Below are 57,671 nucleotides of genomic sequence, written 5' to 3'. Positions count from 1 at the left end.
TTTTCCAGAAGGACCACCTTCATGCCTGCCTTGGCAAGGTAATAGGCGCTGGAAGAACCGTGAATCCCGCCGCCGATGACGACGACATCGCATTGTTCGGGAAGGTCAATTTGGGGGGCGTTCGGTGTGTGGGGCATTTGAATGGGTCGTTCTTTTGTTTTCGTTTTGGGATGTGGCGCGTTCCACGTTATGTTGCGTGGCAATAAATGACAACAAAATCAGGTGCCACCATGTCTGCCGATAACAAGAAACAGCAACCTGCAACCATCACGGCCCAGGCCTTGGGCTGGGTCGAAGAAACCACCCGTTCGGTTACCCCGCCGATCTACCCATCGACCACGTTTGAACGCAATGCCGATCTTAGCTATCACGATGGCCGATGCTATACCCGGACCGACAACCCGACCTATGATCAGGCCTGTGCGGTTCTTGATGCGCTGGAAGGCGGCGCACAAACGCGGCTTTTCGCATCGGGCATGGCCGCCGCGGTTGCGTTGCTGCATGCACTGTCGCCGGGCGATCATGTCGTCGCGCCAAGGGTGATGTACTGGGCACTGCGCAGTTTCATGCTTGATAGCGGTGTGCGCGCCGGTCTGACATTTGATTTCGTTGACAATGGCAACACAGCCGATTGGGTCAGCCATATCAAGCCGGGTAAAACAAAAATGGTCTGGCTGGAAACGCCCGCCAACCCGGATTGGCAGATCACCGATATCGCGGCCGTTGCCGACGCCGCGCACAAGGCCGGTGCGATTGTTGCGGTCGATAATACGGTTGCCACGCCACTTCTGACCCGCCCGATTGAACTGGGTGCTGATATCGTCATGCATTCGGCCACCAAGTATCTGAACGGGCATAGCGACGTTCTGGCAGGCACCCTGACCACCGCAAACAAGGACAGCGAATTCTGGCAACGGGTCTGCAAGCAGCATGCAGGCGGCGGTGGAGTTCTGGGCGTGTTTGAAGCATGGCTGCTTCTGCGTGGTATGCGCACCCTGTCAATCCGTGTCGAACGGGCCAGTGCCAATGCGATGGCGATTGCACGCCATTTCGAAAACCACCCCGAAGTCGCACAGGTCCAGTATCCCGGACTTGAAAGCCATATCGGCCACGACATTGCCAAACGCCAGATGAATGGCGGCTTTGGCGGCATGATGTCGATCCGGGTCAAGGGCGGTGGCGCGCGGGCCGTGGATTTCCATAATCAGTGCAAGCTGTTTAAACGCGCGACATCACTTGGCGGGGTCGAAAGCCTGATCGAACACAGATCGTCGGTCGAAGGCCCGACAAGCCCGGTGCCCGATGATCTGTTGCGTTTGTCTGTTGGTATCGAAGATATCAATGACTTGATCCATGATATTGAAACCGCCCTGGATTTGAGTAAATAAAGTCGGATTCTAAATCGGCCAATCAATGGACTGGAAATTCCACGCGTGATGAAAACTGCGTTTCGTGCCCGCACACGATATTGTTTCAAACCGTCATTTTCACTGTGTCTTGCCGCAACGGCAATGATCGCGGCGACGGAATTTCCGGTTCGGTCGGCACAGGCACAAGCCACCGGGCCAAGCCAACCGGCAGGCATTCGTGATATTCCCGATGCCGATGCCCTGCCACCGGCCCCTGGACTGATTTTTGATATGGCCGGACAGCGCTATGTCATGTTTGACGACATGGTTTCGCGCCTTGCCGGGACCCGTTTTGTCCTGATTGGTGAAAAACATGACAACCCGATCCATCATCATCATCAGGCCCAATTGGTCCGCGCGCTAAGCAAACGCGAAGACAGCAAGCGGGCGGTTGTCTGGGAAATGTTTAACAGGGATCAGCAGGAAAGCCTCGATCAGGTGTGGCAGACTGTATCCCCCGATGAACTCGGCAGTGAAATGAATTGGGGTGAAAGCGGCTGGCCTTCCTGGCACGACTATGCCCCGATTGCCGAGGCAGCCCGGGAAAACGGGTTATCTATGGTTGCTGGCAACCTGCCCCAAAATGTCCTGCGCCCCATGATCAGCGAAGGTATAAGCGCCCTGCCGATAGAGCTTGCAGAAAAGCTTGCATTACCGCCCCTGCCCGATGACATTGCCGCGCGCTTTGATCAGGAAATTGCCGAGGGCCACTGCAACATGTTGCCCAAATCGCAACTGCCTGCTTTCTCGCTTGTGCAGTTTGCCCGCGATGCGTCGCTCGCACGTGCAATGATCGATGCAGATGCCGACAAAAATATCGACGGCGCATTCCTGATTGCCGGTGCCATGCATGTTCGCGACGATATCGCCGTGCCCTATCACCTGCGTCGTTATTCACCAGATTTGACCGATAATGACATTGCTGTCGTCATCCTGGTCGAGGCCGACGATCCGGGCGAAAACCTTCCGGGGGTGAATGATTATGCCCTGCGGATGGGATCGGAAGATATTGCGGATTTCATGTGGTTTACCAATGATCTGCCACGCACCGACCCATGCGAAGACATGAATATTGGCCAATAATCATCTGCAATCGTGTGCAATCGTGACGATTTGATCGGTTATTTAATACGGCGGGGCAACCAGTCAGTGGTCGCGACCGGCTTACCCTTGTGCGACCGCATGACGCGCGGGCGGACGACTTCCTTTGCCTCGGGCGTGGTGGCACTTTTGCGGACAGAGGCATAAAAATCGACCATCACCTGAAACGGGATCAGCGTCCCCGGTGCCTGTTTATAGGCATCAAGATAAGGTGGATGATTGCGCACGGTTTCGCTGAGATGTTCGACCGAGTGATGGCCGAACTGCGACCAGATGCTTTCAATGAAATGCTGCGTTTTGGGATCAACCGATTTAAGCCGCACGTCCGGACGGCTTTCTTCCATTACTGCATAAACATTGGGTTCAATCGGACCGATATCGTCAGCAACAAACACGGCGGGCATCAACATCCGACCATGATAATTCGCACCGTAGTAGGCCTGTGCAAGATACAGCAGACGATGAAGCTTTTGCGGTTGCAGATATTCGTTGTCGTTCAGCGCATGATCAATCAGGCGAAAAACTGCTTCGAAAACGGAATTGAGGACCGGCTTGTTCTGCATATCAGATCCAGCAATGGAAACGCATGATCAAGCCGTGATCATAATGCCGGAAGGACGGGACAACAAGGATCGGTAAAGAATGTTTTCAATTTTGAAGAAGGCTCGGGCCTGTCGCCCGGCATATCAGATATAGGCGTCCACCCGCGTACCGCGAACACCAGCTCCATGCACGACGGCGTTCACAACCGCATAGAACGAGGTCCCGCTATTCACACTCAGATCAAACGGGATTTCCGGATCAAGGAAACTTGCGAAATCGATATCGCTGCTTTCAGACGAAATCGCCCCTTCGCGATCACTGGCACGACGGGCGGCGGAAAAACGGCTTTGCTCCGCGCGCTGGTCTTTCTGCTCACCTGCGCTACCCTGACCGGAATTTCTGCTGCCCTTGCCATCGATATAGGCATTGAACAGGATACCGTCATTATCGGGGTCATAGGTGTAATGTTCGCTGGGTGCCTGAACCTGGGCATTGCGGTCAACCGTCGCCATACCGCGCGCACCAGCGGCTGCAAGTCTGCCATACTGGCTGACTTGACTGACGGACTGGTTATTGACGGCAGGTACGACCATTTTCCTCTCTCCAGCCGAAACCGGAACATATTACAGCATCATTCAACCGTAAGATTATATCCCAATTACGACCCAAAAGAGACAAGAATCGTCATTTTTCAAGGTTCAGAACCGGTTTTGAGGCATCAATCGCCTTCAAATTCGACCTGATGGAAGACATCGACACCACGATCACGGATTTTTTGCGCCCCGCCGATATCGGGAAGATCGATGATGAAGGCACAACCGGCAACCTCACCACCCGCCTTTTCAATCAGATCAATCGCGGCAAGCGCCGTACCACCCGTCGCAATCAGGTCATCCATCACCAGAACGCGCTGACCGGGCTTGATTGCATCGGTGTGCATTTCGATCACGTCCGAGCCGTATTCAAGTTCATATTCGACTTCGATGGTCTCGGCCGGAAGTTTGCCGCGTTTGCGGATCGGAACAAAACCGACACCAAGGGCGACCGCCACGGCCGGACCAATGATAAAGCCGCGCGCCTCGATGCCGGCAATCACGTCGATCTTTTTATCCTGGAATTCGGCGGCAAAACCGTCGACCACATCGCGCAAGCCGTCTGCATCGGCAAACAGTGTTGTGATATCGCGAAACATGATTCCCTTTTTCGGGTAATCGGGAATGGTACGGATCAGCGATTTGATCGACATGGGAGAACTCCGGTCGAGGTTAACCTGAAAAACAAAACCGCCATCTTTAACACCAGATGGCGGTTTGAAATCAAGTATTCCGGAATATTGGCGGCAAATACCGCAATGGTCACTAGGCCGCGTGTGCCGCGCTTCGGTGCATTACAGCACCGTTGGCTGCAACAAAGTCGTTGGCAAGTTTCTTGCTGATTTCGGCACGCGTCCCGCGCGGCAAACCGGTCCCGGCTGCCTGCCGGTTACCCCATACTGCACGGTAAAGGCGGTAATCATGATCATTGATCTGACCAAATACTTTTTCGACTTCCATCAAGGTCTGGACATAACTTTTGTTCATGTCAGCCATCCTGTTGCTCGTGATGTTCCGAATGACAATCCCCTTCGGAATAACAACGCCCGGTTAACCCAGCGCATCGTCAAGCAGCGATATAATCCCCTAAAGGCCGCGTCTCAACGGCAGGACGGTGACAAGATCGGGAATATTTTGTGACACCCCGCCTTAATCGGCGAAAGTGTCTATAAAACAATATTTTGGCTGAGTGAAAAAATCCGCCATTTCGCAGATACCAGGATCGTCTCAATGCATCTTTTTGTTGGCGTCGGCCTGGCGGACTTCTTCGTCCATTTTCTTTTTAAGCGCATCGGCATATTCGCCGTAAATACGGCCTTCGATAGACAGTTCGAGAAACCGGACATAGTCCTGCTGATTGTCGATTTTGGCGCGTGCAACCGGAATCACATCAAACGGACTTTCAGCATCCAGCCCGTATTTGCGGATCAGCTCCAGCATCTCGGCTGTGATCTGTTCGAGCTTTTTCTGCGCGTCCGAAAATGAAATGCTCATGATGTTTTCCTGTTCTGACAAGATCGGCTGCCCGTTATGCCCTGCCCTGCGGCCTGTGACAAGGTTCCGCTCCGCACCCGAACCTATACGATCAGACAGCAACCTATCCGAATAAACCTGCCCTTGCCTGCGGTCACTTGAGACAAATCAAAGACCCGCAAGCCACATACCCCGATGCTCCGTGCGGGACAGTTTGATACGGATCGACGACAGATCAACAGGTCGTCGGTGGTCCGTCATGCATGCATTTGCATTATCCGATCGGGGATCAGTGATGAAGTTGTTATCGGCTTTCAATGCCATGGGCATTCGCAAACGCTTTATGTGGGCGTCGGCCTTCGGCGTGACGTCAACCGTGATCATCGCACTTGCCATGATGATGTTTGCCGAAGAAAAGGCAATGGATGCCAAGCTTCATCAGCTCAGCCAGAACGAACTGACATCGCTTCATGCGCTGATTGTCAATGTCATGGCCGCCCGCCCCGATGACTCCGATGACATCGGGATCGATGTTTTCAATAACTGGTTTGAAAGCCGCAATCTGGATTACCCCGGCGAGCTGTGGTCTGCCTGGGGGCCAACGACAATGGCCTACATGAAGGAATATGGTGACAAGGACCTCAAAACACCGCGCGATGCCATTGATCAGGAAGCAATTGAAACAGGTGAAACCATCGGTCGCTATACTGACGACGGGACCTATCGCCTGTCTATGCCGATTGTTCTGGGCGTGACCAAGGGGGCCGAGCGAGAGGTTTGTTTTAGCTGCCACGGTGCTATGGAAGCCGAAAAAGGTGACGTGATTGCCGTTCTGTCATCAAGCCTTTCGGTCGCCCCCGAACAGGCAAAAACCAATCAGATCCTGATCAGTATTGTGATTGGCGGTATCGCGATTGCGATTGCCACCATCTTTGGTATGCGGTTGCTACTTTCCAAAATCGTGACCGAGCCACTCAGCAAGCTGGGCTCGGTCATGACCGATCTTGCCGACGGCAAAACCGATCTCGTCATCCATGATCTGGACCGCAAAGACGAAATTGGTCGCATGGCTCAATCGGTTGATGTGTTCCGGACCAATGCGATTGCCAAAAAACGTATGGAAACCGAACAGGAAGCTGCGTCACGCAAACGCGAAGAACGCATGCAGACGCTTGAAAAACACATCGGTGGTTTCGAAAGCGTGATTGCCAATATTGTCGGCTCGGTTTCGACTTCGGCAGATCGCATGCAAAGCACGGCCCGTGCACTTGTGGGGGCCGCCGATCTGGCCAGCAAGAGTGCCACCACAGTTGCCGCCGCATCCGAAGAAGCCACCGTTAATGTCCGCACAGTGGCCGATGCAGCGGAACATCTGTCTCATTCCATCACCCAGATTGGTGACCAGGCACACCATTCAACCGAAATCACCGCCGAGGCATCCCGCGAAGCCGAAGCTTCCAGTAAAACCGTTGCCGGTCTTTCCGAAGTCGCCGGTCGTATTGGCGAGATTGTCGAACTGATCAGCGACATTGCCGGGCAGACCAATCTTTTGGCGCTGAACGCAACCATCGAGGCCGCCCGCGCGGGCGAAGCAGGCAAAGGGTTTGCCGTAGTCGCCGCGGAGGTCAAAAACCTTGCCAACCAGACGGCCCGTGCCACCAGTGAAATTTCCGAACAGATTTTGGCAATTCAGGAAGAAACCGGCAAAACAGTCCAGTCGATGGACGATATTTCCGATGTTATTTCCCGCATCACCAACATCACCAACACGATTTCCGATGCGGTACGTGAACAGGCCGACGCCACGGGTGAAATCGCACAGAATGTCGAACAGGCTGCCATCGGCACACAGGAAGTCAGCAGCAATATCGAACGCGTCAGCGATACGGTTGCGGAAACCGATAAGGCCGCCCATCAGGTTCTCAAAGTTGCCGAGGAACTCGGCCAGCTATCAACAGAACTTCGCAGCGAAGTCGATAGTTTCCTGATCAGTATCCGGTCAGCCTGAACACAAAATATACTTCAATCCAAGCCATACGCCCCGCGCCGTCCCGTACGGTTGCGGGGTTTGTGTTTTTTGCACCTTGTAATGACCGCAGGAAGGACAAAATTAAATGGTTACAGCATGTTATGAAAAAATATGGCTTCCGTGAACGGCTAGACACCAATTTTAACCTGACGGCAACGGCTTATATGTCTATTCTGTCAAAAAAAGAGGTTCAACTCTTTAAAGTTCTAAATGGGTTGGGGGTATTCGAGCGGTTCACGCTTGGAGAAAATAAAAAACGATGTCGTTTACGACAATTTTGGGGATTATGGTCGGACTGGGGCTGTTCATTGGCTCAATTTTCATTTCGACCGACAATTATTTTGTTTTCATAAGCCTGTCGAGTGCGTTGATGGTTATCGGCGGCACATTGGCAGCGACCTTTATTGCCTATGAAGCGCGCTATGTTCTGCTCGCGCTGAAACTTATCTTTAAAATCTTTCGGGCACCGCAAATGGGCCGTGGCCAACTGACCGGCGAAGTCGGCCGCGTGGTCAAATGGGGCTATCTGCTTCAGAAAAAAGGCATCAACGCGCTGGAACAGGAAGCACAGCGTGTCGGCAAGGATGAGCCGTTCCTGGGTTGGGCGATGGAAGTCGTGATCACCGGATATAACGGTGATGAAACCGCCGAAATGCTTCATAATGCGATTGAAAACGCGTTCAACCGTAATCTGGTGCCGGTTTCCATCCTGAAAAACATGGCAGGTGCCGCACCGGCATTTGGCATGATCGGGACATTGGTTGGTCTGGTGATCATGCTTGATAAAATGGCTGACGACCCAACACAGCTTGGTGCGGGTCTTGCGATTGCGCTGATCACGACGCTTTACGGGATCGTTGCCGCCCGGTTCTTTTTCATGCCGGCCGCCAGCAAAATCCAGCAGCGTGAAGAAATCATGCGGTTTCGCAATTATCTGATTGCAGAAGGCCTGATCATGCTGGCTGATCGCAAGGGACCGCGCGCGATCCAGGACAAAATGAATTCGTTCCTTGATCCGGCAATCCATTTCAATATCGACAAGTCTGCCAAATAGCAGCGGCAAGATGTTTTTGAAGACAGGAGGCCATGATGGCCCGGCGCAAGTCACCCATGGGGCAACGCAAGGACGAACCGGTCGACGAAGACTGGATGGCGACCTACGCGGACGCAATCACGCTTCTGATGGCATTCTTTGTCATGCTGGTCAGCTTTTCAAAGGTTGAAATTCCTCTGTTTGAAAAGGTCCAGTCCGGTATCGCAGAACAGATCGGCAAGCGCGATATTGTGCGCCCGACCCAGGTCCTTGAAACCGACCTGAAGGATGTCGTCTTCAATATGTCTATGGACAGTGCTGTCAATGTTTCGACAGATGATGAAGGTATCCTGATGGAACTTGGCGGCGGTTCATTCTTTCATCCCGGTTCGGCCAATCTGACACAGGATGCCGTACTTTTCCTGAAGGATGTCGGTGATCTTTTAAAGGAACCCCGATACCTTGGCTTTCAGATCGAGGTCACGGGGCATACCGATGACAGCCCGATTAGCACACCACGCTTCCCGTCAAACTGGGAACTGGCAGCCGGGCGGGCCATTGCCGTTGTCCGTTTTCTAACCGCCGTCGGGGTTGATCCTGACAGTGATCGCATGCGGGCAATTTCCTATGGCGATACCAAGCCGAAATTGCCAAACCGTGATGACGACGGCAATCCGATCGAGGAAAACCGCGAAGCAAACCGGCGCATTGATATCCGCGTATTCCCCAAGTATTCGCGCGTCTTCTGACCGTTTATCGGCCAAGCTTTCCCTATTCGATCACGACAACCATTTCATCGCGTGCGGCAAAGGTATTTGACCACTGGGAACGTGCCTTTTGCTCAATCACGGTCATTGCCCCATCATTGTGATCGGGATCATGATGAAAAAGGGCAAGGCGTTTGGCATTTGCCGCACGGCATAGCCGAATACCTTCCTGCCAGGTTGAGTGCCCCCACCCGACTTTTGCCGGAAACTCTTCGTCGGTGTAAGTACTGTCATAGATCACCAGATCGGCATTCTGAATAAAGTCCAGGATCACCTCATCAGGTTGGTCGGGCACATGTTCGGTATCGGTGACATAGCAAACCGACTTGCCAGCATATTCGACCCGATAAGCTGTCGCACCATTCGGGTGGCGCAACGGTGCTGTCCGTATCACAATCCCGTCGGCCGGGTTAAGGACAGAACCAACCGGAAAATCTTCGAATGTCAGCTTTGACTTCATTGCCGATAACGGTACCGGAAATGTCGGGTCAGCCATCTGGGCCGAAAACACGCGCTCAACCCCGCCCTGCTCCGTCAGGTGCCCTGCCAGAACATGGAACCGTGCGTCCGGATTATAAGCCGGGACAAAGAAGGGAAAGCCATTGATATGATCCCAGTGGGTGTGGGTCAGATAAATGCTGGCCTCTGTGACCTTGCGCCGGATCAAATCCTTGCCAAGGTTTCGAATACCGGTACCCGCGTCAAAGATCAGGGTCTGATCTCTGATCCGCATTTCGACACAGCTGGTATTGCCGCCATAAACAACATGATCGGGCGACGGACAGGCAATGCTTCCGCGAACTCCCCAGAACTTGACGTCAATTGCCATTCACTGCCCTTCACATCTATCTGCGGCCATCGCCAGCGGGAATGCATAAATCAGGTTGAAATATAACACTCATTTCGGACAAGCCAATTGTCCTCGTTCTATTTCTAATCTCTGATGAAAACCGCTGTACCAATCTCTGCGCCGAAAACCTGATCCGCCCGACCGCAATTCACGGCAATTTCGCAAAGCCCGATTGAATTGCGATAATGAAATCCATGTCCAAGTTCAACATCGGAAAACGTCCGTGCGGGCGAAAGCAACTGCCCGTTAATCAGAAGCGACAGGCTACGATTCTGCCAGCCCGGTGCGGCGACAAGCCCTGTCATCAGGTTACCGTATGTGTCGACATAAATGATTTCCGAAAGTTCGTCAGGCCAGCTTTGTGCGGGAACATAGCGCTGTGCTGGATCAATATCGGCTAGCGCGACCGGCTCTCCCTTCGCAATCATACAGGCGACCGGGGCAAAAATATCGCGCCCGTGAAAGCTGGCCGATGTGTTCGCAGGATACCAGTTGATAACTTTGACACGACATTTCCTGGCCCGCCGGATCAGGATTTCAAATAACCCGTTATCCGGCCCGACAAATAATACACCGTCGCATTCAACAACAAGGCCGCGTCGTTGGCTGCCAACACCGGGGTCAACAACACAAAGAACAACGTCGCCGGGATGAAATTCGCGTGAAAGTGCCGCCAGAAGATACGCCGATGCCTTGGGATTACGATCTGGCGCATCCACCATCAGATCGCAAACCGTTACATCAGGCGCCTCGCGATGAACAACCGCGCGCATGGCCCCGCTATAAGGGCCCGTTACACCAAAATCGCTGAAAATCAGGATCATGTCGGATGTCCGGTCAATCGGAAAACCGGCAGTAAATAGCCGGTTCAGATCAAAGACCGGGTAATATGTTGCCATAAAGACCCGGCCTTTAAAGTATGGTTATTTAACCTCGCAGAACTGCCCGCTACGTTTCAGTTCTGCACAAATCGAACTGGCGGAACTATCGCTAAGCCCGGTTGCCATCAGTCGGAAATAGGTGCCCTTGCCCGGAATGGTTGCCTGTGTCACACCATGCTGAAGCGATGCAAGCTGGGTATAGCGTTGCGCCAGAATTTGCCAGCCGCGTTCAGCCTGTGCCTGACTGCGATAAGATGCCAGATGCACGCTTTTGCCGCCTGCGGTCGCAGCTACCGAACTTGCCGCCTTCGGTGCCGCCGCCATCTCGCCGCCGGACTGGACCGCGCGACTTTCACCGGTCGCAACACGACGAACCGGTTCACCGGAGCTCAGCGTCGTAACATTTGCCTGCGCCGGTTCAACTATTGCGGCCTCGATGGCATCGCGCTCGCGCTTGAATTCATCGGGCGTTACCAGTTTCATCTGCGACAAATCCTCGATCCGCGCGATCTGGCGGGCGGCATCCATCAACCCCTGTGGCGCCGGGGGCGGTGTTGCACGCTGGCGCGGCTGCGCAGGCAGAAGTGCATCAAGAATTGTGGTGCGCTCATTAACATGTTCCTGCACCGTGATGGCACCAATCTGAAGCGCACGGTTCAACTGGTTCAAACGCTGCTCGACCTGTGCGCTGTCGGGGGGCGGGTTATCCAGAAAGGCCGCCGGTGCCGGCTGGCTCATTGGCAGAAGTGCACCCAAATTGGCCGAACGGCGAGCCGAATATTCTTCTGGTGTGACAAGACCTGCGGCCTGCAAATCACGCATCGTCGCAAACCGTTTTGCAATGGCCTCGTCACCGGCACTTAATGCCGCACCAGCAGGCATATCTGCCGTGCGCACGCGTGCTCCTGCGCCCGCAACCATCGGCGTTGCAGCCAAAGCATTTGATTGCGCGACCATTGGTTGGGTTGCTGTACCAAGTCCGGCCGGTGCAGTGGCAATCTGGTCGTTGATGCTAAGCGAACCCGGAAGGCCACGCTGCAGACGCATGAGATTGAATTCGGCAGCATCCCGCAACGGGCGCGGTTGCGTCCCGCTGGCGGTTGTCATCAAAACCGTTCCGGGCGGGTTCATCGCAATCAGCGTATCATAGCCATCACGTGCCCGATCCGCCCGGTTGGTGTTCTGGTACAAAACGGACCGCCACAAAAGTGCATGTCCGTCCTGGGGATTCTTGCGCAGCGCCTCGTCAAAGAATTTTTCGGCCGACGCATAATCACCGGTCGCCAACTGCTGCAATCCATTGGCGGTGTAATTTTCATCGGTAAACGACGTTGCCTCGTCCCAGAAATCCTGATCAAGCAGTGGCGCACAGCCAGACACCCATGAAACCATGCCTAGAACGGCAAGGCTTCTGCCGCCGATCCTCAGCCAGTCTCCGGTCCGCATTGCGGATACCTTCATGGTGCCAACCCCCTATTATTAAAGACAATTCAGGGAGCATGTTTCGCAGCCTGTCGTCAAGTCCAAGGCGCACAGATCAATCTTTTCCCTGATTGTGGTCCAGTCTGCCCGATGGCTGCGAACAATTCGTTAAAAGCATTTTCCAAACCCGGAAACTATGCGATAGGACATGTCCAAAATATAATTTGTAAAAAGATACTATATACCAGATGCCCCCTGTTAACGCGGCATTCAGGGACAATATGGTTTGATAGATGGTTCCATACCATTGTATGAATTCACAATATCAGGAATTAATCCTGTCTCTGTCGGGGAAGAATATTGATTGAGCCGAAACAATATGGCCAACAGGCCCTTCAGGAATACCTGATGCTTGACTATGTCCAGCGCCTGGAAACCCGTAAATTCGGGCACCGTGCTGTTCATATTCATTTGTCACGGCTTAAACCCTTCCACCGGCGGGACTATCATATTCGCGTCGCGACCAATACTTTCGAAAGCTATGTAAAGCTTTATGTCGGCCGTATTTTCGTACTGAGCAACAACGACCTTCTGTTCATCTGGAAAGACAAATCGATTGCCGATGTCGAGCCGGCTGTTGATACCCTGCGCTATCTTTTCCGCGATGATCCGCTATCCCAGGACGAAAGCGAAGAAACCGGCTTTTGCACATGGTACAACCTGAATACGGAATTTCAGGAATTCCTGCTTCTTTGCCAGCACCTTGATGAACGCGCCAAAAAACTGCAGCAAAGCAACAACCTGCGTCCGGTGCAAAAACCGATTGATGCACTAAGCCCGATCAATGCGGAAAATCTGGCACAGCTCGAAGACACCATTCATTCAGCCGACCTTTCCGAACATATCCGTCAGCAACCGGTTTGCGTCTTTGCCCGTGCCGGGTCGAAGGAACTGCATCCGGTTTTCGACGAGTTTTTTGTCTCGATCGCCGATCTTCGCAACGCGATAATGCCCAATATAGACCTCGCATCAAATCGCTGGCTGTTCCAGCACATGACCGAAGTACTTGATAAACGCATGCTGAACTATCTGTGCAAGCGGACTTTCAAGACACATGCCACTTCGTTCTCGATCAACCTTAATCTCGAAACACTGACATCCCGTGACTTCGAGCGCTTTGATGAAGTTGTCCGCAAAAAATGGCCCGGCAATGTGATCCTTGAGCTTAATCAGGTTGATCTGTTTTCGAATCTCGAAACCTATTTGCGGCTGCGCGATGAATTCCATGAACGCGGCTATCGCGTTTTGATCGACAACCTGACTGTTGAAGCCCTATCGTTTGTTGATCGCAAAAGCCTTAAGGCCGATTTCATCAAGGTCGCCTGGCGCGAAGAAATGACCGATAACGTCATCCGCAAGAAATACTCCGAAATGGACAATCTTGTGAAAAACTCTGGTCGGGAGCGCGTGATCCTGTGTCGTTGCGACAGTCCGACCGCAATCAAATTCGGCCAATCGCTGGGGATTACCCTGTTCCAAGGTCGCTATATCGACAATATGATCGCCCGCCAGCGCCGGGCCAAACGCGCGGCCGCCGCCCAGAAACGCTAACCCGCCCGATCCTGACAATTCCTGTCACCTGACCGCTCTGTCCCGCGTTTCTCCTCTTGGCAGAACGGGAACAAAAGCGGTACAAATAGGCATGATCTATGCGCTTTGCCCCGATTGCCATCACAAATGGCGCTTCCACGCAGACCGGCCGCTTGCCAAAAGCGGCGAAGGGGTCTATGTGTCCTGCCCTGTCTGTGGGGGAAAACGCGGGATTGCGCATGCGGAGTTGCCCGATCTTCGGGTCGGCCATCTGGATTGCGACGCCTTTTATGCCTCTATCGAAAAGCGCGACCGGCCTGAACTGATTGATCAGCCCGTCATCATTGGCGGCGGACATCGCGGGGTTGTTTCCACCTGTTGTTATGTTGCACGCAAATTCGGCGTGCGATCCGCGATGCCCGCCTTCAAGGCGCGGGAATTATGTCCGAATGGCGTTTTCCTGAAACCCGACATGGCGAAATATCAGCGCGAGGGATACCGGGTACGTGACATGATGCGCGCCATAACCCCGGACATTGAACCGCTTTCAATTGACGAGGCGTTTCTTGACCTGTCCAACGCGCAGGAAGCGCATGGCAGAACAGCCGCTGAATGCCTGATCGAACTTCAGGCTCAAATCCGGCGCGATGTCGGCATCACGGTTTCCATCGGGCTTTCCTACAACAAGTTTCTGGCCAAGATCGCATCGGACCTCAATAAACCGTTCGGCTTTTCAATGATCGGCGCGGCAGAAGCCGTATCGTTCCTTGCCGATAAACCTGTGCGAATGATGTGGGGCGTTGGCCCGGCGATGGAGCGCAAGCTGCGCGATGATGGCATCACCACCATCGGACAGATGCAGGAACTTGATATACATGCCTTGCAGGGCCGTTACGGCAGCATTGGCAAACGGTTCTTCCATTTTTCGCGCGGGCAGGACAATCGTCGGGTCGAACAAAGCAGCGAGCGTAAAAGCCTGTCATCGGAAACCACCTTCAACGAGGACATTTCCGACCTTGATGAGCTGGTCGATATCGCCAAGCGCCTGACGGCGCGTGTTGCCAGTGACCTTGCCCGCAAGGAAATCGCGGGCCATACCGTTGTCCTGAAACTGAAATCAGCGGATTTCAAAACGCGGACGCGCAACATGCGCCTGACCTACCCGACATTGCGCGAGGATCTGATCCTTGAAACCGCCCTGACGCTTTTGAAAAAGGAAGTTGATGGCACGCGTTATCGCCTGCTGGGTGTTGGCGTTGCCGATCTTTTTCCGGCTGATACAGCCGACCCTGCCGATCTGTTTGGCGAAGCCGAAGAAACCGCCCCCGTCGAACTGATCGAGGATAACGGCGAAAGCACCCTGCCCCCGGCCCGCCTGATCCCGCAAATCCCGCGGCCGACGGCAGAACAATTGCGCGAAAGCCTGACACGGCGGTATCGCCTGCATAAAAAAACATCGCGCCAGCATCGTTTCGGGTTTTAGCGTTTCAGTTGCTTGATTGGCTAAAAACGAAAAATGCCCGTCATGAACCGAACGAGCATTGCAATCAGGATAATCTTTTTGGAAGAAGATGGCGTCCCCTAGGGGATTCGAACCCCTGTTGCCGCCGTGAAAGGGCAGTGTCCTAGGCCTCTAGACGAAGGGGACGCAAATCGCGGTGCGATCTTATGTATGGTCTGCTTTGGTGGCGTCCCCTAGGGGATTCGAACCCCTGTTGCCGCCGTGAAAGGGCAGTGTCCTAGGCCTCTAGACGAAGGGGACACAGTCACCAAAATGCAGTCCGTGTTAACGAGTGGCGTCCCCTAGGGGATTCGAACCCCTGTTGCCGCCGTGAAAGGGCAGTGTCCTAGGCCTCTAGACGAAGGGGACGCAGCGCGTTAACGAGGCCGGTTTTTAGCGATTGGGTCGGGTAAGGTCAAGCGCGTTTTTCGCCGCTGTGAAGTTTTTTTTAATCCCCCACCTTAAATAGGGCGATAACACGCCAAAAGCCGGGAAATCCAAGCATCCTGTTTAACCACAAGGATCATAGCCCGATCCTTCAATATCCCTGTTCAACATATATGCTAATGCATACCCGCCACGACAACCGCAAAGGCATCCGGCACAAAAACGTTTGAAATCAATTCGCCCGCTTGCGCGTACCCATCCAGAAGGCCGCCCCGGCAATCGCAAGACAGATACCAAGGAAGGCAAACATGACACGATAACCTTCCGTTGCGCCCGGCTCAAACCGGCCAATGATCACACCGGCAATCCCCTGCAGGACAAACAGCCCGCCAAAGGTCGCCAGATTGACCGTGGTCAGGGCACGGCCAATCAGATGTTCGGGCACAGCCGCGCGCGATGCGGCATAGTTCAGCGTTGCACAGCTCCCCAGAAGCCCGTGCGCGACCATCAGGACCGACGCCAGCCAAAGGGCCGTCGTCCCCAGCAGTGCCTGCAACAGGCACAGCACAGCCGCAATCAGAACGGCAAAGACGATCAACGGATGCGCCGCCCCGCCCATCAGACGCGAAAGCTGCCCATAGGCGGGCGGCCCGATGATCATGCCAATCGTCATCACCAGAAGGACGTTGCCGACATCCACCGCCCCGAGATGGAAAACATCATGCAGGTACGGCCCGCCCCAAAGCCCGCGTACCGTCAGGATCGCCGGATAGCTGAAAAAGGCGACACCGACCAGAAACCAGACCTGCCGGTTCTTCCAGACAGAAACCATGCCGCGCAAGGCCTCGGTCACGGTTTCGCCCTTGCGGGAATGGAAGCTGTGGTTTGGCGGGGCATCGCGCACCATGGTGAAGGTCAGGACGACTGAAAGTGCGCTGAGCACGGCAAGACCATGATAAACCTCGCGCCAGCCGCGCAGCTCGATCAGGGCCGCCAAGGGTGTTGCCGATGCCAGAACGCCCAGCAGGCTGAAGGCCACGATCAGCCCGGAGGTCGCAGCAAACTTTTCCGGGGCTACCCACCGCGATGCCAGCACAAGTGCCGCCATAAAGGCCGCTGAACAGCCAAGACCAATCACCGCCTGCCCGATCATCAACCCGGCCACACTATGCGCATTGGCAAAAATCAGGACACCGGCAACGGTGATGACCATCATCACCCCATTGGTCAAACGCGGACCGTACCGGTCCAGCATCACACCGACCGGAATTTGCATCAGGGCAAAGGCAAAATGGAAGCTGCCAGATATCAGGCCAAGTTCCTCGGGCGAGGTTGAAATTTCGATCCGAAGCGATTCCGCCAGCAATGCCTGTGCGGAACGGAAAAACTGGCTAAGCGAAAAGGCAAGCACCACGGGCGCCAGGATCCATAAAAAGGTTCCAAGCCCATACGACGGCTGCTTTGGTGTTTTTGTATGATCATTCATGATGCCAAATGGCATAATCCGATCACAAGATACCCGCAAGCCCCCGCACGATATATCGGGGTGTATTGCCGTGATACGTTTCGTAAAATGGCGCAGAGGGGTTCAGTTCAAGTTCTGTCGCGGTCAACGTGTCATAAGGTTGATATCGCCATCCGAAAGCACTTCGGCCTCTTCGCTGGGGATTATCACGCCATATTTCCGGCCAATCTCGGCAAACGTGCCGTCGCCTCGCAATTCATCAAGCACCCTTTGCCACGGCGCAACAACGAAATCAGGCGTTTGCGGCGAGAATGCCAGATAAAGCTCGTAAGTTCCCAAGCCGATAACCGGCTCGATTTCCGAAGGATCAATTTCGAATTTGCGGCGCTGGTGCTCCATCACCAGATCGGATGCTTCCCAAAGGTCGATACGGTCACTTGCCAGAAGCTGTAACGCGTTTCCTGGCGTATAAAGGGATGCCAGATTTTTGAAACCCTTTTCATGCAATATCCGTTCGGCGGCACCGCCCGCCTGCACACCGATGGCGGCAACTTTGCGGGCATCTTCCAGCCCCCGGATATCAAGATCGCTGTCGGTCATTTTATAAAGCCAGCCCCGGGTAACGATAATCGGCCCGACCCATTTATATTCCGGCTCGCGTTCCGCGGTTCGCACCATGGAAAAGACGGCCGTACCGGGCGTATCATCCACAATTTGCAGGGCCCGCTTCCATGGCAGGATTTCAAATTTTCCGTCATGCCCCAGACGCCGGGCCATCTCCCTGACCACATCAGCCCCAGCACCGGCCAAACCGGTATCGGTGGTGTAATTAAAGGGGGCAAAATCTTCGGTATATATTCTGACGGACCGCGCAGCTTCCATCGCCGCCTCGGCCTGAGGGGCAGCAAACATTCCCCGCGACCAGAACGCAACAATAACAAACACAACGATCACGACGACACGCCGCAAGATCGTGATGCTCCGCCGTTCCTTTGGTTGAAAGAATATACCTGCCCGTCGCATGTGTTTCCCTGTCAGCCATCAAATGCAAAAAGCCGCAAAGAAGAAACTTGCAAGACCGAAAGAATACGTCGTCACATAACCTGTTTATTCAACATGATAGTCCGACATGTTGATTGCCAGTGACGTCGTACATATCTAGACTCGGAGGGAACCATCCATTTGGATATGAACATCCTTTCGCGTGACGCCATTCACATCACGCGCGAGCACGATTACGCCCCAAAATGGTAACAGTCTAAATTTAGAACATGTTGATGTAGTATGCTGTCATCGATTCTTTCGGCGCCCACTCTTCGCCGATCCCCAAGTCCGAACAACAAAACCGAGCCACTTGGTTAAAAAAGCCAGTTAAAGTTGAACATGAGCAAGATTTATAACGAAAAAATTCGATATTCAACTAAAAAATTTCGACAATCCGGTTTTTCGCGGAAAACGGGTAGCGACACTTCACAACCTACAACATCCAGCGTGCAGCATGGATAGGCGGAATACCCAAGGTCCCCTGCCCGTACTTGATAGCGCGCTGGGGGATCGCATTCGCCAGGTCGTTGAACTGTTTGATCGCAAAAAGGATGCCGCCCGGATCGCGGGCATCATCCCCGAACAGTTAAACAGATGGTGCCAGGCACAATCCGAACCCCGTTTTGTCGGGATTGCACGCCTCGCCATTTCCAAAGGCATTCGCATGGAATGGATTGCAACAGGCGAAGGTCAAAGCACAGCCGGGGCGGAATTGCCTCCTGACGAGCTTGAAACAGCATCATCGCCAAGCTGTTCCGATCCGGTCGAACGCGAAGTACTTATGGCCATTATCAGCGGATTTCTGGCTGCCGAAGGCATCTCTAACAGTCCGCAAATCGCCCATGACATCATCACGGCCTATGACCAGATTGTCGGCGACCTCGAAAATAATCGAGATAACAGCAAAATGGCGACCGTCCTGTCTCAGGCCATCTCCATCATTCTTGGACGGCAGCAGCAACGTCTTGCAGGCGACACCAAGAATTGATTGGCGCGATGACCGGTTTAAGTGACCGTTTTCATCGGGCTTTTCATTGTCCCGGTGCAAGGCTTCCGGAAAAAGGTGTGGTCTGATCTGAGACCGCACCATATTGCGCCATGATTCTGGCAAACTGGCCATTCGCGACGACAGCATCCAGTGCAGCTTGCCAGATTGTAACCACTCTTTGATCGGTATCACGGGAAAATGCCAGATAGAGGCCGCTTGAACCGAACGAATAAACCCGACGGATCAGACTGGGAGCGATACCGGTATCGGCAAGCTGGCGGTGCAATTCAATATCCGATGAAACCAGCAGATCAATTCGCCCCGCGGCAAGCATCTGTAACCCGACTTCCGGATTGTGCAACGGTTCCAGATTGACCATGCCATACTGACGAAGGGCGATTTCGTCTGCCCCTCCGGCTTGCACACCAATCGCTGGCACATTGCGGATATCGTCAAGCGATCTCACCGGGTCGGGATGATCGGCAAATTCATAAATACCCGCCTCGATTTCGACAATCGGGCCGACCCATTGGTAAAGGTCTTCGCGCTGCGATGTCCGGGTCATGGAAAAGGCCGCAATATCCGGGTCAGCTTCAAGACGCAGTATTACCCGTTTCCAAGGCAGTGACTGGATCGGTTTGTGATAACCAAGGTGGGCTGCCATCGCACGGACAACCTCACCGCCAGCTCCCAGAATTTGGCCGTTTTCGGTATAATTGAAAGGTGGATACTCTTCCGTCAGAAGAGTAATGGAAAGTGCGTCGGCTATCGCACCGGGGGCCTTTAAATCATCATGATCGGCACGCGCTGTTTCCGGCAATACAGCCCAAAAAGGCACCAATATCAAAGCAGCCAGCCGCAGCTTTCCAAACACCAATCCGTAGAATGAAACACGGTGCAAAATTTCGCCGCCCTATCGCACTAAACCTATACCTTCGCGCATATAATCATACCAACGGATAGTACAATGCGACGAAGCTGATCAGGTAGCAGGACCTACTCCAAAACGGGTAATGCAACATCATCGATCATAAGCTGCACACCTTCGCGCCCCTGCCAGCTATCGCGCCGCAAATGCCCAAGGATATGCAGGGGACGCCCACCGTGCTTCAGAAGGGTCTGGCCCATATCATTATCAAGGCAACGGAATGCGATGGCCTTAAGCCGCCCCTTGCCGTTGCTTCCAGATAAAATGCAGCGCACGTGATCAGCGCCCACCACATCGGCCTTGACCACCCGGCATTCCGGGAAAACAAAGCGCGGTTCGGCATTGCCAGCGCCAAACGGGCCAAGTTTTTCCAGGGCCTCGATCAGATCAACAGTTGCCCCCATCGCATGCAGGCCACCATCAACCGTCATGGTGGGGCGAATATCATTTTCAGCGATGATTCTGGCAAACCGGGTTTCAAGAAATTCCTCGAACGCATCGCGTTTTTCCGGATCAAGGGTGAAGCCTGCTGCCATTCCATGCCCGCCACCATTGATCAGAAGACCCGCCTGACGTGCGGCAATAATCGCAGCCCCAAGGTCAATTCCACGTACCGAACGCGCCGATCCCTTAAACACGCCATCAACCATGCCCATCACAAGGGCGGGCACGTGATAGCGATCCTTTAGCCGGCTTGCGACAATGCCGATCACACCAGGATGCCAGTCCTCCCCACCGACCAGAACCATCGCACCGACCTTTGACTGGCTTTCGACCGCACTGATCGCCTGATCAAGCACGATATCCTCGATCGCCTTGCGTTCACGGTTATATTCGTCAAGCTTGCGCGCGATATCGAGCGCCTGCGCGGGATCATCACCCGAAAGCAATGTGGTCCCCAGGAAAGATTCCCCGACGCGCCCACCAGCATTCACCCGCGGCCCCAGCATGAAGCCAAGATGATAGGCACTCGGCGTTTCATTGACCCCGGCAATATCGGCCAATGCAGCCATACCGATATTGTGGCGATGGCGCATAATCTTGATGCCCTGTGTCACGAAAGCACGGTTAAGTCCGCGCAACGGCACCACATCGCAGACAGTGCCAAGTGCCACAAGATCAAGCCAGTTGCGCAAATCCGGCGGAAGGATGCCCGACTGTTCCAGCCAGCCGCGCGACCGCAATTCGCGCAGGATCGCAACCGACAGCAAAAAGGCAACACCCGCTGCGCACAAATGGCCCAGGCCGCTTTCATCATCAAGGCGGTTCGGGTTCACGACCGCAACGGCGGGCGGTAATTCCGGCTCGGCAGCATGGTGATCAACGACGATGATCTCGATTCCGGCTTCCTTGGCATCGGTCAGCGGCACATAGGCCGTCACCCCGCAATCGACCGTCAGGATCAGATTGGCGCCACGGCGCTGCAAATCCAGCAAGGCCGAACTGTTGGGGCCATACCCTTCTTTCTGTCGGTCCGGGATATGAACCACCACATCGCGTCCAAGGGCCGCGAACAGGCGCTTTAACAACGCAGTGCTGGTGGCACCGTCAACGTCATAATCACCAAATATCGCAATATTTTCACCCTTGATCACTGCATCGGCAATGCGTGAAGCGGCCTTGTCCATGTCCTTTAAGGTCGATGGATCGGGCATCAGATCGCGCAGGGTCGGGTTCAGGAAACTTTCGGCATCATCCAGCCCGATATCGCGGGCGGCCATAACACGCCCGACGACTTCGGGAACGCCAAAACGCTGGGCAATGGTGATTGCCAGCCGGTCATCCAGATTGCGTTCACGCCACCATTTACCGGTAACGGATCGCTCTATCCCCAAAAATGTCTTTTCTTGCGCATGATCTGTCATGCCCAATGAAATAGCGTAATACGGGCCGCGCTTAAACCGGATAATTTACTTTGAAGCGCAGCAAATCGAATTCCCCGTCCACGTCAGCCCCGCGGATTATCCCGGCACCAACGCAAAACATTTTCGGCATCCTCGGCAGGGGCATCAACAGGATAGAAAACTTTGCTGATACATCCGTCATCAATGATCATGGTCAGGCGTTTAAACAACCGCATGTCATCAGCAACGAAATCGGGCATCGCCATCGATTCCTTGAACCGGTGATCGGCATCGGACAAAAGCGCAAATGGCAAGTGCAGCCGTTCCGCCGCTTCCTTTTGATAGTCGGTCGTCTGGCTGGAAAGCCCGAACAGGTGATCCACACCAACAGCCGACAGTTCCTTGGCATGGTCACGGAACGAACAGGATTGCGGCGTGCATCCCTTGGCACCGGGCATTTCATCCCAGCCCGCGGGGGATGGTTTGTCAGGTGCGGCTGTGCGGGGATACGCATAAACTACCGTGCGCCCACTCAGGGTCGCAAGATCAACCGGCTGATCATTGGTTGCCGCCAACGCAAAAGAAGGCAGGATTTGTCCCGTCAGCCGTTCAACAATATGTGCATCACTTTCCGAACTCATTGATCATCCTCCCTGAAACAGGTCGCCGGACTTTATAGGTCGGACAATACCCAACCCTTCATATCCTGAAGATAGGCGTGATCAATCCGCGAAAAAAGAAGCGACGATTTCGCATTGTGAAAAACATGCGCCTGCCCGCAATCTCTTGCATACACGCCAAAGCTGTGCAGACTGCCGGGATAAACAAAAAACGGATACGCGCAATGGATCATAGAAAAGGATTGCGGATCGGACTGACCGTCCTTTCCATTCTGGGCGCACTGATGGCAGCCCCGCTTGTCATGTTTTCGCCGATGATATTCGATGCACCGGGATCGGACGAAAACAACCTGACCTGGTTTCTGTTTTTTGCCGTTCTGGCATTTCCGGTACTGTGCCTGATGGGCGGCATCCTGCCATGGATTTTAAAAAATCACCCGAAATCGCTTTGGCTTTACGGGCTGGGCGTGATCGGGTTTGTCCTGATCACGGTCGCCGTCATCCTGCTTGAAACCCAATGCCAGGGCAGTTTCAGTTGCTAGAACGCAAGACTGATCAAACAATGCCTTCATCGGCTGCAATCAATGCGAGACCGTGCGCAACCGACAGGAACGGCTGGCCTATTTCGACCCGTTCCTTGCCAAAACCCTCTTCAAACAGGCGACGCACGGCCGGGACATAAGAAGTACCGCCGGTCATGAAAACGCGCGAAACCTCGTGCGGCTGAATGCCTGCCTGCTCAAGGCAAAGCTTTGCAGCCTTTTCAATATCGGCAATATCGGGCGCAATCGCGGCTTCAAAATCGGCACGTGTCAGGCGTTCCTCGATCTCGACCCCGGCATGATTGAATTGCAGGATCGTGCTTTCCGCACTTGAAAGCTCTGCCTTGGCTTTTGACACCGCCTGATACAGGTGGAACCCAAGTTCTTCTTCGATGATCGTTACCAGATCTTCGATATCGTCGGGCTGTTCGGCGGTCCGGATCAGGCTTCTGATTTCGTTGATCACCTTGGGCTGGCGCATCATCGATAGGTAATGCCAGCGCGAAAATGCGGTGTAATACTGGCGCGGTACCGGAAGTGCGGCGCCCATCGTGCGATATTCGCTGCCAAAGCCAAGACGCGGCCAGATGGCTTTCCGGATAATGCGGTAATCAAAACTGTCGCCCGCAATGCCAAGACCGGTATGCGAGAGCGCCTTGACCCCGCGAATGCCCATGCCCGGTGTAAAGCGGATAACCGAAAAGTCACTGGTACCACCGCCAAAGTCGGCGACCAGAACGGTTTCGGGCTTATCAAGCTGCCGACCGTAATAGTAGCTTGCGGCCAAGGGCTCGAACACCATCGCCTCAACCTCGAACCCGGCCTGCTCATAGGCCGCCCGCAGGCGCATTTCGGCATAATCGTTATCAGGATTTGTTCCGGCAAACGCAACCGGACGCCCGGAAATCACCCGATATCCAAGGCCCCCAAGGCTGTATTGCGCGTGATGATGTATCTGGGTCAGGAACGTCGCGATCAGATCCTCGATCGTATAGACATTGCCGAAAATTTCGGTGCCTTCGAAATCCTTGGATGCCAGATAGGATTTGATCGACTGGATCAATCGGCAATCCTGACTTTCCTTCAGATATTCGGCCATGGCAAACGGCCCGGAACAGCTTTGCAGACTGATCGGCGCACCGGGTGCGGTCAGTTTCTGTTCTTCCCAGAAATACAGGATGGTTCGATAGGTATCAAAACTGTTCTGACCAACCTCGAACGTTGCCGATTGCACATTGCCGTTGCTATCGGCAACGGCCAGTACCGAGTTGGTCGTACCAAAATCAAGGGCGATAATCTCGGACATTTGTCGGCTCCGGCAAAGGCATTTCATTTTCAAGGGGGCGGAGGATGTAACCCGGACAGCCCCAGCCCGCAAGCAATAAACGAAAAAAGGGAGCGCAAAGGCACTCCCCCCGTTTTCGCAATCCGCCAAAGCGGATTATTTGTACCAGATTTTCCGGCTGAAATCGTGAACCGCACGCACATAGCGAACCGTGCCCGACTGCGAACGCATCACGATGCTTTCGGTTTCCGCACCATTGGCGAAACGACGAACACCGCGCAGCATCGCCCCGTCGGTTACACCGGTTGCAGCAAACATGACATTGCCCTTGGCAAGTTCGGTCAGTTTGTATTTGCGGGTCAGGTCTTCGATGCCCCATTTCTTGGCGCGTGCGATTTCGTCATCATTGCGGAAAACAAGACGCCCCTGGAACTGGCCACCAATGCAACGAAGGGCAGCCGCCGCCAGAACGCCCTCGGGCGCACCACCGGTCCCCATGTAAAGATCGATACCCGACGTTTTCTGCGAGGTTGCGATAACGCCGGCAACGTCACCATCGCCGATCAGCATGATGCGCGCACCGGCTTCGCGGGTTTTCGCAATGATTTCCTGATGGCGTGGACGGTCAAGAATGCAAACCACCAGATCGGAAACATCGCAGCCTTTTGCCAAGGCAAGGCTTTTCAGGTTTTCAGCCGGGCTGGCATCAAGGTCGACAACATCGTCGGGCAAACCACCGCCAACGGCAATTTTATCCATGTAGGTGTCTGGTGCGTTCAAGAAACCGCCCTTTTCCGCCATGGCGACAACGGCCAACGAGTTGGGACCACCGGTCGCGCAGATGGTTGTGCCTTCAAGCGGATCAAGCGCGATGTCGATTTCCGGGCCTTCACCCGAACCGACCTCTTCACCGATGAACAGCATCGGAGCTTCGTCGCGTTCGCCTTCGCCGATCACGACAGTACCGCGAATGTCCATGCTGTTCAGGGCATTGCGCATCGCGTCCACGGCGGCCTGATCGGCGGCCTTTTCATCACCGCGCCCCATAAGCCCGGAACAGGCAAGTGCCGCGGCCTCGGTAACACGAACGGTTTCAAGCGCGAGATTTCGATCCATAACTTCATCCTCGTCGTTAACGCGGGGTCTGGGGGCCCCGTCTCTTTGTTTCCCGGCGCGTCCCGTTTTGCCCGGGACTTATAATTACGCCTCGCGGTATTATACCTGCGAGGCGCATATGTCTTTTTTTTGTTTTGTTACGAAGTAAATCCTTCGATCCGCATCAGGACCGGCGGCTGCGAATTGCTTTCGAATGCCGAAATGTCGGAAAGCGCCCCGGACATCGCCGCTTCGCTGGTTTCGTGGGTCACGAAGACCACCGGAACAACACCACCCTCGGTCTCGGCCCGCCCGTGCTGGATCATGGACGCCATCGACACACCATGCTTGGCGAGGGTCGCGGTGACCTCGGCCATGACACCGGGGCGATCCCAGACCATCAGGCGCAGGTAATAAGGCCCGACATGCTTTTCGAGCGAGGCCCGCACATTCTTTTTCAGGCGATCTGCCGGAACACCAAACACCGGTGCATTGCGCCCGGCTGCAATATCAACAAGGTCGGCAACCACGGCCGATGCCGTCGGGCGTTCCCCCGCCCCGCGTCCCTGCAGGACGACCGGGCCAACATAATCACCTTCAAGCACGACAGCGTTAAACACGCCTTCGACTTTTGATATCTGGGTGCTGCGATCGACAAGAACCGGCGATACGCGCTGTTCTATGCCTTCCGGAGTCTGCTTGGCAATCGCCAGCAACTTGATGCGATATCCAAGTTCCTCGGCCAGTTGGATATCAAGTGCTGAAACGCTGCGAATACCTTCAACCGCAATCGCGTCAAAATCGACTTCGACCCCGAAGGCAAGGCTGGTCAGAATCGCAAGTTTGTGTGCGGCATCGATACCATCAACATCGAATGTCGGATCGGCTTCGGCATAGCCAAGCTTCTGGGCTTCGGCCAGAACATCGGCAAAATCACGCCCCTGTTCGCGCATGGTGGTCAGGATATAGTTACATGTTCCGTTCAGGATGCCTGTTACGCGGGATATGGCATTACCTGCCAACCCTTCGCGAAGCGCCTTGATCACCGGGATACCGCCAGCAACGGCCGCTTCATAGGCGATGGTGACATTGTTTGCATCGGCAATGCGCGCCAGTTCGACGCCATGCAGGGCAATCAGCGCCTTGTTCGCGGTGACGACATGCTTGCCGTTTTCAAGGGCGGCTTTGCAGACGTCATAGGCAATGCCGTTCGAACCGCCGATGGTTTCAACAACCACATCGACATTCTTGTCGGTTGCAAGATCACGGGCGTCTTCGTACCAGGTAATGCCTTCTGTCGAAAATCCACGGTCCCGAGTTCGATCGCGCGCCGATACTGCTGTGACAATCATCGGGGAACCGGAACGGTCCGCCAGATTGTCCCTGTGTTCGCTCAGCAGTTTAACGGTTCCGGCACCGACCGTACCAAGGCCTGCCACACCGATCTTTACGACGTTTTGCACGATAACTCCTCATGCCGTGGTTGGATTTGCGCATAGGTGACGGAGTCTTTTACAACATCCGGTGCGCACACAAAACTTCGCCCGGGACATGTCCCGGGCGAAACATAGAATGCTTTATCGAATATCAGACAGATTTCTTCAACAGTTCACGTGCAGATTCTGCATCGGGATATTTCTGGAAGAATGCCTTGATGTTGCGATTGGCCTGCCGGATGCGGTGCTTGTTTTCAACAAGGGCGATACGAACATGGCGATCGCCATACTCGCCAAAGCCAAGACCGGGGGCCACGGCGACACCTGCTTCCTGCAAAAGAAGCTTGGAGAAATCAAGCGACCCGAGTTCCTCGAACGCCTTGGGAATCGGCGCCCATGCAAACATGGTTGCCGCCGGGACCGGAATATTCCATCCGGCACTTTGCATCCCCTCGATAAAGATATCGCGACGGTCACGATACAGATTGCGGAATTCCTCGACACAATCCTGCGGGCCGTTAAGCGCCGCGGTCGCCGCCACCTGGATCGGGGTAAATGCACCGTAATCAAGATATGATTTGATACGGGTCAGCGCATTGATAAGCTTCTTGTTACCGGTCGCAAACCCGATACGCCAGCCCGCCATCGAATAGGTTTTCGATAGCGAATAGAATTCAACGGCAATCTCCTTTGCGCCTTCGACCTGAAGGATCGAGGGCGGCGGATTGCCATCAAAATAGATTTCCGAATAGGCGATGTCCGACAGGATATAGATTTCCTGCGCCCGGCAGAAATCGACGACTTCCTTATAGAAATCAAGATCAACCACCAGCGATGTCGGGTTGGCCGGGAAGTTCAGAACAACGGCACTCGGTTTCGGGACCGAATGTTTCACCGCGCGGTGTAGTTGCTCCATAAAGCTTTCGGCGTTGAATTCGCCCTGCTCGTCATGGCCAATCGGGATGTGACGCAATGCCGCACCGGCAATGATGAAACCGAACGCATGGATCGGATAGGACGGGTTGGGCACCAGAATGATGTCACCCGGGCTGGTGATGGCAGCGGCAAGGTTGGCAAGGCCTTCCTTGGAGCCCAACGTCACAACGGTTTCGGTTTCCGGATCGATATCCACCCCGAAACGACGGCCGTAATAGGCCGCAAGTGCCTTGCGCAGTCCGGGGATACCGCGTGACATCGAATAACCATGCGTGCGCGGGTTCTGGACGGTTTCAACCAGCTTGTCGACAATATGCTGTGGGGTGGCCGGGTCCGGATTGCCCATGCCGAAGTCAATAATGTCCTCTCCCGCTCGCCGCGCCGCCGCTTTCATCGCATTTACTTCAGCAAATACGTATGGCGGGAGGCGTTTTATGCGATGGAATTCCTGGGACATTATCCTACATCCTCGTCACTTTGCCGATTTTCGAATTTTCTGCGAAAACCGGATCGTCGAATTGAAAAAAATTGCGCGCCACACGACAAAATGCGGGTGGCGCGCCGTACAATTCGAAGGATGTACCTTTTTTAGGATCAATAATCCATAAAGATTTCAACACGACGGTTTCCGGCCTCACCGGCAGGAACGCCTTCATAATAGCGCGGATCCGCCGATCCATCGGCCCCGACAAAGATCGCGTCAGGGTTAACACCGAGAGACACCAGTTCCGATACCACCGCCGATGCGCGCCGTTCCGAAACCTGACGGTTGATCGCCATGTGTTCTTCAAGGCTCATATTCGCGGTACGCATTGATGCATGACCGATAATCCGAAGGATCCCGCCCGTCTGACGCCATGCCTGGGCAACCTGGCTCAGGACATTGTTATCCGAGCCCGACAGGTTAGACGAACCGTGTCCGAACTGGATTTGCGCAACCTGGACTCCGTTGACGCTTGGCCCCAGCGTATCGACGGAACGAACGCCAAGACGTGCGGCCAGAACCTCATTCGCGGTTTCAGCATAAGGCATGGCAGAATCGGACAGATAAGGATTGCCGCCCCCGCCAAGCTGGCTTTCATCGACAATCACCGACCCGTTATCGGAATAAACCGAATAATCGAATGCCTGCGCCTGTGCTGCTGGCCCCGAACCCGGGGTCGGTTCATTCGCAAAGACACCTTCACCCTCGGCGAGGCGCTTGTGGTACTGATCCATCACCGGATCGCCGGAAGAGGCCGGGGCAGAACTGGTCGAAGACGCGGCATTACCGGCCTCCGCAGCAACAAGTGCAGCTTCTGCTTTGGCAATCGCAGCACGATCTTCATCGGTCATTTCGGGCGATGAGGGAGCAGCAGGTGCCTTTTCTTCCAGCACTTCCGGCTTTTCAGGTACGGGGGCCGGCGTCGGTACCGGTCCCGAAGTCGGCGCCTTGGCATTCCATTCATCCGCGATTTTCGAACCCGATTGCGCCGATGTTACAGCACTCCCCGTCGCCGCCCCGGCGGCACCTGCTGCTGCCGCGGTTTTGGTTTCAGCAGCCTTGGCTGTGGTTTCAGCCGATTTCTGCATTTCGGTTGCGGTTGACTGCGCTTCGGCAGCCTGTGCTTTTGGTTCTGCCATTGCACTGCTGCTAACCGCCGTCGTTGGTGCCGGGGTGATTTCCGGCTGATCGACATTTGCGGCACTTGGCGCCGGTTCAGGCTGAAGCGCGTTGACCGGCGGGGTGCTTTGACGGCGGCCCGACTGGGTATATTGCGCATTCGCCCGGTCCGCAGCAAGCCCGGCAACAAGCGCATCACGTTCCGCATCGCCGGTAACAACCGGCTTGGCGGGTGTATCAGCCAGACGCGGGTAATCTTCGTCTTCACCCGGAATCGGCTGATCCGATTTGGCAGCAGTTTCATCTTCGCCGTCAAAGGCATCACCAATCGATTTGCCCCACTCGACCGGGTTGATCGCATCAGGGACCGAAGAACAGGCGCCCAGCATCAGCACAACAGCAAGCGCTGATCCGGCATGCAGCAATGGCCGCAATTTGATTTTCGCGGACCCGTGCTCCGACCACCGCCATGTCGTCGATTTCAGAACGCCCATTTGATTTCGCTGCTCCAAACTATGTTTTGTGTGACGTTGCCGTTGAAGATTGCGACAAATCCGTCACCTTATAATTCTTGTATTACCCCTCATCAGCGGGCTAGGCTAAGACCATGATAAGCTTGGGATCAAGCAGAGTTTCAACCCGACACGCTGTTTGAGGGCATTGGATCATAAAACGGGAAAATGATTGCGATATCGCAAAGATCGAATTTCCTGCTTTATGTTCCTATGCTCAGGCGGCCGTATCATAAGGGAATGCGCCATGAACGATCAACAGGCCAAAGAAACCGAAATTCATCTTCCTGATCCCGAGGAACTGTCATCTGCTATGGCAGAAATAGCCGAGAGAAGTCAAAGACTTGTGTCTGACTTCCTTGCCAAACAGGCAGAAGATCCGGAAATTTCCGATCCTGATCCGCTCAATATCGGCTCGGCCTTTGTCGAACTGACCACCCATATGATGCAAAATCCGACCAAACTGGTCGAAGCACAAATGGATCTGTGGCAGCAATATTATATGCTCTGGCACAATACGACGATGCGCATGCTGGGGCAGGAATCGGAACCCGTCGCATCCCCGCAAAAGGGTGATCGCCGTTTCCGCGACGAGGCTTGGGAAAACAACGAATTGTTTGATTTCATCAAGCAATCCTATCTGCTGTCATCTCAATGGATGCAGAATGTCGTCCATAATGTTGACGGGCTGGATGAAAAAACAGCCCAGAAGGTCGAGTTTTATACACGGCAGTTTGCCGATGCGATTTCGCCGACCAACTTCATGATGACCAATCCGGAAGTTCTACGCGCCACTATCGAAAGTGGCGGCGAAAACCTTCTTAAGGGGCTTAGCAACCTTCTGGACGATCTCGAACGCGGCAAGGGCAAGCTTCAGATCAAAATGACCGATCTGGATGCTTTCAAGATCGGCGAGAATGTCGCAACCACCGAAGGATCCGTGATCGGCCGAACGCCGTTGATGGAATTGCTGCAATACAAACCGGCAACAGACAAGGTCGCGAAGCGCCCGCTGATGATCGTGCCGCCATGGATCAACAAATATTACATTCTTGATCTGCGTCCCGAAAATTCCTTCATCAAGTGGGCTGTTGATCAGGGGCACACGGTGTTTGTCCTGTCCTGGGTCAATCCCGACAGCAAACTGGCCGAAGAAAGCTTTGAAGATTACGGGCGCGATGGCGTGCTGGCAGCACTTGACATGATCGAAAAGGCCACCGGCGAAAACGAAGTCAATGCAATCGGTTATTGCCTTGGCGGCACGCTTCTATCGGCGATGCTGGCCTATATGGCCAAGGTTGGTGACGAACGGATCAAATCGGCAACCTTCTTTACCACCCTGACCGACTTTGAAAAACCGGGCGAACTTTCGGTCTTTGTCGATGACGAACAGATCGAAAGCCTTGAAAACCGGATGTCAAAAGAAGGCTATCTTGACGGTCGAGATATGGCGATGTCGTTTAACATGCTGCGCGCCAATGATCTGATCTGGTCGTTCGTGGTGAACAACTACATGCTGGGCAAGGACCCCTTCCCGTTCGACCTGCTGTACTGGAATTCCGATTCGACCCGGATGCCCAAAGCCATGCACAGTTTCTATCTGCGCAATATGTATAACAAGAACCTGCTGCGCGAACCCGGTGGCATTACGATTTTGGGTGAAAAGATCGACCTGCGCGATATCAAAATTCCGGTCTATTTCCTGTCCACCCGTGAAGATCACATCGCCCCGTGGCAGGCAACCTATGCCGGAACGCAACTGATGTCGGGTCAGGTGAAATTCGTCCTTTCGGCGTCGGGTCATATTGCCGGTGTGGTTAATCCACCCGCCGCCAAGAAATATTGCTACTGGACATACAACCGCAATCCCGCCAATCCCGACGACTGGATCGCCAAAGCCACCCAGCATGAAGGATCATGGTGGATCGACTGGCAGAACTGGATCAGCCGCCGTTCGGGTGGTCAGGTCGAAGCCCGCAAACCGGGCGATGGCAAGCTTAAGGTGCTTGGCCCGGCACCGGGTGAATATGTCAAAGTGCAGCTTTCCTGATTATCCGTCATAACTGGAATTTCCGGCCCGCCCGAGATGGCGGGCCGTTTCTTTGGCCCTAAGGACAATAGATATCATGCCTCAGAAAATCGGCTTCCTTGGCGCAGGACGCATGGCATCAGCAATGATTTCCCGCCTGCTGGAACAGGGTTATCCGGTCAAGGTCTGGAACCGCAGCCCGGAAAAGATCAAGCCACTCGTTGCCAAGGGTGCGACTGCCTGTAACACGCCAGCCGAAGCTGCAAATGATGTTGACGCCGTCATTTCCTTCATGGCCGACGATATCGCTGCCGAAGCCGTCTGGCTCGGCGAAAATGGTGCGCTTTGCGCAATGACACCGGGCGCCCTTGCCATCGAATGTTCCACCCTTTCACACGGCTTCGTCCTGGAACTCTCAAACAAGGTCATGACTGCGGGCCGCCTTTATATCGATGCGCCGGTTACTGCTGTTCCGGCACAGGTCGCGGCAGGCCAAACAATGTTTTTGATCGGTGCGGAGAAAGTCGCCCTTGAACAGGCTCGCCCGATCATGGAAGCCGTTGCGAACCGTATCGTGCATTTCGGCCCTGTCGGATCGGGTACGGTCTATAAGCTGATGAACAACCTTTTGGGCGCGGTCCATATTGCTGCCGCCGCCGAACTGGTCGCGGTCGCACAAAAGGCAGGGCTGGATGGTAATCTGGTTGCCGATGCATTTGCCAATGGTGCCATCGCCAGCCGGGCCGGTGTCATGACAATCCCAGGCATGATCAGCGGCAACCATAACGAAGGCATTCATTTTACAACTGCGTTACGCGCCAAGGATGCCGGTTATGCCATGTGGCTTGCCGATGAACTTGGCCTTGACCTGCCAGTCGGCCGATCTGCGACCGAGATGTTTGATCGCGCAATCGAAGCTGGATTTGGCGACCTTGCGCAAAGTGCGGTGCTGGAAACAATTCGCGGCAGGTAGGCCTATTTCTTCTTGGCCTTGGCAGCGGCTTCTTCCTGCTCGGCCAGAAGCGGCTCGTATCGCGCATCGGTCAGCGTTTTAAGAAACGCGACCAGCGCATCAATGCGCTTGGTATCAAGCGCATCTCCCTGCTCCAGCTCTTTAAGGGAAATGGTTTCGGGGACCTCGGCATCACCCCAGGGCTGTTTGGTTTCCGGGTTAAGTTGGGCCGATTTCGCGCGGCTGTTATATTTGTTGTAGAATTTGATCACGGTCCGCAGATCGGCAAACACGCCGTTATGCATATACGGCCCGGTCACCGCGACATTGCGAAGCCCGGGCGTTTTGTATTTGCCCTTATGCGCAACATCATCAATCGCCGGATTATCCAGAAGCCCGTTATCGGTAAAATCGGGGTCCTTGTTATTCTCGTTGCGTACCGCCACGTTCCGCGGCACACCGATATTGTGATATTCGTAATTGGTGAATGTCTCGCCCTCTGCCGTCGGTGACGTTTTTAGCTGATGGCACACATTGCAATTAGTGAATTGCTGCGAGAAGAAAAGCACACGCCCCAATTCCTCCTGCGGCGTCATTTTGTATTCCCCGCGCAGGAACCGGTCATATTTTGAATCAAATGGCGAAAACTGATCAGTACGCTCGAACGCGGCAATCGCGTCCGTCATCGCCGCATAAGCACGATCCGTATCATTCCAGACACCGTCACCAAACAGCGCCTTGAAGCTTTCAACATAATCATCATCTTCCTGAAGACGCGCGACAACGGTTGCCTTGTCGGGCATGCCCATTTCAACCGGATTTAACGGTGGCCCGCCTGCCTGCTCTGCCAGATCCTTTGCGCGTCCATCCCAGAACTGCCCGCCAACCGGCGTTCCGTCCTCCTTGAAATGGAAATCGGGTGCGAACTTGGCATAAGCCGCCATTGGTGCATTGCGATCGCCAAGCGAGCTGCCATCATCGCCAAGCGAAAAGGCGCCCTTGGCTATTTCGCCACGCGGATCGCGGAATGCGGTTGTCGGTTCATGACAACTTGCACAGGCCTGCGTCCTGTTTTTCGAAAGATTGGTATCGAAATAAAGCGCCTCCCCCAACGCTGCCTTATCGGCAAACGGGGAGGTATTGCTTGCCAGTTCGTTCAGCAAGACAGCAGGCGGTTTTTGCATCTGTGTCGGGATGCCATCGGCTGCCTGTGCACTGTTCATCCCGCCATTGCTGATACCAGCCATCAACATCGTGGTTGCGAAGACACAACCAAGGCCAAGAAACCTGCGAACAGGAAAGCTGGAAACAGACGGCAAGACAGGCATATTCGATATCCGGCATTCAATATTGGCCGCATTATCGCGACCAATAATCACTTACAACATCCTAATTGCACCCTGCCTTGATAAAGGTCAATGGTCCCGGCCGGATAATTCAGCTCAGATAGCAACCTTGGGGCGGCGCCCCATCATCGGCAACAATTGTACTCCGATGATCGCCGCAAGGATCACCCCGCAACCGGCATATTCGGCGGGCGCCAGTCGTTCACCAAGGAAGAATGCCCCTGCGATTGCGGCAAATACCGCCTCCGCACTCATGATGATCGCGGCATCTGCGGCCTCGGTATAATTCTGGGCCACCGCCTGCAGGGTAAAGGCGATCCCGGCCGACATGATCCCGGCATAAAGGATTTCAAACCCGGCATTGTGGATATCGGCAAAGCTGAAAGTCTCAAGCATGCCGCCCATCGCCATGCCGAAAATACCGGTAATGAAGAATTGCACCGTCGCAACCAGTGCCGGGGCGTTGGTGCGCGTCACCATTACACCAATCATCACCACCTGAACGGCCCAGAAAAGCGCACTTCCCATGACCCAGAAATCACCGGCCCCAAGCGCCGACAGGTTACCGCCACTCAGCAGATACGTGCCGAAAACACACATCACGCCCCCCGGCCAAACCGACCAGTGGGGCTTTGCCCGAAATACCATAAAAGCCAGAACCGGCACCAGCGGCACATAAAATGCCGTCAGAAAGGCCGCATTGGTGACGGTGGTATCCATGATGCCGATCTGCTGAAGGATGCTGGCCAGATACATCGAAACGCCGGTAAAGATCAGGCCAAGCTTGTTAGCCCTCGAAAGCGTGCGTCCTTCGCGCTTCATTCTGCGCACTTCACGAAGGGCAAACGGCAACACCACAAACGTCCCCAAAAGGAACCGTACACCGGTAAAATATTGCGGGCCGATATTGTCCATGCTGGTTTGCTGGACGACAAAAGTCGTACCCCAAATAAGGGCAACAAAAACGATTACGGCATTCGCCTGCCAACGCGTCATTTCCCGGTTCCGTTTTCTGGTCGCCGGGCGTGGTGGCGCGCGGCAGGTTATATGTTTTTATGGATATCTGAATTGCTTGCTAACGCAGGGTCCTGACACAGGCAAGAAGTTCCTTGGCGTTCGACAATCGCAGTTATCATTCAGATTTCAGGTCATCTGGAATTGTCACACGATATTCCTGCCCAAGATCGGCATAACGATCCGCGGAAACTTTGAAAAATTCTATTTCTTCCTGTGTCAGGTCACGCACCTTGCGCGCCGGAACACCGGCCCAAAGTTCCCCCGCCGGAATACGTTTCCCCGGTGCCAGAAGCGCCCCTGCTCCAAGCATCGCCCCCTGCTCGATCACGCAACCATCCATGACAGTGGCACTCATGCCGACGAAACTTCTGTCTTCGAGCGTGCAGGCATGGATGACAGCAGAATGGCCGATGGTCACATCGTCCCCGATATAGGTGCCGAACTTGCCCTTGGCGACATGCACCATGGTCAGGTCCTGAATATTGGTGCGCGATCCGATGCGGATTTCATGGACGTCACCACGGATGACACAGCCAAACCAGATCCCGGTTTCCGCCCCGATTTCAACATCGCCGATGATTGTTGCATTCGGCGCGATAAAGGCCGTTTCATCAATGGTGGGGCGCACCCCGCGATAGGTCAGGATCATGGTCTGACGACCTTTCAATTGTGGGATCAGTTTTGACTGGCTCTACACCTGCCCCTTACCGGGACAATAGCGGCATCTTGATTTGACAGTTTAAATTCTAACATGTGGATATGGAAACCCCGTTCTCATCCAAATCATGATCATGCCAGCACATCGGAAATTTGACCTCCCAAAACGCCCCAGACAGCTTGTCGGCTTCATTCTGCTGGCTGCGATCATTATTGTATGTGGTGTCGCAATCTCCAGGGATGCCCGCGCGCAGTCAGAACCTCTTCGTCAGGGACAATTGCGTGCCGCTTTTTCGGTATGGGAACCGTTTGTGATTGATGACGCGTCGGGACCACACGGGATCGATATGGCGATCCTGACCGAACTGTCGCACCGTATGGGCAAGATTCTCGTGCTTCAGCCCTGCCCGTGGCGGCGGTGTCTTAAAATGCTTGAAGAAGGTGATATCGACGTTCTTTCAAGCTTTGCCTACACAGCCGAACGCGAAAAATTCGCGTTTTACATCAAGCCCGCCTATAGCCGTGTCAGCCCGGTATTTTATGTCCGACAGGGCAAGAACACCCAGATATCACAATATAACGACCTCAAAACGCTTGCAGTCGGCTCCGTGGTTGACTCGCGCTATTTCGAGCCATTCGACAGCGACACATCACTGAACAAATTCGAAGCCAGCAGCGAAATGCTACTGCTGCGCATGCTCGAGGCAAGCCGTGTCGATGTCATTGTCGGGTCCGACGCCAATGTCGATTTTGAAATCCGGCGCAACAACCTTGGAGATATCATTCGCAAGGCCGATTTCAGACCCGATCATCACAATGACATTCATATCGCAATATCGCGCAATTCCCCGCTGATGAGCCAGACAGACCAGATATCGAAGATCATCACCGATCTTCGCGAAGAAGGCTTTATTGCCAGGGTGCATGCCCGGTATTGGCCCGCCAGTGACGATGCGAAATATCCGGACAGCCCCAAACCGACGGAATAGCTGGATTTTTAAAATCTATCGGGCAAATCGCTTGGCCCCGGCAACACAGGCAACCACGCCGACTGTCACGACGATCATCAAGCCACCAACCGGCTCGGCCAGAAGCAACCCTGCCAGCAGCAGACCAAAGAATGGTTGCAGCAATTGCAACTGTCCGACCGCCGCAATCCCGCCCAGGGCCAATCCGCGATACCAGAAGAAAAACCCGATCAGCATGCTAAACAGCGAAACATAACCAAGACCAAACCACGCTGGAACACCAATTCCGGCAAAGCTATCCGGCAAGGTCGCAACACAAAGCGCAAGCATCGGCACCAGCGAAATCACCAGCGCCCAGCAAATCACCTGCCATCCGCCAAGACGTCGGGACAGTTTTGCACCCTCGGCATAACCAAGCCCGCAAACGATCACCGCCCCCAGCATGTAAAGATCGCCGCGCAACGACCCGGCATTGCTTTCAATGGCAGCAAAGCCGGCGACAAGTGCACTGCCAAGAACCGAAAAAAGCCAGAACACGGCCTTTGGCCTCTCACCACCGCGCAACACCCCGAAAATCGCCGTCGCCAATGGCAGCAACCCGATAAACACAATCGATCTGGCCGAGGTGATATGTTCAAGCGCAAGGGCGGTCAGCAACGGAAAGCCGACAACAACCCCACCTGCCACCACCAGCAACGACATCCAGTCCGATGCCTGTGGCCGGGCGGTTCGCGATGCCAGCAACAATATCGCCGCCAGCAAACCTGCAATTGCCGCGCGCGCAACGGTCAGAAACAGCGGATCAAAATCCATCACTGCAACCCGGGTAGCGGGTAACGACCCGCTGAAAATCAGGATACCGATCATCCCGCTGATCCAGCCACCACTTGTCCGTTGCACTGCAATTGCCATCAAAACCTCCGTCATGTTCGAAGGTTTATCTATCGCTTGCCAGCCGCACATCGACCAGACACAATCAAGTACAATTCAAACAAACTGTACTGATTACAGGAGCAATACAGTGGCGCCTGACGGATCACCAAAACAGTCGGACAACGGAACACTTGTCGCCCGTGTCATGGCCGTAATCCGCGACCGGATTGGTGCACGCAATCTGCTTGCCGGGGATCGCCTGCCCTCGATCCGGGGGCTTGCGCGACAGATGAAGGTGTCAAACTCGACCGTGGTCGAAGCCTATGACCGACTGGTGGCCGAAGGCATGATCGAGGCCCGCCGCGGATCTGGTTTTTATGTGTCGGGTCACACCGCACCGCTTTCGATTGCCCAAATCGGCCCGAAACTGGATCGGGCCATTGATCCGTTCTGGGTTTCGCGCCAGTCGCTTGATGCCAGGCCGGATATGATCAAACCTGGTTGCGGCTGGCTTCCGGCGGACTGGATGCCTGAAACAGCCATCAGACGCGCGCTTCGCAATCTGTCACGCGCTGATGATGCCACGCTCGTCGATTACGGCACACCGCTTGGCCTGCCCGCCCTACGCCAACTCCTGTCGCGCCGAATGGGCACCTATGGCATCGATGCCGATCCCGGCCGGATCCTGTTGACCGAGTCCGGGACGCAGGCGATTGATATGCTGTGCCGGTTTCTGATCGAACCGGGCGATACGGTGCTGATCGATGATCCGTGCTACTTCAATTTTCAGGCATTGCTGCGCGCGCATCGCGCCAACATTATCGGCGTGCCCTTTACCGCCAATGGCCCCGATATCGATGCCTTTGCCCGGGTTGCCGCCACGCACAAGCCCCGCCTCTATATTACCAATTCCGGGCTGCACAACCCGACCGGCGCGTCACTGTCGCCGATGGTCGCCCATCGCGTTTTGAAAATTGCCGAAGAACATGACCTGATCATCATCGAAGACGATATTTTTGCCGATTTCGAAAACACCCCTGCCCCAAGGCTGGCAGCCCTTGGTGGGCTTGACCGGGTTGTCCATATCGGAAGCTTTTCCAAAACGCTTTCGGCCTCGGTCCGGTGCGGCTATATCGCGGCAAGTTCCGACTGGATCGAAGGCCTGACGGACCTCAAGATCGCGACGGGATTTTCAAGCCCGAATTTTTCGGCCGAACTGATTTTCTCGGTCCTGAAGGACGGCACTTATCGCAAACATATGGACGCCCTGCGCGACCGGCTGACGCGGACCATGTCCGTCACCGAAACCCGTCTTGGCGCGCTTGGCATCACACCGGCGATCAGACCCGATGCCGGGATTTTCCTGTGGTGTCACCTGCCCGCCCCCATCGATGCCGCAACACTTGCCCGCGATGCGCTGGCCGATGGTGTGGTTCTGGCACCCGGCAATGTTTTCAGCATCTCGCAATCGGCCGGAAACCTGATGCGCTTTAACATCGCGCAATGCGAAGACGATCGTGTTTTCACCGTTCTTGAACGGGCGATCTCAAACGCATGATGCGGCCACGAAAAAGGGGCGCACCCAGACCGGACACGCCCCTTTTTACAGGATGCTGTCGCGCGATTACGGGAACAGTGGCTCGATCTCAAGCCCCATGGTTTCCGGCAGGCCCAGCATGACATTCATGTTCTGAACCGCCTGCCCCGATGCGCCTTTCACAAGGTTATCCTCGACCGCAACAATGATCACACGACCCGGCACGCGATCCTTGACCACGCCAATCAGCACATAATTCGACCCACGCACATGACGCGTTTGCGGCGTCACCCCGAACGGCAGAACACGTACAAACGGCTCGTCGGCATAACGTTTTTCAAGGGCGGCCCGAATGTCATCGGCCGTGGTGCCATCGGTCATTTTGACATAGATGCTTTCAAGGATGCCGCGGCTCATCGGCATCAGGTGCGGTGAAAAGTTCACCACAACATCCTGTCCGGCGGCCCAGGCAAGACCCTGCTCGATCTCGGGTGCGTGGCGATGCCCGCCGGTGCCATAGGCGTGAATGCCTTCGGTGACTTCGGCATACAGAATGCCTTCCTTGGGCGAACGGCCCGCACCAGTCACGCCGGATTTGGCATCAATGATGATGTCATCGGCATGCACCAGTTTCTGTTCCAGAAGCGGCGTCAGCGAAAGCTGCACCGGGGTTGGATAACATCCCGGATTGGCAACCACGCGCGCCTTTTTGATCTTTTCACGGTGCAGTTCGGTCAGGCCATAAACGACCTCTTTCTGCAAATCCTGCGCGGCATGCTCCGCCCCGTACCACTCCTTGTAGGTTGCGGCATCGAACAAACGGAAATCCGCCGACAGATCGACAACTTTGACATGGTCCGGCAGACCGGCAATCACTTCCTGCGTCGTGCCATGCGGCAGCGCGCAGAAAATCACATCGACCATCGACCAGTCCGCATCCTCGATCCGGATCATGGTCGGCAATTTCAGATGGGCAAGATGCGGGAAAACCTCCCCGAACGGACGTCCGGCGCGTCGGTCTGCGGTCAGCAGGGTGATTTCGGCAGCGGCATGGTGCGCAAGAATACGAACCAGTTCCGCCCCGGTATATCCGCTGGCACCGAGAATTCCGACTTTGACCTTAACGTCGCTCATTTCAAATCTTGCTCCTATAGGCTCACCCTGACCTTCATGGTCACCGGGCGCGGTTAACGGGCGGATGTTGGCAAACAAGCCCCGCAGATGCAAGCCTTTAGGCGGCTTTTCCCCTGCATCCCCGGATCGGGACCCATGCAGTGATGACATGCATCACATCGGCCCCGCGCAATTACACCCACGATCACGCCTACGATCACGGTCGCCGGGATTTGCGAACATTGGCCGGACAGGCGCGCTTATCCTCGGGCAGCACGGTATAGAACCGCTCGATTTTCTCAAAACCCGTCGGGGCTGCCACCGGGTAGTCCGAAACATAACGATGATCCGAAAGGCCAAAATCGCTGGCCTTTAACCCGGATCGTTGCTGCCAGATCCGGCGATGGGTATCCGATAACGTGATTTCGGGATCATCAATCAGGAAAATCGCATCGCGGGCGATCCGGTCGTTATATTTATGCTGCGACGGCAACCATGCCGCCAGCTGACGGCGCAATTCGCCGGGGCTTGGCACATTGCGCGTCCGGCTGGCGAAATTGACCATCTTTGCCGACAGATCGGAAACATTGCCAGGCGGTGCCATGCCATGGGTCGCCATATCAATGAAATAGGCCAGATCAATCTCGGTCGGATCACGACCGATAACAGGCTTTAGCGCAGCATAAATTTTAAAAAACCGGGCGATTTTTCCGCCATCGGCATTGGCTGCATCATAAACCCGGCGATAGGCACGCTGTACTTCGGGCAATGCGCCATATTGTGCAAACCGGGCGGTAAAATCGGCCCGGCGTTTTGGATCAATCCAGATCGCACACAGGATATCAAATGCACTTTGATTATTGCCCAGCGCCAGACGATGCATCGCATCGGTATGCGGCCCAAAGACGGCATTAAGCAGGCCGGGACTGGCACGTTCAGCGGCAAAGATAATCTGTTGGATTTCCGCCCCGGCCCCGGCGGTTGCCCCACGCGGCCCCCAAGTCAGATAGGCATTGGGATCATTGGTGTAACACCACGGATCGCCTTCCAGATACCGCTTACCGCTCCGCGGGTTGCGCGACTGGCAGAAATTGAACTGAATCGCGTCATAATCCGTGCCCTCAAGCGCAAAGGTCAGATGATTGGCCCGCGTGATCGCGTCGGGAAAGGGCTGCTCTGCTGGCATCAACAGTTTCCACAAACCGACCGTGATCGCGCCGGGGTTCCCGGCTCCGATGGCCGCTTTAACGCTTGGATCAAGGCAGGGCTGCAAATCCATGATCGCACGACGCGTCTTGTCCCCGACAATACCATCCGTTGCCCCATAGGCAGACGTACTGCCACGCTTGCAACTTGCCGCGGCAACAAACAACCGGCTCTGAAAATCGGCAATCGCACCGTATTTCCCCAAAACCAGCGGTCGGTCTTCGAAACGGTATAAAACCTGGGACAAATTCTGTGCGACTGCATCAATGGGCATTGCACCGGCAAATAACCCTGCCGCCAGCCCAAGGACCGGCAGCAGGATTTGTTTAAAGCGCAGCAATCTCTCAGGCCCCGTCACGGGCGCACCTCATTGACATGAAAGCTCTCTGGTCAGCTTAACCGGGCTCGCCAGCAACGCCAAGCGATACGCCCCATCTCTCTCAAACCCGATGGCCTCATAAGCCTTCGCAGCCGCCGGGCTATCCGTTGACAGCACCGCACGAGTTACGCCGCGCGCGCGAGCCGCCAGAAGCGTTTTGGCGACAAGGATACGCGCATAGCCGTTGCTGCGATGCTCAGGCGGCGTCCAGACCGGGCCGATCTGGACCATGTCGGGCAGTTCGGCGTTGAACCCCGAAAGACTGACCGGAACGCCATCAACGACAAGCGCCCACATATTGCGGTCATTAAGTGCATGGACAAGGCGACTGGCGATCCGGCTATCAAGGGCTGGTGTATCCTCTCCGCCCAATGCCTCGATCTCGTAGGCGCGCAGCCAGCGCAGAAGCGTATTGCGATCAATCCGTTCCGCATCCACCATCTGGAAGCTGTCCGACCGCACATTTTGCGGCAGGATCAGGTTGGCAAGATCAAGCCGATAGAAGGCATCGCATGCATTGATGGCAAATTGTGCATTACCAAATCCAATCAGGTCGATCACGTCCTGTGCCTGATCGGCCGGGCCAAAGAAACCGGCCACCGGTTGTGCATTTTCGGTACAAAACAGGTCAATCAAACCACGCGGCACCGGTTTACCCCCGGTTTGCACAAAGACTTTTCCGTTGCCGAATATCGTCAAAACCGCCGTCACCGCACCATCGCCGGAAACTTCGCCGTAATAGCAGCCCGAAAGCGGATGATGACGTCGGTTCATGCCGATTTTTCGCAAATTGCTGCGCAGGACCATGCTGGTTTCGGCATGGGTTGCGAGAAATGCGTCAAGAGCATGAATATCGTCATCTTGCAGCTTTCTGTACTGCATATCGGGGGTCCCTTTCTTTGGGCTTCAGGTAAGTGCCAACCTTCCGAATTGGCATAAAAAAAGACCGCTCCATTAGCGGCCCTTCACATATCGCAAGGTAATCCAACAGAGGTTCAAACACTTATGTCTTGAAAGCTCGTCGCATTGTTCCAACCATTGGATGTCACCTTAAATTCAAAAAATCTCTCGTCGATGGATTCTTATTATCACAACCTTCCGAATTTTCGATCCTTCTTTTTAAAATTCTTTTCCAACCACAACATCATCCTGAGTCCGGAATACGGAAACAGTTTGGGCCCTGCAAGAAGCTGATTTTCAATTCGGTTTGCGATAACCTCCGAAACTGGTATTACCATTACCAAGCGCATTTTATTCGGAGCTAACCTCATGCCAGTGATCACCTGCGTCGAAGACCTGAAACGTATCTATAAACGTCGCGCACCGCGCATGTTTTACGATTACGCAGAATCCGGAAGCTGGACCGAGCAGACATTCCGTGAAAACACCACCGACTTTCAGGATATTCACCTCCGTCAGCGGGTCGCGATCGACATGGCCGGGCGCTCGACCAAAAGCCAGATGATCGGTCAGGATGTAGCCATGCCTGTCGCCCTTGCCCCGGTCGGACTGACCGGCATGCAATGTGCAGACGGCGAAATCAAGGCTGCCCGCGCGGCTGAAAAGTTCGGTGTCCCGTACACATTGTCGACCATGTCGATCTGTTCGATCGAGGATGTCGCCGAAAACACCTCCAAGCCCTTCTGGTTGCAGGTTTATACGCTTAAGGACGATGATTTCATGAAGCGCCTGTTTGATCGGGCGAAGGCCGCCAAATGCTCGGCTGCGGTCATCACGGTGGACCTTCAGATGCTCGGCCAACGCCACAAGGATCTGAAGAACGGCCTGTCGGCACCGCCCAAGCTGACCGTCAAATCCGTCGCCAACATGATGACAAAGGTGCAGTGGGGGCTGGGCATGCTTGGCACCAAACGCCGCTTCTTTGGTAACATCGTCGGCCATGCCAAGGGGGTTGCCGATCCCTCATCACTGAGCACCTGGACCGCCGAAGCGTTCGATGAATCACTTGATTGGGACCGTATTCGCGAGTTCCGCAAAATGTGGGACGGGCCCTTGATCATCAAGGGGATCATTGATCCGCGTGACGCGCTGGAGGCCCTCAATGTTGGTGCCGACGCCATCATTGTTTCCAACCATGGTGGCCGCCAGCTTGATGGCGCCCTGTCCTCAATCCGTGCATTGCCAGCCATCATGGATGCCGTCGGGGACAAGATTGAAGTCCATCTGGATAGCGGGATCCGTTCCGGCCAGGATGTGCTGAAGGCCTTGGCACTGGGTGCCAAGGGCACCTATATCGGGCGCGCATATGTTTATGGTCTGGGCGCTATGGGCGAAGCCGGCGTAACCAAGGCGCTTGAGATCATTCACAAGGAACTTGAAGTTTCCATGGCGCTTTGCGGCCACACTGACGTGACCAAGGTGGATCGCGATATTCTGATGATCCCGCGCGACTTCTCGGATCGCTGGCAATAACGCGACAGAGACTGCTCTGCCTTTAAACGCGAAACAAAAAACGGCGTCTTTCCTTCGTGAAGACGCCGTTTTTTGTTGGTTTTACTCGGAGACAAAGCAACACCCGCAAAAAGAAAAAACGCCACCCGAAGGTGACGCTTTTCCAATAAAATCGCGAGCCTGATGCCCGAAAACGAATTAACGTTTCGAGAACTGGAAGCTACGACGTGCTTTGGCGCGACCGTATTTTTTACGTTCGACTGCACGCGGGTCACGGGTCAGGAAGCCACCTGCCTTGAGCGACGGACGCAGTGCCGGCTCGAACAGGGTCAGCGCGCGCGAGATACCGTGACGAACGGCACCGGCCTGACCGGAAAGACCACCACCGGTAACGGTGCAAACGACGTCGAACTGATCTTTACGATTGGCAACGCCGAACGGCTGGTTGATCACCATGCGCAGAACCGGACGTGCGAAGTAATCTTCGAACTCGCGGCCATTGACGGTGACTTTACCCGAGCCCGGTTTGATCCAGACGCGTGCAATTGCGTTCTTACGACGACCGGTTGCATAGGAACGGCCCTGTGCGTCGATCTTCGGTTCCGGCAGGGTGCCTTCTGCAGCAGCAGCTTCACCGCCCTGTGCGAGATCCTTGAGATCTTCAAGAGTTTTGGTGTCGGCCATTACTTAGCACTCCGCTTATTCTTGTCGTTCATTGCGGCAAGATCGAGAACTTCCGGCTTCTGTGCATCATGCGGATGCTCGGTACCGGCATAGACGTGCAGCTTGGAAAGAACCTGGCTGCGCAGCGGACCACGGGACATCATACGCTCGACAGCTTTGATGATCACACGTTCCGGATGCTCGCCATTCAGCAGCTTGTCCATGGTGCGTTCTTTGATGCCGCCCGGATAACCGGTGTGCCAGTAAAACTTCTTGTTCTGAAGTTTACGGCCGGTCAGTTTGACTTTTTCGGCATTGACGATGACGATGTGATCGCCACAATCCATGTGCGGGGTAAACATCGCTTTGTGTTTACCACGAAGACGGTTGGCAACAACGGCTGCAAGACGGCCGAGTACGACGTCTTCTGCGTCGACTACAAACCATTTGCGCTCGATGTCACTCGGTGTCGCAGTGAAGGTTTTCATAATTTAATACTCGAAAACTGGGTTCCACGGAGGGAATCGCCCCTCGTTGAAAGTCGGCGCAGTATGCCAGCATTAAACAGGAAAGCAACAGGAATATTTCGTTATATTTCAACAACTTAAATCAATAGGTATTATTTTACCACACTGATTTTCATCATTTTAGACCGGTTTTGGCCCGGTCCCATTTTCCGGTGGCATCGCATAGGTTCCGATGACATGCGCGCAAAGTGCGCCATCAACGGCAGACCGGATGTGGCATTCCGCAATCAGAAGGCGCTTGCCTGCCTTGAGGATTTTTGCCTCCGCCAGCAAATCGCCGGGCTTTGCCCCGGAAAGGAAATGCACCGTTGCCTCGGTCGTAACCGCCAGATCGGCCTTGGGTACCACAAGCCACGCCACCGCATAAAGCGCAATATCAGCCAGCGCAAAGATCGCCGGACCGCAAATAACATTGCCCGGCCGAATGTGCCGTTCATTGAACGGCAGGCGCAGCAGGGCGCGATCCCCCGAAAGCTCCTCTGTCCTGACATTCATATCCCCGACAAACGGGACTTTTTCACGCATGATGGCGTCGAAATCCGCCAATCCGATGCCGGTGCGGGGTGGCATAGCTGTCATATCGGGTTCCTCCCTGTCGCCAACCTTGGACGGATGGCCCTGTTCCCTTTGACCAACAGCCTGACATAACGTTTACGTTAACGTCAACTATTTCAGCATACCTGCCCCTTGGCATAAAGTCACAAACCACCATGTTCCGGCTCAGTTGCCGCCTTTATCTGCCAAGGATTACCGAAAGCTCGATCACCGTCATCCAGATCACCGCAACAATAACGATACCGGTAATCAGAAAGGAGCCGATATTGGGCAGCCATCTTTCCATGCCCCGCCGCCTGATGGCGAATGTATGAACGGGTAATGCAGGTCTGGCCTCCGGTGCGTTCCGTAAAATCCGACTGCCGTGATTGTCGGAACGATACCCGCCGGCTTGGCGATCATCCGCAGATACTGGAAATTCCGGGTTATCATTCGGGGCTTCGCCCGATGGCATTATTGATGCAATGAAATCGATGAACGGGTGATCTTCCGGTCCCTCGTCCGATGCCGCAACATTCGTCTTTCCATTTTTCACATCACTATCCGTATCGCGACCGGATTTGGACGACGATGCCGTCTGGTTTTTGACATGGCGGCGATGTTCCGGGCTCTGATGGTCCGATTGTGGTTCCGGGTCCTGGCCACCGATCTTCTGATCGGCAATATCGGGTTCCGGTGTCAAATCGCCCTGCCCGGGGCGGCGGCGATGAATGCCCGCAGACAGCGTTCTTGATGCCGAAGCATGATGGACACCCGATACAGGCAATCTCTGGCTTTTCATCATCGTCTCCGTTGCCAGATGGTTTGTCCGGTATGCGATGACATCACGGAACAAACAGACATGCGCAATCAACGCGACAACAGAACAGCAAGCTCTGAATATGTCGCGAGGACAACACTCGCAATTACGATACTGACAATCAGGGACGCCCCGACGCGCGGCAGATTTTTCTGCATCCAATCGGTCAGATCAAAGTCAGAACCGGCACCTGAGCCGGACCTTCGAAATCTTGGCCTGACCGGGCCACGCAGGATAACTGTGGGCTTGTCCACTTCATCGTTGGACGCCCAATGATACCGGTTTTCCGGAAGATAAACCGGGTGTCGGTCTTCCTGACCTTTTACGTCACTTTCCATGGCGACTACGGCGGTACCTCCGCCGTCTCCTGCAACAAGGGTTATGTCACACTCTGACCACCTTTCATTGCCGACATACCTTGCCGGTCAATTAAGGCCATCACCCCCTCGTCGTCCAATCTCCCCATTATCTGATCTCGAAACACCGGACAATTTCGTCAAAAGCCCGATGCCTGTCACATGGTTCATTATGCGACAATTATACTAGACGTGAAGATTTAGGCAGGTTTGAGGCAAAATGCAGGATGTATTTTCTATTGCTGATTGTTTTTGCGCTTATCCGCCAATCAGTTTGCCAAGCTCGGTATAGACCAGCACCAGCACATAACCGACCGCAATGGCCGCCACCATATAGGCACCAAGTTTCGGCAGGACCTTGTCAAGCGCCAGCGCATTGCCCCGCGCCCTTGCCTTTTTTTCGGCCTTGGCCTGCCTTGCGGATTTTCGTTTGACAGAATGTGCCTGCGCTTCCCTGGTCACATTGCGCCGCCGGGCTTCTTCCTGACTGACCCAGCTTGAACTGTTATCGGGTAAATCAATATTGCCCGATCCGGTTTTTGATGCCGATTTCAGATCATCGACGCGACCGGTAATATCATTGTGGATGTCCAGACCGGTTTTCGCGCCATCCCCCAAGCCTTCCAGATATTCGCGATATGCACTGCCGTCGGAATAATCCCCGTCCTGCCCGTCATTCTGTGGGGCCTCGGCCTGCGCCACATTCGGTCCCACCTGATGCAGGGCGACATTGCTCGCAAGGAAATGACGATTGGGCTTGGGGCGATCCCCCTGCTTCGCAGCGTTGTGAAGGTCGCCTGCCGTTACCGGTCGGCTTTTTTTCGGGGCTGCCGGTTTGGGCCCGGCCATCGCCGCCCCGGAAATATCGCGCACGGCATCGGGATCAATGGTGCTGGCTTCCGGATCATCCGGATCCACTTCCGGTCGACGGGGCTGAAGAATTTCAGGCACGTCAAAACCGCGACTTAACAACCGCGCACGTGCTTCGGCACGCTGACGTTCCATGTCCCAGTCCATGACCTCCTTGCGGTCATAGCGTTTCATTTTCGTCTTCGCGACCGGCGAAACCGGTTTGCGTTTTTCAACGATCTCCTTGGTGGTGACAAAACGACCAGGAGCGCGTCGCGGCTTACGTTGTTCGTCGTTGCTCATTCCCAATCGTCCTCACATGGGATCGTCGCCCGGCATGAAGCAGTCTTTTTGCATTTTTGGTTTTCAACAAAACCGGGACGTGAAATTCTACAACGACAATATACTGACGCAAAAGTAAAAAACCTGCAGTGCGCGCCATCACAGGGAGGCCCGAATGACCAGCAATTCCCCCACCAGCCATACTGACGCAAACGAACTTGTCCTGCGCGAGGATCAAGGTCCGGTCACGACACTGACCCTGAATGCCCCGCAAAGCCGCAACGCCCTGTCAGGGGCGATGATGGGGGCCCTCCATACCGCACTGGACAAAATCGCTGCTGACGAAACCATCCGTTGCGTGATCCTTGCCGCAAACGGCCCGGCCTTTTGCGCCGGACACGATCTTAAGGAAATGAACGGGATTTCAGCCTGTGACGGCCACGCCGCCCTGTTTTCCCAATGCAGTGCCTTGATGATGCGGATTGTGACCCTGCCCCAGCCGGTGATCGCACGGGTTCACGCTGTGGCCACGGCCGCCGGATGCCAACTGGTCGCAAGCTGTGATCTGGCGGTCGCCGGATCATATGCGAAATTCGCCACGCCCGGGGTCAATATCGGGCTGTTCTGTTCGACCCCGATGGTCGCACTTAGCCGCAACGTATCGCGCAAACACGCGATGCGCATGTTACTGACGGGTGACCCGATTGATGCGCAAACCGCCTGGCAGATGGGGCTGATTTCCGATGTCGCCGAAGATGACGATCTGATCACCGCCACCGATGATCTTGCCAAACGGATCGCATCGCGTTCGGGCATGACGGTTAAACTGGGCAAGGAAGCATTCTATCGCCAGCTCGAAATGCCGCTTTCGGCGGCCTATGATTACGCATCCGGGGTGATGACCAAAAACATGCAGAAACATGACGCCCGCGAGGGCATCGGGGCCTTTGTTGAAAAACGCCATCCGGAATGGCGCCACGAATGATTGCTTTGCCACCTGCGATTTTGCCCTCGACTTCGCAATCGTGATCAGGATTTATGATTGGATGAAAAGCACCTGAAGGAGGGTAAAGATGAATCTTGAAATCTGGCTGGCCTTCGTTCTGGCCTGCACAATCGTTCTGGCCATTCCCGGCCCGACCATCATGCTTGTGGTCAGCTACGCCCTCGGCAAGGGACGTCAGACCGCATGGGCAACCGTTCCCGGTGTGGCGCTTGGCGATCTGACGGCGATGACGATTTCGCTGGCTGGTGCCGGTGCATTGCTGGCGACATCGGCAAATGCCTTTACCGTGCTGAAATTATGCGGGGCGGGATATCTGATTTATCTTGGCATCAAGATGCTGCGGGAAAAACCGGGCACACTTGAAGACAATCCCGATGCCAAACGCAACCGGCCGTCCCGCATGTTCCTGCAGGCCTATATCGTGACGGCCCTGAACCCTAAGGGCATCGTGTTCTTTATCGCCTTTGTGCCGCAATTCGTGAATGCATCAATGCCGGTCGTTCCCCAATTCGTCATCATGACCGCGACCTTCGTCTCGCTGGCGGCGGTCAATGTTGCGATCTGGGCAATCATGGCCGGTGCCCTGCGCGAAAAATTCCGTAAACCAGCCGCCATGCGCCGCCTGACGCGTGCCGGCGGCGCGGTGATGATTGGTGCGGGCCTTCTGACCGCCCTTACCCGCCGCGCGAGCGCTGCGGTCTGACAAACAGGCTAGACGCGATCTGGCCAAGCCATTCACGGCCAATCGCATCGCGCCCGAACAGGCTGATGACTGCAACGAACAACCCGCTCAGCAGCACATTCCATGCCGGGCGCAATGGCCACATGAATTCAAGATTGGCGGCAAAAACAGCCGATGGCGGTACACCGGTCGCCAATCCGTACCACGCATATTCGATCCCTGCGGTTGCCAGCCCCGCCAGAACCGCAATTGATATCAGAACAAGCGGCGATCGCAGCGACCAGTCACGGGCATGCGCCATGCGATACAGCATCAGGGCGACAAAGAATCCCGACATCAGGGTCGCTTCGCTGACATCGATTTTCGACTGCATGAAGAAATGAAGGGCCGCAAGAACACCGATGCCATAGCTGATCCTGTGCAATCGGGTCCAGTTCTTGCCCAGCCTGCGCATCGCTGATTTGGTTGACGTCACCCCAAGGATAACAAGCCCCGTCAACGCCACAAAGCCGATGGTCAGATAAATCCGCACCAGAATTTCATTGGCAACGCGCCAGACATCCCACGACTGGCTCAGCATATATAACAACAGATGGATCACGGCATATGCAAGGGCGGCCAAACCGACCTGACGCCGGATCTGGACAAGCTTGCTCGCGCGTGTAATCCGGCGAAGTGGCGTGATCAAAAGCGAGATCAGCAACATTCTGATTGCCCAGTCCCCGCTTTCAAGGATCGCTTCCTTGACCGGAATGGTCGCCCCGCCTTCGGCAATGACCGGCCATAGAATGAAACAGCCCGGCACAAGCAGCAAAACAAACACAGTCAGTTTGAAAACCGAAAATCTGCCGGACGGATCAAGCCACGGATACATGCAGGGCACCTTTGATATTTTGCGCGTTTGGAATCATATCCCTTACTCAACCCGGTTTTTCACGCCCCGTCAGTTAAATCCGCCATCAACTTTCTGCGAGCGCCGCGGCATCACACAATCCCGACGCCAGAAGATTGCGGCAACAGATCAAAACCTTATGTATCATACAGATATAACGATGCCGTATCGCAAACCAAAGGCAGATGACATGAGCGATTTTAAGAATCCCGACGACAATGCCACCCAGGCACTGCTTGAACGCACCCGAACCATTGCACTGGTCGGCGCCAGCCCCAAACCCGAACGCCCGTCAAACGGCGTTATGAAGTTCCTGCTGTCGCGCGGCTATCACGTTATCCCGGTCAATCCCGGTCAGGCAGGTGGTGAGATCCATGGCCAGAAAGTCGTCGCCACCTTGGCCGATATTTCCGAACCGGTCGATATGGTCGATATCTTCCGCAATAGCGAGGATGCCGGTGGTGTGGTTGACGAGGCGATCGCGATAGGTGCCAAATCCATCTGGATGCAGCTTGGCGTGATCAATGTCGGTGCCGCGACCCGCGCACAGGATGCCGGGCTTGATGTCGTGATGAACCGCTGCCCCGCGATTGAAATTCCCCGGCTGTTTGCCCCGGACTGGAAAGTCGCCTGAGCAATCATTCACCGAGACAAAAACCAAAAAGGCACTGCATTTGCAGTGCCTTTTCTTTGCTCTCAGCAGGCCATCATCAGCCGCGACCGCAGATTTTCATAAGATCGGGGACAAGCCCCTGATTGCCGATAAAGACCGGCTGTACCGCGCTTGTTACCGTATAGGTGGTCGTGGCTTCGTTCACCAGCGGATCGTAAAGACCGGCCGTTTCCATAACCAGCGACATCACACCATCGGACTTGATCCGAAGTGCTGCAAACCCGTTGGCATATTCGGTACGCGCGCATTCTTTGCCAAGAATCTGATCAAACTGTTCGACCAGCGCATAACGCGGGTTTTCGACCAGATGATCGCGTTTGGCGACGGCTCCGGCAATCAAACCCGCACGGGGGATATATTTGCCAAACCGGACTTGCGATTGAACGATATATCCGTCGGGGAAATAGACCGCGACATCTTCCGCAAGAAGAATCCGGTCGCCAACAACCTGGCCGGACCGCAGCAACGCCTTGATTCGTTTACCGGGAATTTCGCCAGAGAATACATTGAAGCTAAGGTATTTTCCGTCACCGCGCTCGGCAGCATACAACTTTTCAAAAGGAACCGGTGGCGTCTTATCTGCAGCTTGACCTTGCTCGGCGAAACTTCCTGAGATTACCAAAACGGCCATCGCGCAGATACCGGCACCGCGCAATGAACGGCACAAATTTCTGATCATTTTCCCCCGTCTCTCCCTTTCGCGGCTGGGATGTCTCGCAGACATTAGGTGTATTGCGCCCAATTTCAACCGTTATTCACATGCCCGACTGTGTATTTGATCGAGTTTCCATAAAAAACAACGGGGTGGCATAATGCCACCCCGTTGCCAAAGATTTGGTAAATGACCGCGAATTAGTCGATCGAGATCGTCACACGACGGTTACGCGGTTCGCGAACACCATCCGGAGTCGGGATCAGCAGTTCGCCTTCACCAACGGCCTCGCTGTCGACCTTGTCAGCCGTAACACCACGATTGGTCAGCTCGGAAAGTGCTGCGGCCGCACGACGCTCGGACAGGCCCTGGTTGTAGGTTGCCGGACCAGACGCATCGGTATGGCCAACAACGGTAACGTTGCTCATGCTCGAAGCCCACTGCTCGGCAGCGGCATCAAGAACACGCTCGGAAACCGGGGTGATGGCGGTGCTGTCAAAGTCGAAGAAGATGGTGAACAGACGCGGTGCTGCTGCAACCGGTGCCGGGGTGGCAACCATTTCAGGCTCCGCACGAAGTTCGGCCATCGCGGCTTCGAAATCTTTCCAGCACTGGCTGATCAGTTCGGTCTGCCAGCCTTCTTCGCTTTCTTCAATCCAGCAATCATAACGGGCCTGCGCAATTGCGGCAGTATCCGGTTTCTCTTCACGCTTGCCATCGTCAAGAAGCGCGATCAGTTCATCACGAACTGCACGTTTCTGTGCGATTTCTTCGGCGTCAAAACGCCAGTTGGCCGGATCTTCCGGAAGGATGGTTTCGTTTTCAGCGACTTTGCCTGCTTTCTTCGCAAAGAAGTCGGCGTCGAAGAAATCGTACCATTCGTCGGCTTCACGCTGTGCGTAGGCGATATATTCGGCTTTAAGCGCCTTGCCAAATGCGGTGGTCGGCTCGGCACCGGTCACGGCTTCATTGACAGAGCTGCCATAGGTCAGCGGGTTACCACCGTACATGACGGCCGTACCCGAATTGTCGACACTGCTACACGCGCTAAGAAGGGCGACGCCCCCGATAGCACAAATAAAAGACGGACGAAGCTGCATGTTTTTGCCCCTATAGTTCAGGTTGTTATTCAGTAACCTACAATATCACCAATGATGGTCATATTATGTCTCTAAACGACCGAAAATGCGAAAAGTTCCATGACATTAGGTTCAAGTGGTATTTTGAGGTCACTTTTCAAGATCGCCTAAACCTGCGATGCTACCAGTTAATACGGTAGTATGATTAAACTAGACTACAACTTTGGCACCGAGCAAGCGAGGTTTAAATGATGGAAACAGATATGGCGACAATTGCAGAGATGCTGAAAGCATTTGCGCTGGGGTTCGGACTGGACCTGCTTGGCGCAATTCTTATTCTGATTGTCGGCTGGTGGGTTGCCGGTCGTGCGGCAGCATTGGTTCGTCATTCTCTCAGAAACGCAAAATTTGTCGACACGACGATCAAGCCGCTGGCCGCAAGCATCGTACGCTATGTGATTCTGATCATTGTCCTGATCGCAGTCCTGTCGAACTTCGGTGTGCAAACCGCAAGCATCATCGCCGTTCTGGGTGCCGCCGGTCTCGCCATCGGTCTGGCTCTGCAAGGTACATTGTCCAATATTGCCGCCGGTGTAATGATCCTGGTCCTGCGTCCGTTAAAGGTCGACGAATTTGTTGAAGCAGGTTCCGTTTCGGGCACGGTCGTTGAAATCACCCTGTTCACCACACTGTTTAAAACAGCCGATGGTGTGTTTATTTCCGCCCCGAATTCGCAAATCTGGAACAGCGCGATCAAAAACTATTCGCGGAATCCGACCCGCCGTCTGGATATCAAGGTTGGTATTTCCTATGACGATGATGTCGATGCCGCACTCGACTTCCTCAAAAATCTGGTCGCAAGCGATCCACGCGTCTTGAAAGATCCGGAACCCATGAGTTTCGTTGCGACCCTTGGCGAAAGCTCGGTTGATCTGACCGCACGCGGCTGGACCAATACGGCGGACTTCTGGGCGACCTTCTGGGACCTCAGCCGCCGCTCGAAAACCGAACTGGAAGCTGCCGGTTTCTCGATTCCCTTCCCGCAACGCGATCTGCATATCAAGGAAGGTGCCGAAACGGCATCAACGGTCGCTCCGGCCAAGTCTGCACCTGCCACATCGACCCCGGCGAAAAAGCCCGCAGCCCGCAGCACGGCAGCCAAACCGGCAACCAAGACAGCCGCGACAAAAACCGCCGCGACCAAATCCACGGCTGCCAAAAAACCCGCAGCCAGCAAATCAACAACCACCAAAAGCTGATTTGTCATAAAAATTTGATCTGCCAAAGGCGGCCCCACCCGGGCCGTCTTTTTTTATTTTACGCAGCCCCTCCCAATCGTTTTCGCGCGTAGTAGCCCGCTGTTACCCGCTGATCCCCGCCATGGTCTATAGTTTCAGGATCACACCAAACGGGAGGATAAAATAATGTCAGCGAAAAAAATCCTGATGCTCGTCGGCGATTATGCCGAAGATTACGAAACCATGGTTCCGTTCCAGACCCTGCTTGCCGTCGGTCATTCGGTTGATGCCGTCTGTCCGGACAAAAAGGCCGGTGACACCGTTGCAACCGCCATTCACGACTTTGAAGGCGATCAGACTTACAGCGAAAAACGCGGTCACAATTTTGCGCTGAATGCCGATTTCGCAAAAGCCCGCGTCGAAGATTACGACGCCCTTCTGATTCCCGGCGGTCGTGCACCGGAATATCTGCGCCTGAACGAGGATGTCATCCGTCTGGTCCGTGACTTCAACGATGCGGACAAGCCGATTGCCGCCGTCTGCCACGGTGCGCAAATTCTGGCCGCTGCCGATATCATCAAGGACCGTCGTGTATCGGCCTATCCGGCCTGCGCCCCCGAAGTACGCCTTGCTGGCGGGACCTATGCCGAAATCGCGATTGATGATGCCTGCATCGATGGCAATCTCGTCACCGCCCCGGCATGGCCAGCCCATCCGAAATGGCTGGCCGGGTTCCTGACCTTGCTGGGTACCGAAATCACCCACTAAGGTGTTTTCGCGCAATCACCGATTGCGTTTCCGGGCCATATGCCGGACCATAAACCTGTAACCGACCACCGGCGTCATATCGCCGGTGGCAAAACAGGAGAGGTCGTCATCATGTGTCAGATCTATTCCGGCACCGATCCCGAACTTTATCAATCTGTCAGTCGCTCGCTTCGCATCAATGGCATGGTCACGAGTGTCCGGCTCGAACAACGCTTCTGGCAAATCCTTGATGAAATTGCCGCCGGCGAAGGGTTCAGCACACCGCAATTTCTGGGAAAACTGCACGACGAAGTCGTCAGCCAGCGCGATGACATTCCCAACTTCGCATCGCTTCTGCGCGTGGTCTGCACCGTCTATCTCGAACATCAGGCGGGGATCGCGGTCACGCCGGAAACGACAAAACCCGCCAGACGTCTGGCGGGCTGATCAGTTTTTTCGGTGTTGTGGTCTGTCAGTTAAGCCAGGACGCAATTTCGCGCGTGCTGAAACCGCCACTTGACTGCATGGATGGCACGCCAGGGCGCCTCAGGGCCGGTTGTTGCGGCTTGATGATCGCGTTGCGGCTTTGCAAGCCTGCCGCTGCGCCATAATCCAGTGACGAGCCACCAAACCAGTTTTTTGACGTTTCCGGCACGTCTGTTGTGGCCGTTTTTGCCCGTGCCTTGCTTTCGTATATCCAGCGCAATTCCTGTTTCAGGGTCTGGTATTCCGGCGTATCGGGGGCAGAGTTAACCTCGTTAACAATCTGCACCTTGACCATCTGCGGAAACTTGTCGAGCCGCTCCAGCAGCATGAATTTCACGCTTGGCCGCACTGCATCCGAACGCATCAGTTTCATCACCAACCGGCGATAAATATCGATCCGCAGATTGCCATGCGACGCCAGCTCGATAAATTCCTCGACGAATTCACGGGCCGCCATCTTGCCATCAAGAAGGGCGCGCAAATTGCCCGCCATCGCCCGGCGATAGGCTTCGCGAATTTCAACAACATGGTTGCTTGCGCGATTGCGCACCAGCTGGAAGGCTTCCGGACTGAATGCATTGCGCGACAACAGCTTGGCGCAATCCGCCACCAGCTCGTGCTTGGTTGCATCCGATACGACTTCAAAAACCCCGGTAATCAGTTCCTTGCATTTGGCGTGCGGTCCCATGCGGATCGCCGCGGCCAGGGCCATCGGACTTTCCGGGTCCTTGGTCGCAATCACGGCAAGCGCAAGCGGATCGTCATACTGCATCAATGCCAGATCATTGCTCAGCAAATGCTCCGGCATCAAAAGGCGCTGCTGGGAACCCGCCCCCATAACAGTCAGTGGTTCACCGCTAAGATAATTGTCTTTGATGGAAAGGGCATATTTCAACCCGTCGTAGGAGATCCCGAGATCCTTGCGCATCCCGTTTATTCTCCCTTCGGCCCCTGGGGTCGTTCATCCGACAGGCGGCGTGTACGACCAGACTTTTCCGGACTACGTGACGATGTCGCACCCGCAGCACGACCACGTGGTCCGGAAGGCTGAAGCTCGTTGAAGAAATCGATATACCAGTCCATATCCGTCGATGCCATGGCATAACGGCCGCCCGCAGCCGGACGCTCGATGCTGTCTTCGGGGATTGCGGCACTCATCTGCAAAACGACGGCCGACGGGGCTGACATCCCCGCACGCCACGCCAGCGCGGTGATCGCGCGTGCGCTTCCCGAATCAAGGATTTTGGAAACGATTGCCGCAGGCATCTGCGCATAATGCGCAAGGCTCTGAACCACAAGCGCGTCTTCATTGCGCGACAGCGCATCAAGAATGTAATGATCAATGGTTACCGGCTCGGCAACGCCGCCCTGCTCGCCCGCGTCATCCTGCATCGCATCGTCAAGATCATGCTCGGACGATACCGGTGCCGTGCGATTCACGATACGGTTTTCGAACTTTGCCTTTTCAATGCGCTGGCGCACCGACTGGCGCATGGCACGCGCCACTTCGGCCCGCATACGGCCCCGTTCAACCAGCGTATCAAACAGCGACGCCAGAATGAAATGCGCCACACGGCGTTGTGCCTGGCGTGAAATCTTGTTGCGGCCATCCATCATCTCACCAAGCGGTGTTTTGCTGGATGTCTCTTTCTTGCTGCCGAACTGCGGCGTCAGGGCAACCACATTACGCGGCGCATCATCCGATGACAGCAACCGGTTCAGCAACCCGCCCTTTTCCTTTTCCGAACGATCGCGCGCAAGACGTGCCTGTGCGGCGGCCTCCTGTTCGGCTTCAAGTTTTTCGGCCGCGGTCTGAACG

The 57,671-nt window shown here is 54.9% G+C and carries 56 protein-coding genes and 3 tRNA genes (2 of these 59 cut by a window edge); 20 read left to right on the top strand and 39 right to left on the bottom strand.

Annotated features, from left to right (window positions below; genetic code table 11):
* Positions 1-137: the 5' portion of an FAD-binding oxidoreductase gene (locus J7395_RS20205; protein ID WP_209223447.1), read on the bottom strand. Its footprint begins 1,186 nt before the window's first position; 137 of the gene's 1,323 nt are visible here — the first part of the coding sequence; the start codon lies at positions 135-137; the stop codon falls past the left edge of the window.
* A gap of 93 nt (positions 138-230) precedes the next feature.
* Between J7395_RS20205 and J7395_RS20200 the strand changes: the two genes are divergently transcribed.
* Positions 231-1,388, top strand: coding sequence for a PLP-dependent aspartate aminotransferase family protein (locus tag J7395_RS20200; RefSeq protein ID WP_247742321.1), 1,158 nt, complete (start codon positions 231-233; stop codon positions 1,386-1,388).
* A 48-nt stretch (positions 1,389-1,436) separates the two neighbouring features.
* Positions 1,437-2,492, top strand: coding sequence for a ChaN family lipoprotein (locus J7395_RS20195; RefSeq protein WP_209223443.1), 1,056 nt, complete (start codon positions 1,437-1,439; stop codon positions 2,490-2,492).
* Between the two features lie 38 nt (positions 2,493-2,530).
* Here the strand turns inward: J7395_RS20195 and J7395_RS20190 are convergent, their stop codons facing one another.
* The 5 genes from J7395_RS20190 to J7395_RS20170 form a co-directional block, all read right to left on the bottom strand.
* On the bottom strand, positions 2,531-3,073 hold the full coding sequence (locus J7395_RS20190; protein WP_097050475.1) for a hypothetical protein: 543 nt from the start codon (positions 3,071-3,073) through the stop codon (positions 2,531-2,533).
* Between the two features lie 123 nt (positions 3,074-3,196).
* A complete protein-coding gene (locus J7395_RS20185) occupies positions 3,197-3,646 on the bottom strand; it encodes a hypothetical protein (protein ID WP_209223441.1) in 450 nt (149 codons plus the stop codon).
* Between the two features lie 125 nt (positions 3,647-3,771).
* The gene (locus tag J7395_RS20180) at positions 3,772-4,299 is read right to left on the bottom strand and encodes an adenine phosphoribosyltransferase (protein WP_062951833.1); all 528 of its coding nucleotides are present in this window, start codon (positions 4,297-4,299) and stop codon (positions 3,772-3,774) included.
* 112 nt (positions 4,300-4,411) lie between these two features.
* Positions 4,412-4,633 (bottom strand): hypothetical protein, encoded by a 222-nt coding sequence (locus J7395_RS20175; protein WP_062951832.1) that lies wholly within the window; start codon positions 4,631-4,633, stop codon positions 4,412-4,414.
* 240 nt (positions 4,634-4,873) lie between these two features.
* Positions 4,874-5,140: a hypothetical protein gene (locus J7395_RS20170; protein ID WP_062958278.1), complete on the bottom strand. Its 267-nt coding sequence runs from the start codon at positions 5,138-5,140 to the stop codon at positions 4,874-4,876.
* Between the two features lie 274 nt (positions 5,141-5,414).
* Here J7395_RS20170 and J7395_RS20165 point away from each other — a divergent pair, with 274 nt between their 5' ends.
* The 3 genes from J7395_RS20165 (at position 5,415) to J7395_RS20155 (ending at position 8,930) form a co-directional block, all read left to right on the top strand.
* Positions 5,415-7,127 (top strand): HAMP domain-containing methyl-accepting chemotaxis protein, encoded by a 1,713-nt coding sequence (locus J7395_RS20165; RefSeq protein WP_231886859.1) that lies wholly within the window; start codon positions 5,415-5,417, stop codon positions 7,125-7,127.
* A 280-nt stretch (positions 7,128-7,407) separates the two neighbouring features.
* Positions 7,408-8,202, top strand: coding sequence for a MotA/TolQ/ExbB proton channel family protein (locus tag J7395_RS20160; protein WP_062951830.1), 795 nt, complete (start codon positions 7,408-7,410; stop codon positions 8,200-8,202).
* A gap of 32 nt (positions 8,203-8,234) precedes the next feature.
* Positions 8,235-8,930: a flagellar motor protein MotB gene (locus J7395_RS20155; RefSeq protein ID WP_247742320.1), complete on the top strand. Its 696-nt coding sequence runs from the start codon at positions 8,235-8,237 to the stop codon at positions 8,928-8,930.
* A 22-nt stretch (positions 8,931-8,952) separates the two neighbouring features.
* Here J7395_RS20155 and J7395_RS20150 read toward each other — a convergent pair whose 3' ends face one another.
* The 3 genes from J7395_RS20150 to J7395_RS20140 all read right to left on the bottom strand — a co-directional run bounded on the left by J7395_RS20150 (position 8,953) and on the right by J7395_RS20140 (position 12,140).
* Positions 8,953-9,777, bottom strand: coding sequence for an MBL fold metallo-hydrolase (locus J7395_RS20150; protein ID WP_209223439.1), 825 nt, complete (start codon positions 9,775-9,777; stop codon positions 8,953-8,955).
* A 104-nt stretch (positions 9,778-9,881) separates the two neighbouring features.
* On the bottom strand, positions 9,882-10,697 hold the full coding sequence (locus J7395_RS20145; RefSeq protein WP_348541252.1) for an SAM-dependent chlorinase/fluorinase: 816 nt from the start codon (positions 10,695-10,697) through the stop codon (positions 9,882-9,884).
* Positions 10,698-10,721: 24 nt separating this feature from the next.
* On the bottom strand, positions 10,722-12,140 hold the full coding sequence (locus J7395_RS20140; protein WP_209223437.1) for a tetratricopeptide repeat protein: 1,419 nt from the start codon (positions 12,138-12,140) through the stop codon (positions 10,722-10,724).
* Positions 12,141-12,461: 321 nt separating this feature from the next.
* Here J7395_RS20140 and J7395_RS20135 point away from each other — a divergent pair, with 321 nt between their 5' ends.
* On the top strand, positions 12,462-13,712 hold the full coding sequence (locus tag J7395_RS20135; RefSeq protein ID WP_062951826.1) for an EAL domain-containing protein: 1,251 nt from the start codon (positions 12,462-12,464) through the stop codon (positions 13,710-13,712).
* A gap of 91 nt (positions 13,713-13,803) precedes the next feature.
* Complete coding sequence (locus J7395_RS20130) at positions 13,804-15,174, top strand: DNA polymerase IV (RefSeq protein ID WP_209223435.1); 1,371 nt, start codon at positions 13,804-13,806, stop codon at positions 15,172-15,174.
* An 89-nt stretch (positions 15,175-15,263) separates the two neighbouring features.
* Here the strand turns inward: J7395_RS20130 and J7395_RS20125 are convergent.
* The 5 genes from J7395_RS20125 to J7395_RS20105 form a co-directional block, all read right to left on the bottom strand.
* Positions 15,264-15,339 (bottom strand) — tRNA-Glu (locus J7395_RS20125).
* A gap of 38 nt (positions 15,340-15,377) precedes the next feature.
* Positions 15,378-15,453: transfer RNA gene (locus J7395_RS20120), tRNA-Glu, on the bottom strand.
* 32 nt (positions 15,454-15,485) lie between these two features.
* A tRNA-Glu gene (locus J7395_RS20115) sits at positions 15,486-15,561 on the bottom strand.
* Between the two features lie 250 nt (positions 15,562-15,811).
* Positions 15,812-16,993: an MFS transporter gene (locus tag J7395_RS20110; RefSeq protein WP_348541251.1), complete on the bottom strand. Its 1,182-nt coding sequence runs from the start codon at positions 16,991-16,993 to the stop codon at positions 15,812-15,814.
* A gap of 195 nt (positions 16,994-17,188) precedes the next feature.
* Positions 17,189-18,013, bottom strand: a complete 825-nt coding sequence (locus J7395_RS20105) for a transporter substrate-binding domain-containing protein (protein ID WP_209223431.1) — start codon at positions 18,011-18,013, stop codon at positions 17,189-17,191.
* A 529-nt stretch (positions 18,014-18,542) separates the two neighbouring features.
* Here J7395_RS20105 and J7395_RS20100 point away from each other — a divergent pair.
* Entirely contained in the window at positions 18,543-19,076 is a 534-nt protein-coding gene (locus tag J7395_RS20100; RefSeq protein WP_209223429.1) for a hypothetical protein, read from the top strand.
* A gap of 43 nt (positions 19,077-19,119) precedes the next feature.
* Here J7395_RS20100 and J7395_RS20095 read toward each other — a convergent pair whose 3' ends face one another.
* From J7395_RS20095 to J7395_RS20085, 3 genes are all read right to left on the bottom strand, one after another.
* Complete coding sequence (locus J7395_RS20095) at positions 19,120-19,896, bottom strand: transporter substrate-binding domain-containing protein (protein WP_209223427.1); 777 nt, start codon at positions 19,894-19,896, stop codon at positions 19,120-19,122.
* 176 nt (positions 19,897-20,072) lie between these two features.
* On the bottom strand, positions 20,073-21,869 hold the full coding sequence (gene recJ / locus J7395_RS20090; RefSeq protein ID WP_209223425.1) for a single-stranded-DNA-specific exonuclease RecJ: 1,797 nt from the start codon (positions 21,867-21,869) through the stop codon (positions 20,073-20,075).
* Between the two features lie 83 nt (positions 21,870-21,952).
* A complete protein-coding gene (locus J7395_RS20085; protein ID WP_209223423.1) occupies positions 21,953-22,489 on the bottom strand; it encodes a peroxiredoxin in 537 nt (178 codons plus the stop codon).
* 203 nt (positions 22,490-22,692) lie between these two features.
* On the opposite strand from J7395_RS20085, the gene J7395_RS20080 reads away from it, so the two are divergent.
* A complete protein-coding gene (locus tag J7395_RS20080) occupies positions 22,693-23,010 on the top strand; it encodes a hypothetical protein (RefSeq protein WP_062958265.1) in 318 nt (105 codons plus the stop codon).
* Positions 23,011-23,023: 13 nt separating this feature from the next.
* Here J7395_RS20080 and J7395_RS20075 read toward each other — a convergent pair whose 3' ends face one another.
* From J7395_RS20075 to J7395_RS20055, 5 genes are all read right to left on the bottom strand, one after another.
* Positions 23,024-24,316, bottom strand: coding sequence for an Hsp70 family protein (locus tag J7395_RS20075; protein ID WP_209223421.1), 1,293 nt, complete (start codon positions 24,314-24,316; stop codon positions 23,024-23,026).
* Between the two features lie 135 nt (positions 24,317-24,451).
* On the bottom strand, positions 24,452-25,411 hold the full coding sequence (gene glpX, locus J7395_RS20070) for a class II fructose-bisphosphatase (RefSeq protein WP_062951815.1): 960 nt from the start codon (positions 25,409-25,411) through the stop codon (positions 24,452-24,454).
* A 137-nt stretch (positions 25,412-25,548) separates the two neighbouring features.
* Entirely contained in the window at positions 25,549-26,853 is a 1,305-nt protein-coding gene (locus J7395_RS20065; RefSeq protein ID WP_062958262.1) for a homoserine dehydrogenase, read from the bottom strand.
* A 124-nt stretch (positions 26,854-26,977) separates the two neighbouring features.
* On the bottom strand, positions 26,978-28,219 hold the full coding sequence (locus tag J7395_RS20060) for an LL-diaminopimelate aminotransferase (protein ID WP_062951813.1): 1,242 nt from the start codon (positions 28,217-28,219) through the stop codon (positions 26,978-26,980).
* Positions 28,220-28,356: 137 nt separating this feature from the next.
* Positions 28,357-29,859: an OmpA family protein gene (locus J7395_RS20055; RefSeq protein WP_209223419.1), complete on the bottom strand. Its 1,503-nt coding sequence runs from the start codon at positions 29,857-29,859 to the stop codon at positions 28,357-28,359.
* Positions 29,860-30,124: 265 nt separating this feature from the next.
* Between J7395_RS20055 and phaC the strand changes: the two genes are divergently transcribed.
* Positions 30,125-31,927, top strand: a complete 1,803-nt coding sequence (gene phaC / locus J7395_RS20050; protein WP_209223417.1) for a class I poly(R)-hydroxyalkanoic acid synthase — start codon at positions 30,125-30,127, stop codon at positions 31,925-31,927.
* Between the two features lie 76 nt (positions 31,928-32,003).
* A complete protein-coding gene (locus J7395_RS20045; RefSeq protein WP_209223415.1) occupies positions 32,004-32,879 on the top strand; it encodes an NAD(P)-dependent oxidoreductase in 876 nt (291 codons plus the stop codon).
* Positions 32,880-32,881: 2 nt separating this feature from the next.
* Here J7395_RS20045 and J7395_RS20040 read toward each other — a convergent pair whose 3' ends face one another.
* From J7395_RS20040 to J7395_RS20030, 3 genes are all read right to left on the bottom strand, one after another.
* Positions 32,882-34,186, bottom strand: a complete 1,305-nt coding sequence (locus J7395_RS20040; protein ID WP_247742318.1) for a cytochrome c peroxidase — start codon at positions 34,184-34,186, stop codon at positions 32,882-32,884.
* A gap of 114 nt (positions 34,187-34,300) precedes the next feature.
* A complete protein-coding gene (locus J7395_RS20035) occupies positions 34,301-35,200 on the bottom strand; it encodes a DMT family transporter (RefSeq protein ID WP_097050487.1) in 900 nt (299 codons plus the stop codon).
* A gap of 136 nt (positions 35,201-35,336) precedes the next feature.
* Entirely contained in the window at positions 35,337-35,870 is a 534-nt protein-coding gene (locus J7395_RS20030) for a gamma carbonic anhydrase family protein (RefSeq protein WP_062958300.1), read from the bottom strand.
* Between the two features lie 142 nt (positions 35,871-36,012).
* Here J7395_RS20030 and J7395_RS20025 point away from each other — a divergent pair, with 142 nt between their 5' ends.
* Entirely contained in the window at positions 36,013-36,867 is an 855-nt protein-coding gene (locus tag J7395_RS20025) for a transporter substrate-binding domain-containing protein (RefSeq protein WP_209223409.1), read from the top strand.
* A 15-nt stretch (positions 36,868-36,882) separates the two neighbouring features.
* Here J7395_RS20025 and J7395_RS20020 read toward each other — a convergent pair whose 3' ends face one another.
* Positions 36,883-37,758, bottom strand: a complete 876-nt coding sequence (locus J7395_RS20020) for a DMT family transporter (RefSeq protein ID WP_209223408.1) — start codon at positions 37,756-37,758, stop codon at positions 36,883-36,885.
* 109 nt (positions 37,759-37,867) lie between these two features.
* On the opposite strand from J7395_RS20020, the gene J7395_RS20015 reads away from it, so the two are divergent.
* Entirely contained in the window at positions 37,868-39,277 is a 1,410-nt protein-coding gene (locus tag J7395_RS20015) for a PLP-dependent aminotransferase family protein (RefSeq protein ID WP_348541250.1), read from the top strand.
* A 66-nt stretch (positions 39,278-39,343) separates the two neighbouring features.
* On the opposite strand, the gene argC is transcribed toward J7395_RS20015, so the two are convergent.
* The 3 genes from argC to J7395_RS20000 all read right to left on the bottom strand — a co-directional run bounded on the left by argC (position 39,344) and on the right by J7395_RS20000 (position 42,836).
* On the bottom strand, positions 39,344-40,390 hold the full coding sequence (gene argC, locus J7395_RS20010) for an N-acetyl-gamma-glutamyl-phosphate reductase (protein WP_209223406.1): 1,047 nt from the start codon (positions 40,388-40,390) through the stop codon (positions 39,344-39,346).
* 196 nt (positions 40,391-40,586) lie between these two features.
* Entirely contained in the window at positions 40,587-41,915 is a 1,329-nt protein-coding gene (locus tag J7395_RS20005) for a hypothetical protein (protein WP_209223404.1), read from the bottom strand.
* Between the two features lie 27 nt (positions 41,916-41,942).
* Positions 41,943-42,836 carry a GNAT family N-acetyltransferase gene (locus tag J7395_RS20000; RefSeq protein WP_209223402.1) on the bottom strand — a complete coding sequence of 298 codons (894 nt, stop codon included), beginning with the start codon at positions 42,834-42,836 and terminating at the stop codon, positions 41,943-41,945.
* Positions 42,837-43,223: 387 nt separating this feature from the next.
* On the opposite strand from J7395_RS20000, the gene J7395_RS19995 reads away from it, so the two are divergent.
* Positions 43,224-44,387 carry an alpha-hydroxy acid oxidase gene (locus J7395_RS19995; protein WP_209223400.1) on the top strand — a complete coding sequence of 388 codons (1,164 nt, stop codon included), beginning with the start codon at positions 43,224-43,226 and terminating at the stop codon, positions 44,385-44,387.
* A 177-nt stretch (positions 44,388-44,564) separates the two neighbouring features.
* On the opposite strand, the gene rpsI is transcribed toward J7395_RS19995, so the two are convergent.
* The 5 genes from rpsI to J7395_RS19970 all read right to left on the bottom strand — a co-directional run bounded on the left by rpsI (position 44,565) and on the right by J7395_RS19970 (position 48,418).
* On the bottom strand, positions 44,565-45,050 hold the full coding sequence (gene rpsI / locus J7395_RS19990) for a 30S ribosomal protein S9 (RefSeq protein ID WP_062951801.1): 486 nt from the start codon (positions 45,048-45,050) through the stop codon (positions 44,565-44,567).
* Positions 45,050-45,517: a 50S ribosomal protein L13 gene (rplM, locus tag J7395_RS19985; RefSeq protein ID WP_007091636.1), complete on the bottom strand. Its 468-nt coding sequence runs from the start codon at positions 45,515-45,517 to the stop codon at positions 45,050-45,052. Before rplM ends, rpsI begins: the two co-directional genes overlap by 1 nt.
* Positions 45,518-45,676: 159 nt before the next feature.
* Complete coding sequence (locus J7395_RS19980) at positions 45,677-46,135, bottom strand: PaaI family thioesterase (RefSeq protein WP_209223398.1); 459 nt, start codon at positions 46,133-46,135, stop codon at positions 45,677-45,679.
* Positions 46,136-46,289: 154 nt separating this feature from the next.
* Complete coding sequence (locus tag J7395_RS19975) at positions 46,290-46,892, bottom strand: hypothetical protein (RefSeq protein ID WP_209223396.1); 603 nt, start codon at positions 46,890-46,892, stop codon at positions 46,290-46,292.
* Between the two features lie 632 nt (positions 46,893-47,524).
* On the bottom strand, positions 47,525-48,418 hold the full coding sequence (locus J7395_RS19970; protein WP_209223394.1) for a hypothetical protein: 894 nt from the start codon (positions 48,416-48,418) through the stop codon (positions 47,525-47,527).
* 154 nt (positions 48,419-48,572) lie between these two features.
* On the opposite strand from J7395_RS19970, the gene J7395_RS19965 reads away from it, so the two are divergent.
* Together J7395_RS19965 and J7395_RS19960 are read left to right on the top strand one after the other, a co-directional pair.
* The gene (locus J7395_RS19965) at positions 48,573-49,382 is read left to right on the top strand and encodes an enoyl-CoA hydratase (RefSeq protein WP_209223391.1); all 810 of its coding nucleotides are present in this window, start codon (positions 48,573-48,575) and stop codon (positions 49,380-49,382) included.
* Positions 49,383-49,470: 88 nt separating this feature from the next.
* Positions 49,471-50,106, top strand: coding sequence for a LysE family translocator (locus tag J7395_RS19960; protein WP_209223389.1), 636 nt, complete (start codon positions 49,471-49,473; stop codon positions 50,104-50,106).
* Here J7395_RS19960 and J7395_RS19955 read toward each other — a convergent pair.
* Complete coding sequence (locus J7395_RS19955) at positions 50,078-50,959, bottom strand: protein-methionine-sulfoxide reductase heme-binding subunit MsrQ (RefSeq protein ID WP_209223387.1); 882 nt, start codon at positions 50,957-50,959, stop codon at positions 50,078-50,080. The two genes, J7395_RS19960 and J7395_RS19955, sit on opposite strands and share 29 nt — an antisense overlap.
* 208 nt (positions 50,960-51,167) lie before the next feature.
* Between J7395_RS19955 and J7395_RS19950 the strand changes: the two genes are divergently transcribed.
* Entirely contained in the window at positions 51,168-51,611 is a 444-nt protein-coding gene (locus J7395_RS19950; protein WP_097051441.1) for a CoA-binding protein, read from the top strand.
* 76 nt (positions 51,612-51,687) lie between these two features.
* On the opposite strand, the gene J7395_RS19945 is transcribed toward J7395_RS19950, so the two are convergent.
* Both J7395_RS19945 and J7395_RS19940 read right to left on the bottom strand, forming a co-directional pair.
* A complete protein-coding gene (locus tag J7395_RS19945) occupies positions 51,688-52,329 on the bottom strand; it encodes a hypothetical protein (protein WP_062951793.1) in 642 nt (213 codons plus the stop codon).
* A gap of 173 nt (positions 52,330-52,502) precedes the next feature.
* Entirely contained in the window at positions 52,503-53,402 is a 900-nt protein-coding gene (locus tag J7395_RS19940; protein ID WP_062951792.1) for an OmpA family protein, read from the bottom strand.
* Between the two features lie 227 nt (positions 53,403-53,629).
* On the opposite strand from J7395_RS19940, the gene J7395_RS19935 reads away from it, so the two are divergent.
* The 3 genes from J7395_RS19935 (at position 53,630) to J7395_RS19925 (ending at position 55,813) form a co-directional block, all read left to right on the top strand.
* Positions 53,630-54,640, top strand: coding sequence for a mechanosensitive ion channel domain-containing protein (locus tag J7395_RS19935; RefSeq protein ID WP_247742317.1), 1,011 nt, complete (start codon positions 53,630-53,632; stop codon positions 54,638-54,640).
* A gap of 165 nt (positions 54,641-54,805) precedes the next feature.
* Positions 54,806-55,387: a DJ-1/PfpI family protein gene (locus J7395_RS19930; RefSeq protein WP_062951790.1), complete on the top strand. Its 582-nt coding sequence runs from the start codon at positions 54,806-54,808 to the stop codon at positions 55,385-55,387.
* 39 nt (positions 55,388-55,426) lie between these two features.
* Complete coding sequence (locus J7395_RS19925; protein ID WP_231858252.1) at positions 55,427-55,813, top strand: ribbon-helix-helix domain-containing protein; 387 nt, start codon at positions 55,427-55,429, stop codon at positions 55,811-55,813.
* 25 nt (positions 55,814-55,838) lie between these two features.
* Here J7395_RS19925 and J7395_RS19920 read toward each other — a convergent pair whose 3' ends face one another.
* Positions 55,839-56,780, bottom strand: a complete 942-nt coding sequence (locus tag J7395_RS19920) for a hypothetical protein (protein ID WP_062958241.1) — start codon at positions 56,778-56,780, stop codon at positions 55,839-55,841.
* A gap of 5 nt (positions 56,781-56,785) precedes the next feature.
* On the bottom strand, positions 56,786-57,671 hold the 3' portion of the coding sequence (locus J7395_RS19915) for a DUF2336 domain-containing protein (protein WP_062951787.1). It continues 578 nt past the right edge of the window; the window shows 886 of its 1,464 coding nt (coding positions 579-1,464); the start codon falls outside the window, past its right edge; the stop codon is at positions 56,786-56,788.

The organism is Thalassospira sp. A3_1 (assembly GCF_017744215.1).
GTDB classification, from domain to species: domain Bacteria; phylum Pseudomonadota; class Alphaproteobacteria; order Rhodospirillales; family Thalassospiraceae; genus Thalassospira; species Thalassospira lucentensis_A.
This window is presented reverse-complemented; position numbering and strand designations above follow the sequence as displayed.

Bases quoted from the DNA above. Each gene is read 5' to 3' on its own strand.
- J7395_RS19940 (WP_062951792.1), bottom strand. From the start codon at position 53,402: ATGCAGCTTCGTCCGTCTTTTATTTGTGCTATCGGGGGCGTCGCCCTT.
- J7395_RS20195 (WP_209223443.1), top strand. From the start codon at position 1,437: ATGAAAACTGCGTTTCGTGCCCGCACACGATATTGTTTCAAACCGTCA.
- J7395_RS20165 (WP_231886859.1), top strand. From the start codon at position 5,415: ATGAAGTTGTTATCGGCTTTCAATGCCATGGGCATTCGCAAACGCTTT.
- J7395_RS20040 (WP_247742318.1), bottom strand. From the start codon at position 34,186: ATGCCTGTCTTGCCGTCTGTTTCCAGCTTTCCTGTTCGCAGGTTTCTT.
- J7395_RS20000 (WP_209223402.1), bottom strand. From the start codon at position 42,836: ATGCAGTACAGAAAGCTGCAAGATGACGATATTCATGCTCTTGACGCA.
- J7395_RS20035 (WP_097050487.1), bottom strand. From the start codon at position 35,200: ATGACGCGTTGGCAGGCGAATGCCGTAATCGTTTTTGTTGCCCTTATT.
- J7395_RS20130 (WP_209223435.1), top strand. From the start codon at position 13,804: ATGATCTATGCGCTTTGCCCCGATTGCCATCACAAATGGCGCTTCCAC.
- J7395_RS19920 (WP_062958241.1), bottom strand. From the start codon at position 56,780: ATGCGCAAGGATCTCGGGATCTCCTACGACGGGTTGAAATATGCCCTT.
- J7395_RS20075 (WP_209223421.1), bottom strand. From the start codon at position 24,316: ATGTCCGAGATTATCGCCCTTGATTTTGGTACGACCAACTCGGTACTG.
- J7395_RS20155 (WP_247742320.1), top strand. From the start codon at position 8,235: ATGATGGCCCGGCGCAAGTCACCCATGGGGCAACGCAAGGACGAACCG.
- J7395_RS20085 (WP_209223423.1), bottom strand. From the start codon at position 22,489: ATGAGTTCGGAAAGTGATGCACATATTGTTGAACGGCTGACGGGACAA.
- J7395_RS20025 (WP_209223409.1), top strand. From the start codon at position 36,013: ATGCCAGCACATCGGAAATTTGACCTCCCAAAACGCCCCAGACAGCTT.
- J7395_RS20175 (WP_062951832.1), bottom strand. From the start codon at position 4,633: ATGAACAAAAGTTATGTCCAGACCTTGATGGAAGTCGAAAAAGTATTT.
- J7395_RS19980 (WP_209223398.1), bottom strand. From the start codon at position 46,135: ATGACAGCTATGCCACCCCGCACCGGCATCGGATTGGCGGATTTCGAC.
- J7395_RS19995 (WP_209223400.1), top strand. From the start codon at position 43,224: ATGCCAGTGATCACCTGCGTCGAAGACCTGAAACGTATCTATAAACGT.
- J7395_RS20140 (WP_209223437.1), bottom strand. From the start codon at position 12,140: ATGAAGGTATCCGCAATGCGGACCGGAGACTGGCTGAGGATCGGCGGC.
- J7395_RS19975 (WP_209223396.1), bottom strand. From the start codon at position 46,892: ATGAAAAGCCAGAGATTGCCTGTATCGGGTGTCCATCATGCTTCGGCA.
- J7395_RS20080 (WP_062958265.1), top strand. From the start codon at position 22,693: ATGGATCATAGAAAAGGATTGCGGATCGGACTGACCGTCCTTTCCATT.
- J7395_RS20150 (WP_209223439.1), bottom strand. From the start codon at position 9,777: ATGGCAATTGACGTCAAGTTCTGGGGAGTTCGCGGAAGCATTGCCTGT.
- J7395_RS20185 (WP_209223441.1), bottom strand. From the start codon at position 3,646: ATGGTCGTACCTGCCGTCAATAACCAGTCCGTCAGTCAAGTCAGCCAG.
- J7395_RS20160 (WP_062951830.1), top strand. From the start codon at position 7,408: ATGTCGTTTACGACAATTTTGGGGATTATGGTCGGACTGGGGCTGTTC.
- J7395_RS19925 (WP_231858252.1), top strand. From the start codon at position 55,427: ATGCCGGACCATAAACCTGTAACCGACCACCGGCGTCATATCGCCGGT.
- J7395_RS19955 (WP_209223387.1), bottom strand. From the start codon at position 50,959: ATGTATCCGTGGCTTGATCCGTCCGGCAGATTTTCGGTTTTCAAACTG.
- glpX (WP_062951815.1), bottom strand. From the start codon at position 25,411: ATGGATCGAAATCTCGCGCTTGAAACCGTTCGTGTTACCGAGGCCGCG.
- J7395_RS20100 (WP_209223429.1), top strand. From the start codon at position 18,543: ATGGATAGGCGGAATACCCAAGGTCCCCTGCCCGTACTTGATAGCGCG.
- rplM (WP_007091636.1), bottom strand. From the start codon at position 45,517: ATGAAAACCTTCACTGCGACACCGAGTGACATCGAGCGCAAATGGTTT.
- J7395_RS20145 (WP_348541252.1), bottom strand. From the start codon at position 10,697: ATGGCAACATATTACCCGGTCTTTGATCTGAACCGGCTATTTACTGCC.
- phaC (WP_209223417.1), top strand. From the start codon at position 30,125: ATGAACGATCAACAGGCCAAAGAAACCGAAATTCATCTTCCTGATCCC.
- J7395_RS19965 (WP_209223391.1), top strand. From the start codon at position 48,573: ATGACCAGCAATTCCCCCACCAGCCATACTGACGCAAACGAACTTGTC.
- J7395_RS19960 (WP_209223389.1), top strand. From the start codon at position 49,471: ATGAATCTTGAAATCTGGCTGGCCTTCGTTCTGGCCTGCACAATCGTT.
- J7395_RS20045 (WP_209223415.1), top strand. From the start codon at position 32,004: ATGCCTCAGAAAATCGGCTTCCTTGGCGCAGGACGCATGGCATCAGCA.
- J7395_RS19950 (WP_097051441.1), top strand. From the start codon at position 51,168: ATGAGCGATTTTAAGAATCCCGACGACAATGCCACCCAGGCACTGCTT.
- recJ (WP_209223425.1), bottom strand. From the start codon at position 21,869: ATGACAGATCATGCGCAAGAAAAGACATTTTTGGGGATAGAGCGATCC.
- J7395_RS20020 (WP_209223408.1), bottom strand. From the start codon at position 37,758: ATGGCAATTGCAGTGCAACGGACAAGTGGTGGCTGGATCAGCGGGATG.
- J7395_RS20180 (WP_062951833.1), bottom strand. From the start codon at position 4,299: ATGTCGATCAAATCGCTGATCCGTACCATTCCCGATTACCCGAAAAAG.
- J7395_RS19945 (WP_062951793.1), bottom strand. From the start codon at position 52,329: ATGATCAGAAATTTGTGCCGTTCATTGCGCGGTGCCGGTATCTGCGCG.
- J7395_RS19970 (WP_209223394.1), bottom strand. From the start codon at position 48,418: ATGAGCAACGACGAACAACGTAAGCCGCGACGCGCTCCTGGTCGTTTT.
- J7395_RS20030 (WP_062958300.1), bottom strand. From the start codon at position 35,870: ATGATCCTGACCTATCGCGGGGTGCGCCCCACCATTGATGAAACGGCC.
- J7395_RS20200 (WP_247742321.1), top strand. From the start codon at position 231: ATGTCTGCCGATAACAAGAAACAGCAACCTGCAACCATCACGGCCCAG.
- J7395_RS20190 (WP_097050475.1), bottom strand. From the start codon at position 3,073: ATGCAGAACAAGCCGGTCCTCAATTCCGTTTTCGAAGCAGTTTTTCGC.
- argC (WP_209223406.1), bottom strand. From the start codon at position 40,390: ATGAGCGACGTTAAGGTCAAAGTCGGAATTCTCGGTGCCAGCGGATAT.
- J7395_RS20055 (WP_209223419.1), bottom strand. From the start codon at position 29,859: ATGGGCGTTCTGAAATCGACGACATGGCGGTGGTCGGAGCACGGGTCC.
- rpsI (WP_062951801.1), bottom strand. From the start codon at position 45,050: ATGGCCGACACCAAAACTCTTGAAGATCTCAAGGATCTCGCACAGGGC.
- J7395_RS20060 (WP_062951813.1), bottom strand. From the start codon at position 28,219: ATGTCCCAGGAATTCCATCGCATAAAACGCCTCCCGCCATACGTATTT.
- J7395_RS19935 (WP_247742317.1), top strand. From the start codon at position 53,630: ATGATGGAAACAGATATGGCGACAATTGCAGAGATGCTGAAAGCATTT.
- J7395_RS20170 (WP_062958278.1), bottom strand. From the start codon at position 5,140: ATGAGCATTTCATTTTCGGACGCGCAGAAAAAGCTCGAACAGATCACA.
- J7395_RS19930 (WP_062951790.1), top strand. From the start codon at position 54,806: ATGTCAGCGAAAAAAATCCTGATGCTCGTCGGCGATTATGCCGAAGAT.